44 protein-coding genes are annotated in these 45,941 nt (G+C 69.5%); 17 read left to right on the top strand and 27 right to left on the bottom strand.

Going from position 1 to position 45,941, the window contains the following annotated elements; all coding sequences use genetic code 11:
• Nucleotides 1–145: 145 nt before the first annotated feature.
• On the bottom strand, nucleotides 146–280 hold the full coding sequence (locus ACFWF2_RS19750; RefSeq protein ID WP_379308882.1) for a hypothetical protein: 135 nt from the start codon (nucleotides 278–280) through the stop codon (nucleotides 146–148).
• 163 nt (nucleotides 281–443) lie between these two features.
• Between ACFWF2_RS19750 and ACFWF2_RS19745 the strand changes: the two genes are divergently transcribed.
• Complete coding sequence (locus ACFWF2_RS19745) at nucleotides 444–1,697, top strand: serine hydrolase (protein ID WP_379308881.1); 1,254 nt, start codon at nucleotides 444–446, stop codon at nucleotides 1,695–1,697.
• On the opposite strand, the gene ACFWF2_RS19740 is transcribed toward ACFWF2_RS19745, so the two are convergent.
• A complete protein-coding gene (locus tag ACFWF2_RS19740; RefSeq protein WP_379308880.1) occupies nucleotides 1,690–2,325 on the bottom strand; it encodes a TetR/AcrR family transcriptional regulator in 636 nt (211 codons plus the stop codon). The two genes, ACFWF2_RS19745 and ACFWF2_RS19740, sit on opposite strands and share 8 nt — an antisense overlap.
• Nucleotides 2,326–2,396: 71 nt before the next feature.
• Here ACFWF2_RS19740 and ACFWF2_RS19735 point away from each other — a divergent pair, with 71 nt between their 5' ends.
• Nucleotides 2,397–2,942, top strand: a complete 546-nt coding sequence (locus tag ACFWF2_RS19735; protein WP_379308879.1) for an ester cyclase — start codon at nucleotides 2,397–2,399, stop codon at nucleotides 2,940–2,942.
• On the opposite strand, the gene ACFWF2_RS19730 is transcribed toward ACFWF2_RS19735, so the two are convergent.
• The 6 genes from ACFWF2_RS19730 to ACFWF2_RS19705 form a co-directional block, all read right to left on the bottom strand.
• Nucleotides 2,943–3,443 carry a nucleoside deaminase gene (locus tag ACFWF2_RS19730; RefSeq protein ID WP_379308878.1) on the bottom strand — a complete coding sequence of 167 codons (501 nt, stop codon included), beginning with the start codon at nucleotides 3,441–3,443 and terminating at the stop codon, nucleotides 2,943–2,945.
• A gap of 8 nt (nucleotides 3,444–3,451) precedes the next feature.
• Nucleotides 3,452–3,922: a cyanase gene (gene cynS / locus ACFWF2_RS19725; protein ID WP_379308877.1), complete on the bottom strand. Its 471-nt coding sequence runs from the start codon at nucleotides 3,920–3,922 to the stop codon at nucleotides 3,452–3,454.
• A 26-nt stretch (nucleotides 3,923–3,948) separates the two neighbouring features.
• The gene (locus ACFWF2_RS19720; RefSeq protein WP_379308876.1) at nucleotides 3,949–4,548 is read right to left on the bottom strand and encodes a carbonic anhydrase; all 600 of its coding nucleotides are present in this window, start codon (nucleotides 4,546–4,548) and stop codon (nucleotides 3,949–3,951) included.
• 111 nt (nucleotides 4,549–4,659) lie between these two features.
• A complete protein-coding gene (cynR, locus tag ACFWF2_RS19715; RefSeq protein WP_379308875.1) occupies nucleotides 4,660–5,550 on the bottom strand; it encodes a transcriptional regulator CynR in 891 nt (296 codons plus the stop codon).
• Between the two features lie 69 nt (nucleotides 5,551–5,619).
• Nucleotides 5,620–6,204 (bottom strand): NAD-dependent epimerase/dehydratase family protein, encoded by a 585-nt coding sequence (locus tag ACFWF2_RS19710; RefSeq protein ID WP_379308874.1) that lies wholly within the window; start codon nucleotides 6,202–6,204, stop codon nucleotides 5,620–5,622.
• A 41-nt stretch (nucleotides 6,205–6,245) separates the two neighbouring features.
• A complete protein-coding gene (locus ACFWF2_RS19705; RefSeq protein ID WP_189033525.1) occupies nucleotides 6,246–6,527 on the bottom strand; it encodes a hypothetical protein in 282 nt (93 codons plus the stop codon).
• Nucleotides 6,528–6,824: 297 nt separating this feature from the next.
• On the opposite strand from ACFWF2_RS19705, the gene ACFWF2_RS19700 reads away from it, so the two are divergent.
• The gene (locus ACFWF2_RS19700) at nucleotides 6,825–6,971 is read left to right on the top strand and encodes a hypothetical protein (protein ID WP_379308873.1); all 147 of its coding nucleotides are present in this window, start codon (nucleotides 6,825–6,827) and stop codon (nucleotides 6,969–6,971) included.
• A gap of 64 nt (nucleotides 6,972–7,035) precedes the next feature.
• Here the strand turns inward: ACFWF2_RS19700 and ACFWF2_RS19695 are convergent, their stop codons facing one another.
• Both ACFWF2_RS19695 and ACFWF2_RS19690 read right to left on the bottom strand, forming a co-directional pair.
• On the bottom strand, nucleotides 7,036–7,680 hold the full coding sequence (locus ACFWF2_RS19695) for a response regulator (protein ID WP_379308872.1): 645 nt from the start codon (nucleotides 7,678–7,680) through the stop codon (nucleotides 7,036–7,038).
• Complete coding sequence (locus ACFWF2_RS19690) at nucleotides 7,677–8,825, bottom strand: sensor histidine kinase (protein ID WP_379308871.1); 1,149 nt, start codon at nucleotides 8,823–8,825, stop codon at nucleotides 7,677–7,679. Before ACFWF2_RS19690 ends, ACFWF2_RS19695 begins: the two co-directional genes overlap by 4 nt.
• 108 nt (nucleotides 8,826–8,933) lie before the next feature.
• Here ACFWF2_RS19690 and ACFWF2_RS19685 point away from each other — a divergent pair, with 108 nt between their 5' ends.
• The gene (locus tag ACFWF2_RS19685) at nucleotides 8,934–9,485 is read left to right on the top strand and encodes a hypothetical protein (protein ID WP_379308870.1); all 552 of its coding nucleotides are present in this window, start codon (nucleotides 8,934–8,936) and stop codon (nucleotides 9,483–9,485) included.
• A gap of 50 nt (nucleotides 9,486–9,535) precedes the next feature.
• Here the strand turns inward: ACFWF2_RS19685 and ACFWF2_RS19680 are convergent, their stop codons facing one another.
• Genes ACFWF2_RS19680 through ACFWF2_RS19645 form a run of 8 tightly spaced genes read right to left on the bottom strand, consistent with a single transcriptional unit; the run spans nucleotide 9,536 to nucleotide 17,095 of the window.
• Nucleotides 9,536–10,474: an ABC transporter substrate-binding protein gene (locus ACFWF2_RS19680; protein ID WP_379308869.1), complete on the bottom strand. Its 939-nt coding sequence runs from the start codon at nucleotides 10,472–10,474 to the stop codon at nucleotides 9,536–9,538.
• Entirely contained in the window at nucleotides 10,471–11,190 is a 720-nt protein-coding gene (locus tag ACFWF2_RS19675) for a class II aldolase/adducin family protein (protein WP_379308868.1), read from the bottom strand. The genes ACFWF2_RS19680 and ACFWF2_RS19675 overlap by 4 nt, the downstream gene beginning before the upstream one ends.
• Nucleotides 11,191–11,206: 16 nt before the next feature.
• The gene (locus ACFWF2_RS19670; RefSeq protein WP_379308867.1) at nucleotides 11,207–12,376 is read right to left on the bottom strand and encodes an LLM class flavin-dependent oxidoreductase; all 1,170 of its coding nucleotides are present in this window, start codon (nucleotides 12,374–12,376) and stop codon (nucleotides 11,207–11,209) included.
• Nucleotides 12,373–13,473 carry an LLM class flavin-dependent oxidoreductase gene (locus tag ACFWF2_RS19665; RefSeq protein ID WP_379308866.1) on the bottom strand — a complete coding sequence of 367 codons (1,101 nt, stop codon included), beginning with the start codon at nucleotides 13,471–13,473 and terminating at the stop codon, nucleotides 12,373–12,375. Before ACFWF2_RS19665 ends, ACFWF2_RS19670 begins: the two co-directional genes overlap by 4 nt.
• The gene (locus tag ACFWF2_RS19660) at nucleotides 13,470–14,495 is read right to left on the bottom strand and encodes an ABC transporter substrate-binding protein (RefSeq protein ID WP_379308865.1); all 1,026 of its coding nucleotides are present in this window, start codon (nucleotides 14,493–14,495) and stop codon (nucleotides 13,470–13,472) included. The genes ACFWF2_RS19665 and ACFWF2_RS19660 overlap by 4 nt, the downstream gene beginning before the upstream one ends.
• Nucleotides 14,492–15,244 (bottom strand): ABC transporter ATP-binding protein, encoded by a 753-nt coding sequence (locus tag ACFWF2_RS19655; RefSeq protein WP_379308864.1) that lies wholly within the window; start codon nucleotides 15,242–15,244, stop codon nucleotides 14,492–14,494. Before ACFWF2_RS19655 ends, ACFWF2_RS19660 begins: the two co-directional genes overlap by 4 nt.
• Nucleotides 15,241–16,056, bottom strand: a complete 816-nt coding sequence (locus tag ACFWF2_RS19650; protein ID WP_379308863.1) for an ABC transporter permease — start codon at nucleotides 16,054–16,056, stop codon at nucleotides 15,241–15,243. The genes ACFWF2_RS19655 and ACFWF2_RS19650 overlap by 4 nt, the downstream gene beginning before the upstream one ends.
• A 1-nt stretch (nucleotide 16,057) precedes the next feature.
• Nucleotides 16,058–17,095 carry an NrtA/SsuA/CpmA family ABC transporter substrate-binding protein gene (locus ACFWF2_RS19645; protein ID WP_379308862.1) on the bottom strand — a complete coding sequence of 346 codons (1,038 nt, stop codon included), beginning with the start codon at nucleotides 17,093–17,095 and terminating at the stop codon, nucleotides 16,058–16,060.
• A 213-nt stretch (nucleotides 17,096–17,308) separates the two neighbouring features.
• On the opposite strand from ACFWF2_RS19645, the gene ACFWF2_RS19640 reads away from it, so the two are divergent.
• The 3 genes from ACFWF2_RS19640 (at nucleotide 17,309) to ACFWF2_RS19630 (ending at nucleotide 20,498) form a co-directional block, all read left to right on the top strand.
• A complete protein-coding gene (locus ACFWF2_RS19640) occupies nucleotides 17,309–18,061 on the top strand; it encodes an IclR family transcriptional regulator (protein ID WP_379308861.1) in 753 nt (250 codons plus the stop codon).
• A 26-nt stretch (nucleotides 18,062–18,087) separates the two neighbouring features.
• On the top strand, nucleotides 18,088–19,521 hold the full coding sequence (locus tag ACFWF2_RS19635; RefSeq protein WP_379308860.1) for an MDR family MFS transporter: 1,434 nt from the start codon (nucleotides 18,088–18,090) through the stop codon (nucleotides 19,519–19,521).
• Nucleotides 19,522–19,703: 182 nt separating this feature from the next.
• Complete coding sequence (locus ACFWF2_RS19630; protein ID WP_379308859.1) at nucleotides 19,704–20,498, top strand: class I SAM-dependent methyltransferase; 795 nt, start codon at nucleotides 19,704–19,706, stop codon at nucleotides 20,496–20,498.
• 4 nt (nucleotides 20,499–20,502) lie between these two features.
• On the opposite strand, the gene ACFWF2_RS19625 is transcribed toward ACFWF2_RS19630, so the two are convergent.
• Nucleotides 20,503–21,510, bottom strand: coding sequence for a hypothetical protein (locus ACFWF2_RS19625; RefSeq protein ID WP_379308858.1), 1,008 nt, complete (start codon nucleotides 21,508–21,510; stop codon nucleotides 20,503–20,505).
• A 134-nt stretch (nucleotides 21,511–21,644) separates the two neighbouring features.
• Nucleotides 21,645–23,060 carry an amino acid permease gene (locus ACFWF2_RS19620; protein WP_379308857.1) on the bottom strand — a complete coding sequence of 472 codons (1,416 nt, stop codon included), beginning with the start codon at nucleotides 23,058–23,060 and terminating at the stop codon, nucleotides 21,645–21,647.
• Nucleotides 23,061–23,205: 145 nt separating this feature from the next.
• Here ACFWF2_RS19620 and ACFWF2_RS19615 point away from each other — a divergent pair, with 145 nt between their 5' ends.
• Nucleotides 23,206–24,198 carry an LLM class flavin-dependent oxidoreductase gene (locus ACFWF2_RS19615; RefSeq protein WP_379308856.1) on the top strand — a complete coding sequence of 331 codons (993 nt, stop codon included), beginning with the start codon at nucleotides 23,206–23,208 and terminating at the stop codon, nucleotides 24,196–24,198.
• 6 nt (nucleotides 24,199–24,204) lie between these two features.
• Here ACFWF2_RS19615 and ACFWF2_RS19610 read toward each other — a convergent pair whose 3' ends face one another.
• Nucleotides 24,205–25,032, bottom strand: coding sequence for an NADPH-dependent oxidoreductase (locus ACFWF2_RS19610; protein ID WP_379308855.1), 828 nt, complete (start codon nucleotides 25,030–25,032; stop codon nucleotides 24,205–24,207).
• 122 nt (nucleotides 25,033–25,154) lie between these two features.
• Between ACFWF2_RS19610 and ACFWF2_RS19605 the strand changes: the two genes are divergently transcribed.
• Together ACFWF2_RS19605 and ACFWF2_RS19600 are read left to right on the top strand one after the other, a co-directional pair.
• Complete coding sequence (locus ACFWF2_RS19605; protein ID WP_379308854.1) at nucleotides 25,155–25,760, top strand: pyridoxamine 5'-phosphate oxidase family protein; 606 nt, start codon at nucleotides 25,155–25,157, stop codon at nucleotides 25,758–25,760.
• A gap of 9 nt (nucleotides 25,761–25,769) precedes the next feature.
• Nucleotides 25,770–26,516 (top strand): M50 family metallopeptidase, encoded by a 747-nt coding sequence (locus ACFWF2_RS19600; protein ID WP_379308853.1) that lies wholly within the window; start codon nucleotides 25,770–25,772, stop codon nucleotides 26,514–26,516.
• Here the strand turns inward: ACFWF2_RS19600 and ACFWF2_RS19595 are convergent.
• Together ACFWF2_RS19595 and ACFWF2_RS19590 are read right to left on the bottom strand one after the other, a co-directional pair.
• Entirely contained in the window at nucleotides 26,507–26,989 is a 483-nt protein-coding gene (locus tag ACFWF2_RS19595) for a gluconokinase (protein ID WP_379308884.1), read from the bottom strand. The genes ACFWF2_RS19600 and ACFWF2_RS19595 overlap by 10 nt on opposite strands.
• A 120-nt stretch (nucleotides 26,990–27,109) precedes the next feature.
• Nucleotides 27,110–29,149: a CocE/NonD family hydrolase gene (locus ACFWF2_RS19590; RefSeq protein WP_379308852.1), complete on the bottom strand. Its 2,040-nt coding sequence runs from the start codon at nucleotides 29,147–29,149 to the stop codon at nucleotides 27,110–27,112.
• A gap of 257 nt (nucleotides 29,150–29,406) precedes the next feature.
• Between ACFWF2_RS19590 and ACFWF2_RS19585 the strand changes: the two genes are divergently transcribed.
• Nucleotides 29,407–30,207, top strand: coding sequence for a VOC family protein (locus ACFWF2_RS19585; RefSeq protein ID WP_379308851.1), 801 nt, complete (start codon nucleotides 29,407–29,409; stop codon nucleotides 30,205–30,207).
• 45 nt (nucleotides 30,208–30,252) lie between these two features.
• On the opposite strand, the gene ACFWF2_RS19580 is transcribed toward ACFWF2_RS19585, so the two are convergent.
• The gene (locus ACFWF2_RS19580; protein ID WP_379308850.1) at nucleotides 30,253–31,680 is read right to left on the bottom strand and encodes an O-antigen ligase family protein; all 1,428 of its coding nucleotides are present in this window, start codon (nucleotides 31,678–31,680) and stop codon (nucleotides 30,253–30,255) included.
• A gap of 218 nt (nucleotides 31,681–31,898) precedes the next feature.
• Here ACFWF2_RS19580 and ACFWF2_RS19575 point away from each other — a divergent pair, with 218 nt between their 5' ends.
• The gene (locus ACFWF2_RS19575; protein ID WP_379308849.1) at nucleotides 31,899–32,261 is read left to right on the top strand and encodes a cupin domain-containing protein; all 363 of its coding nucleotides are present in this window, start codon (nucleotides 31,899–31,901) and stop codon (nucleotides 32,259–32,261) included.
• Between the two features lie 3 nt (nucleotides 32,262–32,264).
• Here ACFWF2_RS19575 and ACFWF2_RS19570 read toward each other — a convergent pair whose 3' ends face one another.
• Nucleotides 32,265–34,214 carry an alkyl/aryl-sulfatase gene (locus tag ACFWF2_RS19570; protein WP_379308883.1) on the bottom strand — a complete coding sequence of 650 codons (1,950 nt, stop codon included), beginning with the start codon at nucleotides 34,212–34,214 and terminating at the stop codon, nucleotides 32,265–32,267.
• A 178-nt stretch (nucleotides 34,215–34,392) separates the two neighbouring features.
• Nucleotides 34,393–36,015, bottom strand: coding sequence for a PucR family transcriptional regulator (locus ACFWF2_RS19565; protein ID WP_379308848.1), 1,623 nt, complete (start codon nucleotides 36,013–36,015; stop codon nucleotides 34,393–34,395).
• 135 nt (nucleotides 36,016–36,150) lie between these two features.
• On the opposite strand from ACFWF2_RS19565, the gene pruA reads away from it, so the two are divergent.
• The 4 genes from pruA (at nucleotide 36,151) to ACFWF2_RS19545 (ending at nucleotide 40,982) form a co-directional block, all read left to right on the top strand.
• Nucleotides 36,151–37,803, top strand: coding sequence for an L-glutamate gamma-semialdehyde dehydrogenase (gene pruA, locus ACFWF2_RS19560; protein ID WP_379308847.1), 1,653 nt, complete (start codon nucleotides 36,151–36,153; stop codon nucleotides 37,801–37,803).
• Entirely contained in the window at nucleotides 37,803–38,765 is a 963-nt protein-coding gene (locus tag ACFWF2_RS19555; RefSeq protein WP_379308846.1) for a proline dehydrogenase family protein, read from the top strand. The genes pruA and ACFWF2_RS19555 overlap by 1 nt, the downstream gene beginning before the upstream one ends.
• Nucleotides 38,766–38,893: 128 nt before the next feature.
• Nucleotides 38,894–40,321, top strand: coding sequence for an amino acid permease (locus ACFWF2_RS19550; RefSeq protein WP_379308845.1), 1,428 nt, complete (start codon nucleotides 38,894–38,896; stop codon nucleotides 40,319–40,321).
• A 34-nt stretch (nucleotides 40,322–40,355) separates the two neighbouring features.
• Nucleotides 40,356–40,982, top strand: coding sequence for a TetR/AcrR family transcriptional regulator (locus tag ACFWF2_RS19545; RefSeq protein WP_379308844.1), 627 nt, complete (start codon nucleotides 40,356–40,358; stop codon nucleotides 40,980–40,982).
• On the opposite strand, the gene ACFWF2_RS19540 is transcribed toward ACFWF2_RS19545, so the two are convergent.
• Entirely contained in the window at nucleotides 40,965–43,031 is a 2,067-nt protein-coding gene (locus ACFWF2_RS19540; RefSeq protein ID WP_379308843.1) for an AMP-binding protein, read from the bottom strand. The genes ACFWF2_RS19545 and ACFWF2_RS19540 overlap by 18 nt on opposite strands.
• 313 nt (nucleotides 43,032–43,344) lie before the next feature.
• Here ACFWF2_RS19540 and ACFWF2_RS19535 point away from each other — a divergent pair, with 313 nt between their 5' ends.
• On the top strand, nucleotides 43,345–45,918 hold the full coding sequence (locus ACFWF2_RS19535; protein ID WP_379308842.1) for an ATP-dependent Clp protease ATP-binding subunit: 2,574 nt from the start codon (nucleotides 43,345–43,347) through the stop codon (nucleotides 45,916–45,918).
• The last annotated feature ends 23 nt before the right edge of the window (nucleotides 45,919–45,941 follow it).

Below are 45,941 nucleotides of genomic sequence, written 5' to 3'. Positions count from 1 at the left end.
CGGTGCTCACCTACCCACCCGCGTCCCCGCCCCCGCTGGGGCCCGGGCCCCCCCCCCCGCGGCGCCACGGTCCCCACTCAGAGGGACATCTCACCTCCGGCACCGGGCGGACATCGCTGGTCGCGCGGCGACGGGCGGGATAGGTCTACCAGCGCTGGGTGAGGTGGGCCCGGCCGCTCAGGATGCGGTCGACCCCACTGCGCTGGGAGCGCGCGGCTCGTCTGCGCCAGGCTGCCTCGACCCGATAACGCCAGTAGAGCGCGGTTTCGCGGCAGTGCACGATGCCGCTCCACCGACGGTGCCGGAACAGATGTCGACCGGACCGGGATGCGGTCCACTTGCCGTTCCCATCGATGCGATCTCACCGCCATCTGCCGAGGTCACGGGGCCGAGGTGCCCACACCACAGGGTCGGTGATCCGCGGCGTCGATAGGCTGGGTCGCATGAGCGCACTCTCCGGCACATTGGTGACGATCGCCGAGGACCTGGATACGGTGACGACGGTCGGGCACGAGGACGATCCCGCCGAGGCGGGGACGTCCGCCGAGGCGGTCGCGCGGCTGTGGTCCTCGGTGCGCGACTGGTACGCGATGGGGACGACACCCGCGATCCAGGTGTGCCTGCGCCGCAATGGCAAGATCGTGCTGAACCGGACCATCGGCCACGGGTGGGGCAACGCGCCGAGGGATTCTCCTGACGCCGAGAAGATCCTGGCCACACCGGACACCCCGTTCTGTGGGTTCTCGACCGCGAAGGGTGTCGCCGCCACGGTGATGTCCATGCTCGTCGAGCAGGGCGCGTTCGCACTCGACGACCCTGTGTGCGAATACATTCCGGAGTTCGCGTCGCATCGCAAGGACCGGATCACCATCGGTCACGTGCTGTCGCATTCGGCGGGCGTCCCGTTCATCACGCCGCCGTACAAGGGCAGTGATGTGGTGCCCGACGAGGAACTGGCCGTGTCGGCGCTCGCCGATCTCGTGCCGAGCTGGCCGCCGGGCCGGTTCCGTGTCTACCACGCACTGACCAGCGGGCTGATCCAGCGCCTGCTGGTGCAGCGCGCCACCGGTAAGCGGATGCGGGAGCATCTCGCCGAGCAGGTGCTGGTTCCGTTCGGGTTCCGCTGGAACAACTTCGGGGTCGACCCCGCGGATATCGGCAAGGTCGTGCCGAGTGTGAAGACCGGTCCGCCGCCGTCGAGGCTGTCGCTGTTCCTGGCGCGCAAGGCGCTCGGCGGGCGGATGGACAAGGCGTCCAAGTCCGACAACGACGCGTTCCTCACCGCCGAGCTCCCCTCCGGCAACCTGGTGACCACCGCCTACGAGCTCTCGCGCTTCTACGAAATCCTCACGCGGGGTGGCGAACTCGACGGCATCCGGATCATCGAACCCACCACGCTGGTCGATGCGATCCGCCCGGCCGACCGCATACCGGGTGCGGCGGGCCGGGTCAGCCGCGCGGGATTCGAGCTGGGTGGGCGCCGGTCGAAGTTCGGCCGCGATACCCGATTCCATTTCGGCCGTAGTGGATTGACGACGCAGTACGGCTGGGCCGACCCCGAACGCGGGCTCGCGGGCGCGATCCTCACCAGTGGCAAAGCAGGCACCGACCTCAACCGCCCCTGGCAGCTGGTGGCGCAGGTGTCCGACACCCTGCCGCGGCTCGACCGTGCACCGGAGTGGCTGAGCCTCAGGTGATCGCGGCGATGATCGCGCGCGCGACCCAGCTCGCGTAGCGGTCCACCGACCAGCCCCTGGCCAGCACGAGCCGCTCGTAGGTGTCGATGGCGAGGTAGTTCCACAGGACGTCGCGAACCTCGTCGAGGTCGATCCCTGCCCGGAGCTGCCCTGTCTCGAGCAGGTGCCGCCCCAGCATGGTCATCCCGGCCAGGCCCTCCTCGGCCAGCTTGTCCCACACCGGGGTGAGCGAATCGTCGACGTGGCGACCGTCGCGAATCAGGAACTGCACCTTGGCCGATCGCGCCTGCCGCTGAGCCAGGCCGTGGACGAACATCTCGATCTTGCGGCGCACGTCCGGTTCGGCGAGCATCGCCTGCTGCTCGGGCCGTTGATAGACGGGGACGTCTTCGTCGTCGCCCGCGATCACGACATCGAACACGGCCTTGGCCAGCGCCGCCTTGGTGCCGAACGCCTTGTACACGCTCTCCGCCGACACGCCGGCGCGCTCGGCGACCGCCGCGATCGTCGTCGGCCGGAACCCGTCGCTCTCGAACAATTCCTGGGCCGCGACCACCATCGCGTGGCGGCGCGCCCTGGCCTGCGCACGCCGCCCTGACGCGTCATACCGCCTCTTGACTTCGGTCATCACCGGTCCAATAATTTTAGATACAGTTCCACTTTACTCAATTGGAGTTCTATCACAGACGGAGCGTCATCATGAACACCATCAGCCCCAGGGTCGTGGCCGACGACCTGAAGTCCGTGGCGATTCGCGGCATCCATCTCATGGTCGACGGCAGTGTCACCGACCTCGCCGAGGTCACCCATCCCGACGGTTTCACCAGGGAGCGCAAGGCGGCGCCGCCATGGGCACGCGGAAACGGCCCCGAGGCGATCCACGCGCTGGCCGAGTGGCTGCGCGGCGCCTTCACCGACATGTCCTACGACATCCACGCCACAGCCGTCGAGAACGACCTGGTGACCGTGTACGCGACGATGCACGGCCGCCAGATCGGCCCGCTGGTCTTCTACACCGAAGACGGCGCGGTGGACAATGCCTTCCCGGCCACCGGCAAGACATTCGCGATGACCGAATCGCACTGGTTCCGCATGCGCGACGGCAAGATCTTCGAGCATTGGGCCAACCGCGACGACCTCGGTATGGCCAGGCAACTCGGCTGGCTGCCGCCCTCCCCGGTGTTCCTGCTGCGATCGGTGCAGCTGAAGCGGCGCGCGGCCCGCGAGGTCCGTTCCGGCCGCTGATCAGTCCGCGGTCGGGGCACCGGCGGCCCGGCGGTCGCCGCCGTTGCGCTCCTGCCAGCGGCGATAGACGTCGACGGCGTCGGCGCGCGATTCATGGCGCATGGGCAGGCGGCGCTGGTCCCACGGCATGGCGATCTCGTCGTAGAAGGTGGCGAGCTCGAAGTACTTCCGGTCGTCGACGTAGTGCGGTGCGTAGGCATCACGGGTCGTCAGGAAGACGACCTCGTCCGGAGAGCAGTAGTACAGCGCGCCCAGACACATGGGACAGGGCAGCGCGAGGATGTAGATGGTGGCGCCGACCAGGTGTTCGGTGCCGAGCGCGGTGCAGGCCTGCCGGATGGCGAGGATCTCCGCGTGCGCGGTGGGATCGCTGGTCTGGGCGACCAGGTTCGGGCTCTCGGCCAGGATCTGCCCGTCCTTGACGATGACGGTCGCGAAGGGACGCCCACCGTCCTCGACATTGCGACGGGCCAGTTCGATCGTGTGCTGTGCGAAGTCCATGATGATCCTCAGAACGGCTTGGTGGGCAGGTACTTGCCGTCGAGGGTGATGACGGCGCGTTCGCCGCCCTCGGGGTCGGCGACCTTGCGCACGTCGAGCGTGAAGTTGATCGCGCTGATGATGCCGTCGCCGAACTGCTCGTGCACCAGCGCCTTGAGGGTGGTGCCGTAGACCTGCAGCATTTCGTAGAAGCGGTAGATCGTCGGATCGGTCGGGATGCCACCGGGGATCGAGCCGCGGGTGGGGATGGTCTGCAGCAGGGTCGCCGCCTCGCTGTCGAGGCCGAGCAGCTCGGCGACGGCCACCGCGGACCGCTCCGGCAGGGCGTGCTGACCGAGAACGGCGGCGGTGACGAAGGCGACCGACAGGCCCGCGGCGTCGGCGATCTCCTGCCAGGTCAGGTCTTTCGCCGTCTTCGCGGCGACCGCGGTGACGGCCACGGACTGACGGGCGGAGGGGTCGAATTGTGCGTGCACCATGATGGGGTTTCCTTTCTTCGGGGATTTCAGGCGGCAGGCGTGGACGCGGAGTGGGTGCCGTCGACCACGGCCACCGTGCCGGTGCCGATGTCGAACACCCAGCCCTCGGCAACGAGGGCGCCGTCGGCCAGCGCGCGGGCAACGGACGGGTGGGTGGCCAGATTCGACAGCTGCGCAACAACATTGGCGTGCACGAGCGTCGACACGGGATCGGCTGTCGCGGAGCCGACCCGGGCGGCGGCGGCATCGGCGTGCCGCAGCCACTGCGCGATCGCCGGCATCGCGCTGAGATCGTGGCGCTCGGCGACCGCGGTCATCGCGCCGCAGCCGGAATGACCACAGACGACGACTCGCGAGACGCCGAGCACCGCGACGGCGTATTCGATACTGGCGGCGATGCCGTCGCCACCGGGCGCATAGGCGGGCACCAGGTTGCCCGCGGTGCGGATCACGAAGAGCTCGCCCGGCTCACTGCTGGTGATCAGCTCCGGGACGACGCGGGCGTCGGAGCAGCTGATGAACAGCGTGTGGGGTGTGTGGGTCGTCGCCAGTTCGGCGAAAAGCGCTGCCTTGCCGGGGTAGACGTCGTGCTGGAAGTGCGTGACGCCGCTCGCGAGGTCGGTCATGGATCGCTCCCTTCGGTGGGTGCCGGCTCGGTGTTGCTGTTCGAGATCCAGCCTGCCCGTCAGGAGCTATAGCGTCCAATACGTTGTTCCAACAGTTTCGATTGTCGCCATCTATGGCGCGAACTCGCCCGCCGCGTCCCTGGCGATCGCGGCGAAGGCGCGCGCGGCGGCCGAGTGATAGGCGGTGCCGCGGCGCAGCAGTTCCACTGTGCGGGTCGGCAGCGCTGGTTCGAGCGCGACCGGGCGCAGGTCGGGGTGCGCGCGGGCGATCGCATCGGGCAGGACGGTGCCGAGCGTGCCCCGGCGCGTGAATTCGACGAGCGCGCTGATCGAGTTCGCTTCGATCGCGATGCGCGGCGCGACACCGCAGTCGGCGAGGTAGTCGTCGATGTGGGCACGGGTCGCGAAGTCGCGGCTGAGCAGCGCCAGGGGCTCGACGGCGAGATCCCCGATCGGCAACGGCCCCGCGTGCGTGGCCAGGGCGTGGTCGGCGCCGACCACCAGGCTCAGGTCCTCGGTGAACAGAGCGGTGCAGTCGATACCCGCGGTGTGGCTGCCGCTGAACGCGATACCCAGATCGAGGGCGTCGGCGAGCAGGTCCTCTTCGAGCCGGTCCTGGGTGGTCTCGGTGACCGCGACGGTGACATTCGGGTGCGCCCGGTGGAACCGGTCCATCAGCGGGCCGATGAGGTAGGCGGTGATCGTCGGCGTCATCGCCACGCGCAGATGTCCTCTGGTCAGATCCTGCACATCGTGGACGGCACGTTCGCCTGCCTCGAGGTCGCGCAACGCATTGCGCGCGTGCTCGGCGTACACCTGGCCTGCATCGGTGAGGCGCACCGTTCGCCCGGAGCGGTCGAGCAACTGCACGCCCAGCAGCCGCTCGAGCTGTTTGATCTGCTGCGACAGTGTCGGCTGGGAGATGTGCAGCGCCTCGGCGGCCCTGGTGAAGTTCCCGTGGTCGGCGACGGCGAGCAGGTACCGGATATGACGCAGCTCCATGGTCACCATGATAGATAGTGTCTATCGAATACAAGGCGACCGCGAGGCGGCCGCTATCGACGCCGAGAACTACGCGGGATCGACGACGACCACGGTTCCGGTCGGTGCGTCGAGCAGGTCCATCGTGCGGGCGGCGGCCGAGTCGACATGGATACGCGGGTGTTCCGGCAGGGTGGACTCGTAATAGGTTCCGGGGCCGTAGAACTGGCCGTAGCGCACGACGACGCCGCCCGCGTCGAGCACCGCGGCCTCGTGCGCGGCGATCACGGCGCCGCGGCCCGCGGGCGGCTGCCAGGCAATGCTCTGGGCGAGAATGCGTTTCGCGCCTGCCGCGGCCGCGGCGGCGAGCAGATTCGCCGTACCTTCGGTGCGGATGCGCGCGTTCGCCTCTCCGGAGGTCGCCAGATCGGCGACGTCGTCGGGGAGGTCGGTGAGCTGGTGCATCACCAGGTCGGGTGCGAAGTCGGTGACGGCGGCGGCGAGGCCGGGCGCGTCGTAGACGTCGTGCACGATCGGGTGTGCGCCGGTGACGCGGATCGCTGCCGCCTTGGCCGGGGAGCGCGTCAGGCCTGCTACCTCGTGGCCCGCGCCGATCAGCAGCGGCAGCAATCGCGTTCCGATGACACCCGTGGCGCCTGCGAGAAAGATACGCACGCCTCGACCCTAGTCGAGGCCTTAGGCCACGGGACGGAAGGTCAGGCTCCGATCACCGCGTTCATGATCGTGCCCGCACTGGTCGCCACGGCGCCGCCCGCCATGGCACTGGCGATCATCTTCGGCGACTGCAGACCGCCGCCGTTCCACTTCTCCCACGCGAATCGTCCGCCGCCGTAGGTGATGGCGGTAACGCCGGACAGCAGGATCATCCAGGTGAAATACCGGCCCAACTGCAAGACCTTCTCCGCCATCGGCGGGGCTTCCGGTGTGGGATTGCCTACCTGCGCGAGAACGGCGCCGTCCAACACAGCCAGGATCATGCTCACGATCGTGCTCCTTCGTCGGATGTTCGTGGTGAAGCCGATGTCGAGAACTCGTGACGCGGTAGAACCCAGATCTATTGAACATTCAACCTCAGGCCGCTTCGATGGCGTACCCGACACTCCGCGACGAACATGACCGCCGTCACACCCGTCGGGCCGTGCCGCCGTCGCGCCCTGCCCCTACTATCGAAAGCGCGGGGCTAATCCAGAATCGGCGCGACGAGGCGCTGATCACCACCTTCATCGCTGAGCGCGCGCAGCGCGCCGCATATACCGTACCGCGAGGAGGGGCAAATGGCTTTACTGATTCCGTTGATCTTCGCGTTTCTTCTGGTGACCGCAGCAGTAGTGGTGACCTCTTACGCCACCGTTTTCCTGACCTATTGGCTTGAATCTCGCCGGATCCGTCGCGATCGGTCGGACCCGCACCCCGCACACTGATCTGTGCCCCGCGATGACGATGCCCCGTGACCGACACCGGTCGCGGGGCATCGTCGTCGAGCGGTCAGTGCAGTTCGAGACCCACCTGGGTGGCGATCACCGCCGCTTGCACGCGCGACTGCACGCCGAGCTTGGTCAGCACCCGGGAGACGTGGGTCTTCACCGTGGCTTCGCCGATGTGCAGGCGGGTGCCGATCTGCTGGTTGGACAGCCCGGCGCCCAGACCCGCGAGCACCTGCCGTTCGCGGTCGGTGAGGGCGGACAGATCGGGTGGCGGGGCGAGAGCCGTCGCCTTGGGCAGCGCGGCGATCACCGCGCGAGTCACCTTCGGGTCGAGCACCGCGTCACCGTCGGCCACGGCCAGCACGGCGCGAACCAGCTCGTCGCCACCGACGGATTTGAGCAGGAAGCCGCTCGCGCCGGCGGCGAGCGCGCCGAGGACGTAGTCGTCGATGGCGAAGGTGGTGAGTACCAACACCTTCGCGGTCGTTTCGGCGACCACCGCGGCGGTGGCCTCCAGCCCGTCGACGCGCGGCATCCGCACGTCCATGAGCACCACGTCGGGACGCAGCGCACGGGTTTGCCGGAGCGCGGCGACACCGTCGCCCGCCTCGCCGACGACCCGGATCCGCCCGGATGATTCGAGCAGCATGGTGATACCCGCCCGGATGGTGGCGTGATCGTCGGCCACCACGACTGTCACCGTCATCGGTCCCCCAGCGGAATCCGCGCCCGCACGCACCAGCTGCCGTCTTCGGCGCCCGCGGTGAGCGTGCCGTCCATCGATTCGGCGCGAAAGATCATGTTGCGCAGTCCGTTTCCCTGGCCTTCCGGTCGTCCTGGCTCGATCGGATTCGAGGCGGTCACCACCACCCGGGTGGCGTCGCGGCGCACGTCGATCGCCAGTGGCGCACCCGGTGCGTGCTTGGTCGCGTTCGCGATCGTCTCGCCGAGGATGCGGGTGATCACCGCCTCGACGGCGGTGGGCAGTGCCAAGCCGTCCTGCCGTCGCAGGGTCACCGCGCCGCCCGCGGCGTGGGCGGCGTCGATCAGCCCGTCCAGGGAGGAGAGCCGGGCGGTGACGGCGGTGTCGCCGGGCGCGGTGAGCAGGTCGATCGTCGCCCGCATCTCGTCGAGCGCGGCCAGGCTGCCCGCACGGATCGAGTGCAGGACGGCGGTGTCGCCGGGGTTCTTCTGCGCCACCTCCGCGAGGATGGCGACGGCGGACAGGTGACCGGCCACCGTGTCGTGCAGATCCCTGGCCACCCGTCGGCGTTCGTCGCCGAGGGCGGCGGAGCGCTCGGCGTCGCGGGCCGCGAGTTCGGCGCGGGCCGCGTTGCGTTCCACGCCGACCATCCGGCGAGAGGCGCGCACGGCCCGTGCGTAGCCCAGCGGTGACCAGGTGAGCGCGACGCCGATCAGGCCGACGTACAGCGCCGCGCTGAGCCCGAAAACCGCCATCGCCAGCAGTGCACCGCCCGCGGTCACCACGACCGCGAACCAGCCGACCACCACGCCGAGCCGGTCGGATCCGGTGCTGACGGCCAGGAAGATCACGTCGGTCATGGCGATCCACAGGGGCAGCGACGGTCCGAGCACGAAGTCACCGGCCAGCAGGGCGACCATCAGCCCGAAGGCGAGGGCGGGCCTGCGTTGCGCGGTCAGCTGGATCGCGAATGCCGCGCACAGCAGCGCCAGTTTCACCGGCGACGGATACAGATCGCGGTCGATGACGATCGACCAGCCGCCCGCGGCCCACAGCAACAACCCGACCAGGAATACGCCGACCGCGGCCGAGGTCGCGCTGTCGAAGGCGTCCGCGAGCCGGTCCAGGGGCGTGCGGGACGGGGGCATGCCCCATTTCAGCACACCGCGGCCGCGCCCCGGGTCCCCCGAAAGACGGACCACCCACGCGCCGTCAGCGGGACGACCGCGCACCGGTGCGCCCGGCACAGTAGGGAAATGGACGAACTGAACAACCCCGTATTGCTGACGATCGCCGCGTGCGAGGTCGGTTTCTGGGTGCTGGTGGTGGGCGGGTTGCTGTTGCGCTACGTGGCGCGGCTACGGCGCGCCGGCCTGGTGACGCTGGCTCTGGTTCCGGTGCTGGATGTGGTCCTGGTAATCGCGGTGGCCATCGATCTGCACCGGGGCGGGGAGGTGAGTTTCGCGCACCGCCTGGCCGGAATCTACCTGGGCTGCACGGTGATGTTCGGGCATCGGATGATCGAGTGGCTCGACGCGCGGTTCGCCTATCGCTTCGCGGGCGGACCCGCGCCGGTGAAGGTACCCAAGGACGGTCCGGAACGAGCCCGCAAGGAGTGGGCCGACTTCGCGCGCTGGCTCGGCGCGGCCGCCATCGCCGGCCTGCTCACCCTCCTGCTGAGCTACACGGTGGCCGACGCCGAGCAGCGCGAACAGCTCATGGGCGTGTTCGGCAGTCTGGGCGTGATCACCGTGATCTGGCTGCTCACCGGGCCCGTGTGGGTCGCCGGCTCGGGACGGAACCGATGACGCGCGTTGCCCCGGTACCGATTCGGTACCGGGGCAACGCCCGCGCGCGCTCAGACGGCGGCGTTCCCGGGGACGGCCGACCCGATCCACGGCAGGACCGCGGACCGCACGTCGACGGTGCGCGGCAGCAGGCCGTTGGCGGCGAGCAGGTCGGCGGCACGCTGCTGTTCGTCGAGGAATTCCTCGCTCACCGGGTGCACGCCGAACGGACGACCGCGCAGCGCGGCTTCCCAGGCGTCCAGATCGGCGGGTACGCCGCGGGACTCGGCGTCGTCGACGAAGTACTGCGCCGCCGCGCGCGGGTTGGCGGCGATCCACGCGTCGGACTCCTGCAGGGCGGCCAGTACCGCCTCGACCACCGCGCGGTGGCCTTCGGCGAGGTCGCGACGGGTGAACCACAGCGACGGGTGGCTGAATACCGAGGCGGTGTCGACCAGCGTGGTCAGCTCGGTCGCTGCCTCGACCTCCCGCAAGCCGGGGTAGGTGCCGATCCAGGCGTCGAGTTCACCAGCCAGCAGGGCGGCGCCGCCACCGCGCACGTCGACGTCGACCGGTTCGACATCGGACCAGGTCAGCCCCACCTGGTCGAGCGCGAACAGCAGCAGCGTGGTCTGCCACGAGCCGTGCGCGATGCCGACGCGCTTGCCTTGCAGGTCGGCGGCGGAGGTGATGCCGCTCGCGGCAGTGGCCACCAGCCTGCCGTTCTCCACCCGCGGGCCGGAGATGCCGAGGTAGACGATGTCGCGCTGGTTGGCCAGTGCGGTCAGCGGCGGGGTGAAGCCGGTGCCGATGATGTCGTAACCGCCGTCGGTGAACAGCCAGTCCGAATGCTCGCCGGGCAGAGCGGTTTTCGGGTCGACGCGCTCGGCCTGCGGCAGCGCGCGCAGGTCGACCCATTCGACGTCGGGCAGCAGCCGCTCGAGGATGCCGCGGTGGCGCAGCACGAACAGCGAGTTGTTGTGCGGGAAGTACCCGACGCGCAGGCTCATCGCGCGTCGCCGATCAGGCCGAGGCGGCGGGCCTCGTCGGCCAGGCCGCTGCGGCTCCACTGCACCGCGAGGTTGGATGGATCGAATTCGGCCGAGCCGCCGAGAGTTTCGGCAATCGCCTGATACTGCGCGCCCTCCTCGAGCAGGACGACGAACTTCGCCAGCTCCAGCAGACCGGCCCGGCCGAGCACATTGGCGCCGCCGTTGGCCTCGAAGATCGCGACCAGGTGCGGGTCGGTCTCGAGCTTGCTCAGGATGAAATCGCCCGCGCCGATGGTGCGGTCGATGTGCGGCGGGATCTCCCGGGACAGGGTCAGGCGCTGCGAGGCGGCATAGCGGATCGGGAGGGTGCGGTGGGTCTGCGCCCAGCCACCCAGCCACGGAGTGTGGATGTGCACGACGGAGGTGATCTCCGGATGCGCGCGGAACACCTTGGCGTAGCCGGTGACGAAACCGGCGGATCCCTTGCCGGACAGCACTTCTCCGTCGAAGGTGGCGACGACGGGTTCGACGGTGCGCTCGGCGGCCCACGGGCCCGGCTCGTTGAGGGCGACGGCGATCTCCTCGCCGGGCACTCGTTCGACGAAGTTGACGGTGCCGTTGCCGGTGACGGTGCCGGTCTCGCGGAACACCCGGAACGCGGTCTCGGCGTCGCGGGTCGCCGCCTCGACGAAGGCCGTGACGGCCTCCGGCAGACGGGTTTCGGTGGTGGTCATTGTCGAACTCCTGCGGTTATCGGGCCGTCGCGAGGACGGTGTCGGTGGACGGGGTGGTGAGCCGGGATCGGCCGAGCAGGGGCAGCACTTCCTCGCCGACCCGGTAGGCCTCTTCCAGGTGCGGGTTGCCCGCGAGGATGAAGGCGTCGACGCCGAGGTCGATCAGTTCGTCGAGCCGCTGCGCGACCTGCTCGTAGCTGCCGACGAGGCCGAAGGCGGGGCCGCCACGGATCAGGCTGAACCCGCACCAGACATTGGGCTGGACCTCCAGATCGCGATAGCCGGTGATGGTTTCGGGCACCCAGCCGGTGATCCTGGCGGCGCCTACCGAGTCGCCCTTGGCGGCCCGGTTGGCGGCGTCGCGGTCGACGAAGGCCCAGCCCTTCTCGATCTCGGCCCAGGCCGCTTCCTCGGTGTGCCGGGCGACGATGTCGATGCGCACCGCGAACTTCGGTGTGCGGCCGATGCTTTCGGCATTGCGGCGGACACCGTCGAACTTCGCGCGCAGATCCGCGAACGGTTCGAGCCAGGACAGGTAGTAGTCGGCGTGGCGGCCCGCCGCGGCCACCGCGGCACCGGAGGACCCCGAGAAGTACACCTCGGGGAAGGGCTGACCGGCCAAGCCGGGCGGCAGCGCCGCGCCTTCGGTGCGGAAGAAGCGGCCGTCGTGGTCGAACGGTTCGCCGTCCCATACACCACGCAGGACGTCGAGGAATTCGCTGGTGCGGGCATAGCGGTCGTCGTGGGAAACCTTGTCGCCCCACCACAATTGGGCAGGTCCCCCGCCACCGCTGATGATGTTGTAGACCAGCCTGCCGCCGGTGGCGCGCTGCAGGCTCGCCGACATCCTGGCCGCCTGCACCGGGTGCAGGAAGCCGGGCTGGAAGGCGACCATGAAGCGGTAGGTGGTGGTCTCGGCGGCCAGCGCGGCGGCGACGGCCCACGGGTCGTCGGTCACCGGGAACGACGGGAGCAGGCCGCCGAGGAAGCCCGCCGATTCGGAGGCCTTGGCGACCGCGGCGACATGGTCGAGGTAGCTGTACTCGTCCAGTGCGCCACCACGAATGGCGGGCGCGATATTGCCGGGACCGTAGCCGCCCGCATTGCCGCGGTTGTAGCGGCGCGGGGTGCGCAGGGAGGCGTGGTCGCCTTCCATGCCGATGCGCCAGTAGACGTCGATGGTCATGCGGTGAGCTCCTGCGCGGTGGTGAGGGTGCGGCCTGCCGGGTCGGCGAGGAACAGCAGGTGTTCGCCCGCGCGGTGGATCTCCTCGATGTGCGGGTGGCCGGAGAGCACGAAGGTCTGCACGCCGGCGATCTCGTAGACCGCGAGCTGGCGGGCCACCTGCTCGTAGCTGCCGACCAGGCCGATGCGCTGGTCGTAGCCGAGCGCGTCGAAGCCCGCCCAGCGGCCGTCGCCGAGGGCGTGCTCGGCTGCGGAATCAGTGCGACCCAGCTCGTCCCACTGTCGGTGGACCCTGGCCCATGCCTCGTCCTCGGTCTCCCTGGCGATGACCGGCAGGTCGAGCGCGACGCGCACCCGGCGGCCCGCCGCGGCGGCCCGCTCCCCCAGTTCGGCTGCGGCACGCGAGATTCCGTCCGGCTCCTCGGCGAAGACGTGGACGTCGCCGTGCGCGGCGGACAGGTCGAGTGCCGCTTCCGAGGTGCCACTCAGGTGGACCGCCGGGAAGGGCAGACCGGACAGGATGCCACGGAAGCCGCCGTCGATGACGTCGTAGTACTGCCCGGCATACTCGAATCCGGTGCCCGCGAATCCGGCCGCACCGACCTCGGTTTCGTTCCAGACACCCCGTGCGACGGTGAGGAATTCGGCGGCGCGCCGGTAGCGTTCGGCGCCGTCGACGAGGTCGCCGCGAGCACGGGCCTCCTCGGCATCGGTGTCGACGGCGAGTCGCCAGTTCAGCCGACCGGCCGAATGCCGCTGCAGGGTGGCCGAGATCTTCGCCGCGTACACCGGTGTCCCGAACGCGGGCTGGAATTCGACGGTGACCTGCGCGTACCGGGTGGTGCGCAGGGCGGCGGCCGCGACGATCCAGGATTCTTCGCCGTGCGGGTCGTACGGTGCGAGCACGCCGTCGAAGCCGTTCAGTTCTGCCGCGCCGACGATCTGGGCGAGATCGTCGAACGGGCCGAATCGGCCGGGCCGCACATCGGTGGCCTCGGTGCGCGGCGCCTGCGGGCCGAAGCCGCCACGTCCGCGGAGTTCGGGCCGGGCGCGCCTGCCGTCACCGCGGCTGGGCAGTTTCCAGAGGAACTCGGTCATGCGGGCACCCGCTCGGCGGCGACGAGTTCCTGCGCGCGAGCCAACGGCTCAGGGGCGACCCAGGATTCGAGATCGAAGTCCGCGGCCAGGAAGCCGTGCGCGTAGAGGAACTGCTTCTGTACGCCGAGTAGTTCGACGCGTTCCTCGGTCAGCGACGGGTGCAGACCGCGATGGAACTCCGCGCCGTAGGCGGCGACGACGCCCTCGGGGCCGGACAGTGTTTCGCGTTGCAGCACCGCGCGAACGCCGTCGAGGTCACCGGCGGCCCAGTCGGCGGCACGCAGGCTCTGCGCGAGGAAACCGACGACCACCTCGGGTCGCGATTCCAGCAGATCCGCGTGCACGGTGATCGGACGCGGGGTGCCGTTGTTCACGCGCAGGCGCTTGGTGGCCGAGGCGTCCAGGTCGACCGCGACACGCAAGCCGTTCTCCTTCGCCACCTCTTGGGCGCGCGCACCCTTGACGTAGATGGCGTCGACCGTGCCCGCCAGCAACTCCTCCACACCCCAGGTGGTGGACCGTCGCGCCGTCTGGATCTCGGTGCGTACCTGCGGATCCCGCTCGACCTCGAGTTCGGTGACCCGGACATCGGCGAGAGTCAGCCCGGCCGGGCGCAGCGCATTGGCGAAGCCGTGCAGCGCCATCGCCCGCGGGAAGCTGCGGGCCCGATCCTGCGCCCAGGCGGGCACGCCGATCCGCAGCCCGGCCAGACCGGCGGCGTCGGCGACCGGCGAGTCGGGGCCGACCAGGATCGCCTGCGACTCGTCGATCCAGGTGAGGCCGATCAGCCGGGTCGGCGACCCCTGCGCGCGGGCTGCCAGCGCGGGCACATTGCCGCCCTCGCGGATCAGGCCGGACAGGTCGTGCAGGAAGTGGTGGCCCGCGAGTTCGGGGCCCGCGTCCTGCAGGACGCCGAACTCGAGGCCCGCGTTCGCCGCGGTCTCGCCGAGCCAGCCGAGGCTGTGCGCGAGGCCGCTCGCGGTCGGCACGGGGCAGCGGGTGTACCACAGGGTTTCGGTCATGACAGGCTCCTGGTGTGTGGTCCGACGCCGAGCTGGGCGAGGAATTGCGTTCGGTAACCGAGGGTTTCGGGTGCCGCGTGATCGCGCGGCCGGGGCAGGTCGATGACCTCGTCGACGGCGAAGCGGCCGTGGTCGAGGATGATCACCCGGTCGGCGAGCCGGATCGCCTCGTCGACATCGTGGGTGACCATGAGGACGGCGGGCCGGTGCCGGGCGACGAGATCGCCGACCAAGTCCTGCATCTGGAGCCGGGTCAGTGCGTCCAGCGCCGCGAACGGCTCGTCGAGCAGCAGCAGTTCCGGTTCCCTGACCAGTGCCCTGGCCAGGGCGGCGCGCTGGGCCTCACCACCGGACAGGGTGGCGGGCCACTGCCCGGCCTTGCCGTCGAGGTGCACTTCACTCAGCGCCCGCAGACCGGCTTCCCGCTGCGTCTTGGTGCGGCGCAGGCCGACGATCACATTGGCCAGCACCCGCTTGGACGGGATCAGCCGGGGCTCCTGGTAGACGGTCGTGCGGCGGGCCGGTACCAGCACTTCACCGGCATCGGGCACCTCGAGGCCGGTGAGCAGGCGCAGCAGCGTGGTCTTGCCGGTACCGCTCGGACCGAGCAGCACCACGAACTCGCCGCGGCGGATGGTCAGATCGACGCCGTCGAGAACGGTCTTGTCGCCGAAAGCTTTTCGCAGTCCGGTGATCGAGACCGCCACCGGTGCCGCCTGCCGTACGGGCGCGGCTGTTGTCGTGGTCATCGGATCGCCACCTGCTTTCGCCATGGCATCGCGTAGCGTTCCGCGAGCCGCACGAGTGCGTCGAACACCAGACCGAGCAGCGCGTAGAGCACCACGCACAGCACCATGTAGTCGGTGCGGTTGTATTCCTGGGCCAGCGTCACCAGATAGCCGACGCCCTGCTGGGTGCCCACCTGTTCGGCGGCGATCAGGCCGGTGATGCTGATCGACAGGCACACCCGCAGCGCCATCAGGATGCCGGGCAGCGCCGCGGGCACGATCACCTCGGCGACGAGCCGGGTGCCGGTGAGCCCGAAACTGCGGGCCGCCTCGACCACCTTGCGGTCGACGTTGCGCACCCCGAGATAGGTGTAGGCGTACATGGGCGCGGTGGTCGCCACCGCGATCAGCAGCACCTTGTACAGCTCGTCGATGCCGAACCAGGAGATGAACAGCGGCACCAGCGCGAGGAACGGCACGGCGCGCACGATCTGCATCGTCGAGTCGACCAGTTCCTCGCCCAGGCTCGACAGGCCCGACAGCAGGCCGAGCACCAGCCCGACGGAGACGCCGATCGCGACGCCGGCGGCGGCCCGTCCGAACGAGGCGAGGGCGAAATCGACCAGCTGACCGCTGTCGAGCAGTTCCAGGAACGCCGACCAGACGGCACCGGGGCCCGCGATCACGCGCTGCGAGATCACGCCGCTCGCCGACCCCGCCCACCAGGCCAGCACGATGGCGGCGGGGAGCGCGGCCCGCAGGCCCAGCGAGAGCCACCGGGGCCGCTGACCGGTCACCCGGGCCCGCGGCGGAGCCAGTTCGAGGGTGGTCATGTCAGTTTTCCTTCAGCGCGGCCAGCTGCTCCGGGCTGAGCTTGGACCGCAGGTCGTAGAAGATGTCGGCGGCGGTGATCCGGCGGGTGATGACGCCGTTGTCGGCGAAGGTGTTCACGACATCGGCGAGGTCGGCGGCGTCGGAGTCGGCGGGCAGGCGCGGCACGGTGACCTCACCACCGACCCGGACGGCATCGGCGAGGCGATCACCGGTGAGCGCGCGCGGCCCGGTCTTCTCGAAGACGTTCTCGAAATCGACCGGCGCGGCCTTCTGCTTCGCCGTAAGTCCTTGCAGCACTTCCAGATACTTCGCGGCGACATCCGGGCGCTGTTCGAGAACCTCGGTACGGAACACGACCACGGTGTTGTCGTTGGAGCCGATCGACTTCTCGGTGGCGATCTCGCGCGCCCCCGCCGCCTTGGCTTCCTGATACGGCACCAGGAACGAGGCCCAGGCGTCGACCTTGCCGGTGGCGAACGCCGAGGCGGCGTCCTTCTGCTGCAAAGGCACCCTGGTTACCTTGTCGGCCGGAATACCCGCCTGCGCCAGCGCTTTCAGGGTGATGTACTCGCCCTTACCCGCGGGATTCACCGCGATGCGCTTGCCAACCAGCCCCGCCACCGAGGTCACCCCGGACTCGGGGGTGACCACGATCCCGCTCTGGTCCTGGCCTGCCGGATCGGCCACGGCGACGATCTTCACGCCGACGTCCTTGGACAGCGCACCGACGACGGGACTGAACGCGGCGCCCGAGACATCGAGCTCCTTGGTGTTGAACAGCTTGAGGTTGGAGCTGAAACCGGGTGTGGTGCTGACCCATTGGATCTTCGCGCCGAGCGGAGCCAGCGCCGCGTCGAAGGTGCCGTCGCGCTTGCCGACCGCGAGCGGTCCGGTATTGCCCGGGTCGGTCACCTTGAGCACGAACGAGGCCTGGGCACCCTGCTCGGGCGTGGAGCCGGAGCCACACGCCGCGACGAGGGCGACGACGGGGGCGATCGCGAGGGCGATCCGCGAGAAGGCCGGCAGCCTGCGGGACATCGGGGCTCCTGTTCGGGGAAGGGCGGGTGATGCCTTCGCAGCGTAGGAGCGACGATGGCGCCGAACGAGGTATGCCTTTCCATGGATCGGAAAGCTTGACAGGGCGCGATCGGGCGATCTATGGCGAATCACGGGGAGCGACGCGGGATTTCATTCCGTATATCGGAAACCTCGTGACGATTTCCGCCGAATGCCTGTGTTACCGTCGGCTACGTGGAGACCTCGAGCGTGCAGACCGTGTCCCGGGCCCTGTCGGTACTCGATTGCTTTCGCGGCGGCGAGGAACGGGGTGTCTCGGAGGTCGCGCGCGCGCAGGGTCTGGCGGTCAGCACCACCCACCGTCTGCTGAGCGCTCTCGTCCAGGCTGGTTTCCTCGAGAAGGACGCCGAGTCGAGCCGCTACCGGATGGGCGGCGCCCTGGCCGAATACGGGCAGATCGCCTACCGCCAGCACAAGATCTACCTCGCCGAGCCCTACCTCGAACAGCTCGCGGCGACCACCGGAGCCACCGGCTCGGTGGCCACCCGCCACGGCATCCACGCCGTGCTGCTCGGCACCAGCCGGTGGCGCGAGAGCGACGGCCACGAACTGCAGGGCGTGCGACTGCCGCTGCACGCGAGCGCGCTCGGCAAGGCGCTGCTGGCCTGGTCCGACGTCACCGATGACGAACTGCGTTCCCTCCCTTACGAAGAAGGCACCGAACGGTCGGTGTCGAGCGCCGCGGAGTTGCGCGCGGAACTGGTCGCGACGCGGGCGCGGGGCTACGCGTTCAACGATCGCGAACTCGATCCCGGATACCGCACCATCGGCCTGCCGATCCTCGACCCGCAGGGCCGCTGCCGTTTCGCTCTCGGCCTGCGCGGTCCGCTCACGCTCATGATCGATGAGCGGGTGCCGTTCTTCGTCGAACTCGCCAAGGTGACCGCCGCCGATATCGCGGCCACCTTCGCCGCCGCGGCGGAGTGACGATCAACTTCAGGAAGGGAGCGGCGGTGGCGACCGATACCGCACGTCCCGCGGTCGGGCTGCGTTCCGAACGCGGCGCGATTCTGGCCTCGCTGATGATGTCGACGAGTCTGATCGCGCTCGATTCGACGATCATCGCGACCGGCGTGCTGACCATCACCACCGACCTCGGCGGTTTCGCGCTGTTCCCGTGGTTGTTCTCGATCTATCTGCTCACCCAGGCCGTGACGGTGCCGATCTACGGCAAGATCGCCGACACGGTCGGCCGGAAACCGGTGATCCTGTTCGGGATCGCGGTGTTCGCGCTCGGCTCGCTGCTGTGCGGGCTGGCGACGAACATGGTGGCGCTGATCGTGTTCCGGGCGATCCAGGGCATCGGCGCGGGTGCGGTGCAGCCGATGACGATGGTCATCGCCAGCGACCTCTACACCCTGCCCGAGCGCGCGAAGGTGCAGGGCTATCTGGCCGGTGTGTGGGCCGGGTCCGCGGTGCTCGGCCCGCTGCTCGGTGGCGCGTTCGCCGATTTCGCGAGCTGGCGCTGGATCTTCCTGGTGAATCTGCCGTTGGCCTCGATCGCCGCAATCATGCTCCTGCGCAACTTCACCGAGACCGCACCGCGCGGTCCGCGCCAGTCGGTCGACTATCTCGGCGCGGCGCTGCTCACTCTCGGTGCGGGCGCATTGATCCTCGCGCTGCTCGAAGGCGGCCAGTCCTGGGCATGGAACTCCCCCATGAGCCTTGGCCTGTTGGCGGGCAGCGTGGTCGTGCTGATCGTGTTCGGGTTCGCCGAGCGCCGGGCCGCGAATCCGATTCTGCCGCTGTGGATCTTCACCCGCCGGGTGGTCGTCGCGGCGAGCGCGGTGTCGATGCTCATCGGCGCGGTCGTCCTCGGCCTCACCTCCTATGTGCCGACTTTCGCCCAGGGTGTCCTCGGCACCAGCGCGACGGTCGCCGGGCTGACCGTCGGCGCGCTGACGATCGGCTGGCCGATCACCGCCTCCCAGGCGGGCACGCTGTATCTGCGGTTCGGCTTTCGCACGACCGCGCTGATCGGCAGCGCGATCGCGGTCGTCGGCTGTGCCGCCCTGCTGCCGATCGGCGCGCAGGCGGGCCCGTGGCAGATCGCCGGGACCTGCTTCCTCATCGGCGCGGGCATGGGCCTGGTCGCCAATCCCACCCTGATCGCGGCACAGACCAGTGCGGCGTGGTCGGAGCGTGGCGTGGTGACCTCGGCGACCATGTTCGCCCGGTCCATCGGCAGCGCGGTCGGCGTCGCGATGTTCGGCGCGATCGTCAATGCCCAGGTCGGCGGCGTCGACCGGCCGGATCCCGGCGAGCTCGCCCACGCCATCCACCTGGTGTTCGCCACCCTGCTCGTCATGGCGGTCGCGCTGTTCGCCGCAGCGGTCACGATGCCGGGCGCGCAGACACCGACCAGCCCCGAGCCCCCGACAGACTGAGACGAATCACCCTGATACGCAAGCGCATTCGACAGCGCCCGCACCGTCGCGAACTCGCGCCGGAACAGGTGGCAGGTAGGCCGACTGCACCGGGCGATCGGAACGCGGCTGCCTGTTGTCGCGTTGCTTTGCTCGGCACGGATCGCGTCGCCGCGAGCTGAAGGTGCCGGTATCGTCGAGGCGTGCGGGGAACTGGGGATTCGACCGATCAGGCTGCTCTTCGCGCGCGACGGGCGAGTTCGTTCGGGCCGCAAGCGGCCGTCTATGCCGAGCATCGGCCTGACTATGCGGCGGCGGGCATCAGGTGGGCGCTGGCGCCGCTCGGCGCGAAAGACGTTCCCGCCGTGCTGGATCTGGGCGCCGGTACCGGCAAGCTCACCGACGGACTCCTGGCGGTCGGCGCCGAGGTAATCGCCGTCGAACCCGACGAGGCGATGCGCGCCGAGCTCGTCCTCCGGTACCCGTCGATGACCGGGCTGTCCGGGACGGCAGAGGAGATTCCGCTGCCGGACGGGTCGGTCGATGCCGTGCTGGCCGGGCAGGCGTTCCACTGGTTCGACCAGGCGCGCGCGTTCCCCGAGATCGCCCGGGTGTTGCGGCCCGGTGGAGTGTTCGCCGCGTTCTGGAACAACGAGGACAACCGTGTCGCGTGGGTGGCTGGGCTCCAGCGCACCGTACGACCGGACGCGTCGTTCCCGCTGCCCGCGGCGGACGACGCGCTTCCCGAGCATGCGCTGTTCACGTCGTTCGAGCAGGCAGGGTTCCCGCACACGCACCGGCGGACCGCGGATTCGCTGGTCCAGACGATCGGCACCTACTCCCACACCGTGGTAATCGGCCCGGATCAGCGCGCCGCCCTGCTCGGCCGGATCAGGGACTACCTGCGCGCGACACCGGAGACCGCCGAGGGCGAGTTCGACTATCCGCTGCGCACCGAGGTGATCCGCGCGGTACTGCGCGGATCACCTCAGCACTGAGCGGTCAGCTGGCGCGTTCCTCCAGTCCGCGCACCACGTCGACGACCTCGCCCGGGGCGAACTCCACGACGCGACGCACCCGCGAATTCGCCACCGGCGCCAGGTCGACGACGATCGGGGCGCCCGCACCCGCCTGCACGATCGCGGTGATCCGGTCCTGCAGGAAGCCGCCGTCGGGGACGGCGACCCGGATGACGTCGCCCACCGTGAGCGCCTCGGCGCGGACCGGGCCACCGAACGCGGCGGTGGGGTCGAAGGTGCCGCAGCGGGTGTGCCCGGTGGTCGCGCCGAGGCTACGTTCGGCGATGGTCCACCACACCGGCGATTCCGGTTCGCCCGCACCGACCCGGGCGTGCCAGGCCAGCACCCGGTCGCGTTCCGCCTCGGCGGCCGCGCGGGTCTCGTGCAGCGAGACCTGACGGCGGACCGGGGCATTGCGCGATCGCGTTGTACCCGCCGCGCCGTCGATCACCAGGATCCAGCGGGCGCCGACCGCGTCGTCACGGCGGGCCGAGACCCGTTTGGCCAGTGCCAGTCCCGGTGTCGCGCCCAGCTGATCGGCGGCTTCCTCGATGCTCTCGACCAGCCCGAGCGCGCGCAGCAGCTCGGCGACCGACAGCTCCGAGGTGCCCAGTTCCTGGGCCAGCGCCGTCATCGGGGTTCGCCTGCGCCAGCCGATCCGGGCGCAGTGCTCGTGCCGGGTGAACCACAGTCCGCTGCGGTGGCGGAGGTGGTGGTCGACCACCACCGCCCACCAATCCCATTCCGGTTCGGCGACCAGGCGTCCGCGAATCCATCGTTCGCGCTCGGCCGTCGACACCCGTTCCTCCGGTGGCACGAAATTGCGGAGGGCGGCGCGCACCGCGGATTCGGTGCGTCCCACCGTCCGCGCGGTGCGCGCCAGATCGGCCCCGGCCCGCAAGTCGTCGGCCAGTATCCGGTATTCCGATTCGCGCCAGGTGGTTCCATGCCTGCTCGGTGGCAGCAGATCGCCACGGTCGATGTCACTCATCCCGTGCCCCCGTTCTCGCACCGCCCGGCCACACTCGCGCCGGGCTCGTTTGTGTGACCCTTCGACGATACCGGTGAGGTATGACAGAAAACGCTTGTCTGCCAGCGGCTTTCCAGCAAACGGGAGTGTGGCGGCTACCCGGTGTGGGCGAGTCCGCGGCGGCCGAAAGCGTAGTAGCCCGCGCACACCAGCGCCGCCCACACCGCACCGACGACCAGCGCGGTGCGGCCACCGTCGGTCCACAGCAGCAGCACGACGACCAGGCCGAGGAAACCCAGTGCGGCCCAGTTCGTCACGGGCGCGCCGGGCAGCCGGTAGTCGCTGGCGGGCAGCTCGCCGGCCTGTACTTTGGCGCGATACTTCAGGTGGCACACCAGGATCACGCCCCAGACGACGATGATGCCCACGGTGCTGACCGAGGTGATGTAGGTGAAGGCCTTGTCCGGCGAGATCACGTTCACCACGACACCGATCACCATCGCGCCCGCCGAGGCGCAGATGCCGGTGAACGGCACCGACTGCTTGCTCAGCGCCGCGAACCCGGCGGGCGCCTCGTCGCGCAGCGCCAGACTGCGCAGCATCCGCCCGGTGGAGTAGATGCCCGAGTTGCACGACGACAGCGCCGCGGTGAGCAGCACGAAGTTGATGATGCCCGCGGCGGCGGGGATGCCGATCTGCTCGAACACCTCGACGAACGGGCTGCGGCCTGCGTGGAAGCTGCGCCAGCTCGCCACCGACATGATGACCACGAGCGCGCCGACATAGAACAGGCCGATGCGGAACGGCAGGGTGTTGATCGCCTTGCGCAGGGTGGCCTTCGGATCGCGGGCCTCCCCCGCCGTCACGCCGACCAGCTCCACACCGACGTAGGCGAACACGACGATCTGCAGCACCAGCAGGGTCTGGCCGAAACCGTGCGGGAACACGCCGCCGTCGGCCCACAGGTTGGTCACCGTCGGATCGGCGGCGTGGCCGAAGCCGAATACGAGCACGCCGATGCCGATCATGATCATCGCCAGGATGGCGGTCACCTTGATGGCGGAGAACCAGAACTCGCCCTCACCGAAGATCCGCACCGAGATCAGGTTCGCGGCGAACAGCACCGCCAGCACCACCAGCGCGGTCACCCACTGCGGGATGTCGAACCAGTACTGCACGTACTTGCCCGCGACGGTGATCTCGGCCATGCAGGTGGAGACCCACACCGCCCAGTACGACCAGCCGGTCGCGAAACCGGCGAAGCGGCCGAGGAATTCGTGCGCGTACTCGGCGAAGCTGCCCGACACGGGCCGGTAGGTCAGCAGCTCACCGAGCGCCCGCATGATGACGAAGATGGCCAGGCCCGCGGCCAGGTAGGCCAGGATCAGCGACGGTCCCGCCTGCTCGATCGCGGCGCCCGCGCCGTAGAACAGGCCGGTGCCGATCGCGCCGCCGATGGCGATCATCTGGATGGTGCGCGGGCTCAGGCCGCGCGAGTACCCCTCCGATTCGGCTGTCGGGGCCGGCGCCGATACGGCTTCGGTGGATAGGCCGGTGCCGTCAGCTGACATGGATCGTGTCCTTCCGTCGCGTCGATCAGTGCTGCACGCTACCGTCCGGCAATCGTGGTCAGGGTCACCACCTCCGGCAGGCGGAAATACCCGCACCTCGGCGCTGGTTGGCCCTCACGGGGGTTGTTCACTGTCGAGGAGGCTCATGAGCGCGGTCACGCTGTCGGTTCTGGATCTGGCGCCGGTGCAAGCCGACGCGACCGCGGGCGACGCGCTGCACGCGACGACGCGGCTGGCCCAGCACGCCGAGGAGCTGGGCTTTCGCCGGTTCTGGGTCGCCGAGCACCACAACATGCCCGGCATCGCGAGCGCGGCGCCCGCGGTGGTGCTGGCGCATCTGGCGGCCTCGACCTCGCGGATCCGGGTCGGGTCGGGCGGGGTGATGCTGCCGAATCATCCGCCGCTGGTGGTCGCCGAGCAGTTCGGCACGCTGGAGTCGCTGCATCCGGGGCGGATCGATCTGGGCATCGGGCGTGCGCCCGGCACCGATCCGGTGACCGCGCGGGCGCTGCGGCGCAACGCCGAGGGCCTCAACGGTGATTCGTTCCCCCGCGAGCTGACCGCGCTGATCGGGTTCTTCCGTGGCGCCGATCCCGACGGCATCGTGGCCAGTCCAGGCCGTGACGCCGAACCGCAGGTGTGGCTGCTCGGCTCGAGCGGCTACAGCGCCCAGGTGGCCGCGGTGCTCGGGCTGCCGTTCGCGTTCGCCCACCACATCGCCCCGGACAACACCGCCGCCGCGCTCGCGCTCTACCGCGACAACTTCCGGCCGTCGGAGACGCTGAGCGCGCCGTACACGATCGTGGCCGCCTCGGCGATCTGCGCCGACACCGACGCCGAGGCCGACCGGCTCGCCGCGCCGCGCGACCTCGCCTTCGCACAGCTGCGGGCCGGTCGGCCGCAGGCGCTGGCGACGCCGGAACAGGCCGCCGCCTTCCCCGGCAGCGACGCCGAACGACGCTTCGCCGCGCAGCGCAAGGCCGGTCAGTTGCAGGGTTCGCCGGACACCGTGCGCGCGCAGGCCGCCGAGCTGCTCGCCGCCGCCGCGCCCGACGAGCTCATGCTCAACACGCTGGTCTACGACATCGACGCCCGCATCCGCTCGCTCGAGCTGACCCGCGCCGCGATCGACGGCTGAGCCCGCTCAGCGCAGCCGGAATCCCCTGGCCGCCAAGGACTCCCGCAACCGGTCGCGCCCGTTGAGCGAGGCCTTCGACGCCAGCCTGGCCAGGACCCGTTCGGTCCAGGAGAACGGCAGCCCCTGCTCGGAGTAGATCTCGCCGATCCGCTCCTCGTAGGCGGCGACGGGCTCGCGCTGACCAGGAAGATCGTAGGTTTCCTGGTGCAGCACGGCCGCCTGCGGCAGTCGCGGCTTCACCCGCGTGCCCTCCGCCGGGTCGGGATGTCCGACGACGAGGCCGAAGACCGCGAAGACGTGCTCGGGCAGGTGGAGTTCGGCGGCCACCCGTTCCGGGTTGTTGCGCAGCGCGCCGATATAGACGGTGCCGAGCCCGAGGGATTCGGCGGCAATCACCGCGTTCTGTGCCGCCAGGGCCGCGTCGACGAAACCGACATAGCTGGATTCGAGATAGTCGGCGCCGTCGAGCGGGGCGCCGTGATCGTCGGCGAGTTGGCGCAGCCGGGCGAAATCGGCCGTCCACACCAGCAGCACCGGCGCCTGCACGATGTGCTGCTGGCCGCCCGCCACCTCGGCCAGCCGGGCCTTGCGCGCCGGATCGCGGACCTCGATCACGCTCCACACCTGCAGATTCGACGAGGACGCCGCGGACTGCGCGGCCGATACCAGCAGCCGGATCGTCTCCGGCGAGACCGGATCGGGCAGGTAGCGGCGCACCGACTTGTGGTCGTGCAGCACCTGCAACACCGGATTCCACTGCGCGGGGACCTCGGTCGACGGGTCGGCGTAGCGCTGCTGGACGGGGTGGACGGGGCTGGGTGCGGTCTGCGTCATACCGTCATCGTCGGACACCGCCCGGTCCGCGTCTGCGGTAACCCTCAGCATGAACCGAACACCGGCTGATCGATACAGTAGGAGTGGCGAGCCCGCCGACTGGCGGGACGAGGGAGTGCGCAATGGGCAAGGTGTTCGACCGGATCGACGACAAGTTGCGGACCTTCATCGCCGAACAGCCGATGTTCTTCGTCGGCACCGCGCCGTCGGAAGGCGGCCACGTCAACGTCTCTCCGAAGGGGTATCGCGACACCTTCGCCGTGATCGACGACCATACGGTCGCCTACCTCGACCTGTTCGGCAGCGGCTCGGAGACGATCGCGCACCTGCGCGACAACGGCCGGATCACCGTGATGTTCTGCTCGTTCACCCGGACCGCCCGCATCCTGCGCCTGTTCGGCACCGGCCGCGTCGTCCGTCCCGACTCGGCCGAATTCGCCACGCTGCGTGAGCATTTCGGCACCGGGCACACCGGCATCCGCGCGGTCGTCGCGGTCTCGGTTGACCGCGTCGCCGATTCGTGCGGCTGGTCGGTCCCCTACCTCGAGCTCGTCGAGGAACGCTCGATCCTCGACCAGGCGCACACGCGCCGCACCGACGCGGACTTCGCCCGCCGCATCGCGGGCGACAACTCCGTCAGCATCGACGGCCTGCCCGCCCTGGAACCCGATCATCCGCTGCCGTCCCAGGTCTCGCGCGAGCGCACGCCCGGCGCCGTGGACAGCTAAAGTGCGGCGGTGAACACCGGATCCGCCAGCTCGCTGCTCGACCACCTCCTCGCCACCCAACCCGCGCCCGAATGGTGGCTGGTGCTCGTCACCGCCGCGGTGGCACTCGTGCTGGTCGGCTACCGGCCGCTGTGGCGGCTCACCCGGGCGGCGGTGACCGTGGTCCACGAGGGCGGACACGCGCTGGTGGCCCTGCTCACCGGGCGCAGGCTGCACGCGATCACCCTGCACACCGACACCTCGGGGCTCACCGTGTCCAGCGGTAAGCCCACCGGTCTCGGCATGATTCTGACCGCGGCCGCCGGCTATCCGGCACCGGCGGCGCTGGGGCTCGGGTACGCGGCGCTGCTCGGAACCGGCCGGGTGACGCTGATGCTGTGGGCGACGCTGCTCATGCTGGCCGCGGTGCTGGTCAAGGTCCGCAATATCTACGGCCTGCTCACCGTCGCCGTGCTCGGCGCCCTGGTGTTCGGCGTGTCCTGGTTCGGCACCGATCTCCTGCAGGCGGGTTTCGCGTATCTGGCGGCGTGGTTCCTGCTGGCCGCCGCGGTCCGGCCGGTGATCGAACTGCAGCGCAGCCGCCGCAGGCAGCCGGGGCGCACCGATTCCGATGCCGATCAGCTGGCCCGGCTGACCCATCTGCCCGCGCTGCTGTGGGTGCTGTTGTTCACCGCGCTGTGCCTGGCGGCGTTGGTCGTCGGCGGCGGGCTGCTGCTGGCGCCGGTCGAGCAGCTGCATCCGCTGCTTCAGCGGTGAGTGGCCCGCCAGGCGTCGATCGCCTCGGTCACCAGCACGGTCGGCGGCGCGAGCGCGTTGAGGGTCACGCCCGCCTCGTCGGGTTCCAGCGGTTCCAGCGTCTCCAGCTGGGAGTCGAGCAGGATCGTCGGCATGAAATGGCCGAGCCTGCCGGTCATCCGGCGCAGCAGCTCTGCCCTGGTGCCGGCCAGATGCACGAAGTACGCGTTCGGCGCGCCCTGGCGCAGCCGGTCACGGTAGGAGCGCCGCAGCGCCGAGCACGCGGCGACGCCGCCGGACTCCTGGTGCTCGCCGAGCCAGGTGGCGACCGTGTCCAGCCACGGCCACCGGTCCTCGTCGGTGAGCGGGATGCCTGCCGCCATCTTCTCGATGTTCTCGATCGGATGGAAGTCGTCGCCTTCGGCATAGGGCACGTCGAGCCGCGCGGCCGTCAGCGCGCCGACGGTCGTCTTGCCGCACCCGGAGACGCCCATCACCACGATGACGGGTTGCACCACATCGACCTCCTCGTCCGAACCACAGGTCTCCAGGCTCACATACCGCGCGGGCGGTGAGTCCGGGAAACGCCGAATCGGGCCTGGATCCGATGCCGGTCAGGGAATCGGGCGGTCGGTGGGCAGGTTGACGAAGCTCGGGTCGGCCGGGTCGAGACGAAGATGCTGGGGTTCGAGTCCGGTCGCGTTCAGCATCGGCCGGAACGGCAGCGCCTTGGGCGCGTTGCCCGCGAAGACATCGATGCGCAGCCGGTGTCCCGGCGCCAGCACCGCCTGGGTCGGGATGATGGCGACATCGATCGCGGTCGGCGTGCCGGGCACCACGGGCAGCAGGTGGTCGAGGGTGAGCGGGTTGAACGGGGCCGTGAGGTCGCCGTTGACCGAGCGCGCGCTGCGCCGTTCGTCGATGGCCCGCATGGACGTCGTCAGCTGACCGGTGGTCAGCACAGTCGAGGTGCCGTCGGGCGCGACATCGTTGACGGTGACGTTCCAGAAACCGTCGGTGGAATCGTGCACGGTGTTGAGCCGCACATTGATCGGGCCCGAGATCACCGTCTGCTCGGTCAGCGGTGCACTGGTGAAGGTGAGCGCGTTGCGCTCGGCGATCCGGGAATCCTTCGCGCAGGTGTCCAGCGCCGCCGCCATCCCGGCCGACCCCTGCGCCGCGTCCCGCGAACACATGTTGCTCAGACCTGGTGCCACGGTGAGATTTTCGGAGCCTGCGGGCCCGGCGGCGCTGAGCGAGCCGTCGTGCAGGCTGTCCTCGGTGCTGCCACTCGGCGCGGCGGACAGGTAGACGCGACGATGCGTGACGCCGGGCATCGGGAACTCCGGCAGCGTGATCCAGCTGCCGCCCTGCTGCTTCACGGTGACCGGGCCGAAGTCGTCGACGCCACTGTCGATGTCCTTGAGCCACTTGTCGAACCATGCGCGCTGCAGCACGTCCAACCGCGGCGGCGCGCCCGGAACACCGGTTCCCGCACCGGGATTGGCGTGATAGGTGTCGCCGACGACGAGCTGCTTGTGCCCCGCGGGCAGGGGGATCTGCTCGTAGAGTTTGGTCGCGCTGTTGGCGAAGATGTCGTGCCAGCCGCCGTAGACGAAGGTCGGCACTGTCACCTTTTCCGGATGCCCCATGATCGCCTCGCGGAAGGCCGAGGTGTCGTCGAGCGCGCCGTCGAGCGCGGGCGGCATGTTCGACAGCGACGGGGTGAGCAGTGCTTGGGCGAGCAGGTCGAAGTTGGTCGTCGGGTCGGCGAGCCGGTCGCGGAACCAGGTCCAGTCGAACGTGCCGTCGGCCATCGAGGCGACATCGGGGACGAACTTGAGCTGGTTCACCGAGTTCAGCCACATCGGCAGGAAGGTGGTGCCGACACCGCCGCCTGGCGCGACCACATCCCGCATCAGGTCGCTCCCCGGCTCCACCGGGAAGATCGCCTGCAGTGCGGCGGGCGCGTCCTCCGCGGCGCGCAACTGGTTGATGCCGGAGTAGGAGCCGCCGCTCATGCCGATGCGCCCGTTCGACCACGGCTGCTGCGCCGCCCACTCGATCACCTCGCGGGTGTCGAGCTGCTCGCGGGCGCCGAGGGTGTTCCATTTGCCCTGGGACAGACCGGTTCCGCGCACATCGGCGACGACGACGGTGTACCCACCGCCGATGAGTTTGCGGTCGACGCCGAGCATCGTCTGGATCATGCCGCCGTCGAGCGCCTGCATCAGATCGCCGAAACCGCTGATCGGGGTGGCCGACAGGTTCAGCCTGCGCACGATGTCGACGGCGGTGGCCTGCAGGCCGGGGATCGCCGCGGCCTGTTCGATCAGGCCGGTCATGAGTTTCGAGTACGGCGTGAGACTGACGATCGTCGGCAGCGGCTTCTGCTCGATCACCCCCGCCGCGTCGGCGGGCCGGTAGACGTCGGCCTTCAGGACGACTCCGTCGCTCATGGTGATCTCGACGCCGCGCTCCACCCGGACCTCCGGGTAGGCGCCCGGCCCGTCGTGTAGTGCCGTCCAGCGCGCGGCGGGCGCGTCGGCGGGTTGTCCCGCCGCCGGTCCGCCACCACATCCGAGCACGACTATCAGCGCGAGGATCGTCACCAGCATCCGGACGAGCCCGCGTTCGGAACCTCTTACCGCCATAGTGTCGCTCCCGACCGGTTCGTTTCCCGTTGACCTAGCCACCGCACGATCGGCGCGGAAACTGTAACAGCGGAAACGACCCGAATCGCCGAGCCTCGGCCAGCTCGGACTGTCGCAGTGAACACGCATTGTTCCAGTTCAGCGGGCTGCAGGGTTGCGTGTGGACGCTCGCGGGTGTCGGTGGCTGGTGGTTGACTGGGCACATGCCGGCGCGGTTCCGGCCGGCTTCCATCCATCGCCGAGGAGGACGTTCGACAATGCCGACACGTGACGAAGCTTGGCCGCAGGGCACGCCCTGCTGGATCGACTGTCAGGTCGACGATCCCACCGCCGCCCGTGACTTCTACAGTGCCCTGTTCGGCTGGGACATCCAGGACGGACCGGCCGACGCGGGCGGCTACCTGATGGCCATGCTCGACGGCAAGCCCGCCGCGGGCATCGGCCCGAAACCCGAGGGCATGCCGATGCCCTCGGCGTGGACCACCTACTTCGCGGCCGAGCGCGCCGACGAGATCGCCGAAAAGGTCGCCAAGGCAGGCGGACAGGTGTTCATGCCGCCCTTCGACGTCCTCGATGTGGGCCGCATGTTCATCGGCTCCGATCCCACCGGCGGCGTGTTCGGTGTCTGGGAAGCCAAGGCGCACAACGGCGCCGAGATCTACAACCAGCACGGCGCCTACTGCTGGAACGAGCTGCACACCTCCGGCTACGACCAGGCGCACGACTTCTACAACACCGTATTCGGCTGGCACTACACCGAGATCGGTGACGGCGAGAGCTTCACCTACTCCACGTTCGCGCTCCCCGGCCAGACCGACGGCGTCGGCGGCATGATGGACGCGTCCGCGCTCGGCACCCCGACCTACTGGCTCACCTGGATCCAGGTCGACGATGCCGACGGCACCCTGGCCAAGGCCACCGACCTGGGCGCCTCGGTGATCATGGGCCCCGACGACAGCCCCTTCGGCCGGATGGGCATTCTGCAGGCGCCGCAGGGCGAGGTCTTCGGTGTCATCGATCCGGCGAAGGCCGTGGGCGAGGTGCCCACCGGGGCCTGACGACGAACTCAGGGCCGGGGCACCCGCCGGGTGGCGGTGTCCCGGTCACCACGTGTCCCGCGGCGCAGGCCGACGGGCGCCGAGCGGCCTGCCGTCGGTGACCAGGTGCGGTGGCCAGGCGCGTGCCTTCGGCATCGACCCGGTGATGTCGCGTGGCAAAGGCATGGTCTCGTCGAAGAGCGACACCGCGCGCCACGGCTGCGCGTCGATTGCCGGCTGGGTGTGCCTGCGGCGGCTCTCGTCGGTGACGAGCACGGCCGCGACCGCCGCCGCGGCGAACGCGATGCGCTGGGTGTTCGCCGGATGGTCGGCCAGGCTCACCGCCAGAAAGCCGCACAGTCCGGCGGCCGACGCGGGCGCCGTCATGGATCCGGCCGCGCTCGCCGTCACGGCGATCCAGGTCCCGATGACGGTGACCGCGAGCATCGCCAGCAGCCCGCCCGCCCCGGCCTCCACGGCGTAGTTCAGCCACAGATTGTGGGCGTGCTGGAATTCTTCGGGGCTGTCGACCGCCTCGTCGAGCCAGGCGCCCGCGCGGGCAGGCCCGACGCCCTGCGGCCGGTCGGCGGCCACCCGGATCGCGGCCAGCCACACGTCGGCCCGGACACCGACCGACCCACGGGTCACGACCGCGAACAGCAGCAGCCCGACGACCAGCGCGGCGCCGAGCGGAATAATCCACGGCACCCATCGTTCGGTGGTCGCGTGCCTGCCGGGCCGCAGCCGTCGCAGGAAGACGTACACGGCCAGGCCCGCCAGTGCCGCGATCACCCCGCCGCGCGATCCGGTGAGCAGCACCGCCAGGTAGCCGAGGACGACCAGCCCGCCCGCGACCAGCCGCGAACGCATGTCGGCCAGGGACGCGGCGCCCGCGGCGGCCACCGGCAACAGCAGCACCAGGTAGGCGGCGAGCAGATTCGGGTTGGCGAAGGTGCCTATCGCGCGAATCATCGTGTCGGCGCCGCAGATATCGTTCGAGCCGTCGATCGCTCCCCGGCAGAATCCGGTCGGGGTTTCCTGCACGACCTGTTGGAGCGCGACGATACTCGCGATGGTGGTGCAGGCCAGCGCGAGCAACGCGATCGCGGGCCAGGAATCGGGCACCACCCGCCGCACCCCGACCGCCAGGTAGTAGACCGCTACCAGGGTCAGCAGGCCGCGCCACGACGACCACGGCTGTCCCGCAAGATAATTGGCGACGGCAGAGGAAGCGACGAGAACCGCGATCGGGACGTCGAAAGCCGTCTGCCACCGGGATTCGCCGGTCAGTACCACCGCCAGCAGCCCGACCACGGTGACCAGTCTGGTCGGCGTCACGATCCAGGTGATCGGCTCGTCGGGCAGGATGTCGGCGACACATTCGAGGGCGACCGCGGCCAGACAGAGCAGGGCCGTGGCTCGGGCCGCGACCACGTGCACTGCCGCGCGCGGCGGGGGCTCCGCTTCGCCGACCCCGGCGCCGGGATAACTCACCCGTCAGGTGTCCCGCACAGGAATTGCCGGAGTACCACGGGCGGGCGTTGCTCCGGTGACGGTTGGTGCCGTCTCAGCTGAACCGACGTTTCCCTTGCGAATGGTCTCCCATCGGCGAACCATTAGCTGTGCGGTGGCTGCCGTCGCGGGCCGAGCGCGCTGACGCGCCCCTGGTGGACCGCGACATGTCGGCCCCTCCAGACGACCAGGAGAACGTCATGTCCGCCATGATCCGCAAGAATTTCGATTCCCCAGAGGAGACCCGGCCCTTCGAGCAGGACAAAGGCAGGCTCGATCTGGTCAATGTCGACAGTGGCCCGGTGGGCCGAGCGGTGTTCGAACCCGGCTGGCGCTGGTCCGAGCACGTCAAGCCGATCGCCCAGACCGACAGCTGCCAGGCGCCGCACATGGGCTACGTCCTGTCCGGGAAACTGATGGTGGTCATGGACGACGGCGAACAGCAGGAATTCGGCACCGGCGATTTCATGGTGGTGCCGCCCGGCCACGACGCCTGGGTGGTCGGCGACGAAGCCTGCGTGATGCTCGACTGGCAGGGTGTCGCCGACTACGCCAAGCGATAGCGTTTACGGCGTCACGATCGCGAAGTTCGGGTCCGGCTTGTCGATCAGGCCGGGCAGTTCGGCGAGCACGGTGGCGTCACCGTCGATCTTGATCTCACCACTCAGGACGGCCTTCTTCAGGTCTCCCCCACCGACCATGCCCCGGATCAGTGCCGGCCGGGTGAGAATGACGGTCGCGTCCGCGGCGGGGAGCTGGTCGCCGGGGAACCGGTCGTAGTGCACCAGCACACCGTTGCGCAGCTCGACGCGGTGAATCCGATCACCCTCGTCGCTGATCCGCCAGTCGGTGGTCATCCGGACCTCCCAGGCCTTCGGTCCGTCGATGCGCAGCGACATCGCGTCGAACACCTGGTCCACGCTCAAGGCCGCGGCCAGCGAGGCCGAGTTCGCGGCGGTCGGGGTGCCGAAGGAACCGTGCCGCAGCTCGTGGGCGCCGCTGAGGTAGAAATTGCGCCAGGTGGCATTCTCCGAACCATAGGCCAGCTGTTCGAAAGCACTGGCCTGCAAGGCTTTCGCGGTGTCGTTGGCCGGGTCGGCGAAGATGACGTAGTTGACCAGTTGCACCACCCAGCGGAAGTCGGCGGCATCGTAGGCGCGCTGCGCGTGCTGGAGCACCGCGGCGGCGCCACCCATCGCCTCGACGTGGCGGCGGGCGTTGTCCACCGGCGGATGCTCCCACAGATGTGCCGGATTGCCGTCGAACCAGCCCATGTACCGCTGATAGACGGCCTTCACATTGTGGCTGACCGAACCGTAGTAGCCGTGGGTGGACCATGACGCCGTGAGCGCGGGCGGCATCGTGATCATCTCGGCGATCTCCGTGCCGACGAAGCCCTGGTTCAGCAGCCGCAGCGTCTGATCGTTGAGATAGGCGTACATGTCGCGCTGGAGCGAGAGAAATTCGACGATCCGGTCGGTGCCCCAGATCGGCCAGTGATGGGAGGAGAACACCAGATCCGCCCGGCGGCCGTAGTGATTGATCGAGTCGGTGAGGTACTTCGCCCACACGTGCGGATCGCGAACCAGCGCACCGCGCAGGGTCACGATGTTGTGCATGGTGTGCGTCGCGTTCTCGGCCATGCAGAGGATGCGGCGGTCGGGGAAGTAGAAGTTCATCTCCGACGGCGCTTCGGTGCCCGGGGTCAGCTGGAAGACCATCCGCACGCCGTCGACGATCTCCTCCTGATCGGTGCGGGTGACGTCGAGGGTGGGCGGAACGAGACTGATCGTTCCGGTCGACGTGGTCTGTCCGAGACCGGCGCCCACCTGCCCCTTCGGGCCGCGTGGCAAGGCGGCGCCGTACATGTAGGCGGCGCGGCGCGCCATCGCGGTGCCGGTATAGACGTTCTCGGCGACGGCGTGCTCGAGGAACCCCGACGGCGCGATCACCGGGCACCGGCCTGCGGCGACGTCTTGCGGCGCGACGACCCCGTAGCTGCCGCCGAAGTGATCGACGTGGGAGTGTGAGTAGATCAGGCCGGTGACCGGCCGATCGCCGCGATGCTCGCGGTAGAGGGCGAGGCCAGCGGCCGCGGTCTCGGCGGAGACGAGCGGGTCGATGACGATCACGCCGGTGTCGCCTTCGATCAGTGTCATGTTCGATATGTCGAGGCCACGGATCTGGTAGAAGCCCGGCGCGATCTCGTAGAGGCCCTGCTTCACGGTGAGCTGGGCCTGGCGCCACAGGCTCGGATTCACCGACTGCGGACAGGATCCGGCGAGAAAGTCGTAGGAGTCGGTGTCCCACACCACTTTTCCCGACGGGTCGGTGACCGTGCCCGGTTCGAGGGAAGCGATCCAGCCGCGGTCGGCGTCGGCGAAATCCGCGGTGTCGCCGAAAGGCAAGGTGTCGGCCAGGGCACGGTTGGCGTCCGCGATCGCCTTGGTTGGATCGGTCTGTGTCTTCGACGGCGTGATCCCGGCCGCTTCGTCACCGCAGCCGCTGACGGTCATGCCGACAGCCAGTGCCGCGGCCGCCCCGGCTCCGACGCCGAGCACGCCGCGCCGCGACACCGAGAATCGGTCCGCGTTCGTTCCGTCCACCACTACAACCTCACTCAGGCGATGACTTCCCCGCCGCGTGGGCGGTGCGACCGGGCGTCGCTATTGCAGCATAACTGCAATAGCTGAGTTACGGCTGAGCAATCGGCACAGCGGCCAGCTGGATCTCCAGGAGCAGCCGATCGGCCGGATCGGTCAGATCGATGCCGAGCACCGCCTCCACCCGGCGCAACCGATATCGCAGCGTATTCGGATGCACACGCAGGGCGGATGCCGCCGCGCTCACCTCGCCGTGCGCCCGCAGGTACGCCTGCGCTGAAACGCGCAGCTCGGCGGAATGGACACGGTCGTAGTCGTCGAGTGCGGCCAGGCGCGGATCGTGCAGGTGCGGTCGGTCGCGGATGAGTTCGAGGATCTCGGCCAGCAGGACCGCGGTCCGCGCTTCGGCCAGCGTGCTCACCCTGCTCCCCGCCGATGCGGCGGCCGGGCTGTCCAGGACGCGGTCGACCTCGGCGCGGGCGCCGGCGACCGCGGTCAGCCCGGCCACGGGTGCGGCGATCGCGGCCCGCACCACCAGACCTCGCGCCTGCTCCAGTTGCGCGACAAGACGACGTACCCAGGAGCCGACGCTGCGTTCGGAGTGGTACGACGGCAGCAGGATATAGACCCGGTCGCCGATCGCCTCGGTCACCGAATCGTCCCGGAAAGCGCTGGCGTGCAATCGGATCAGGCCGCTCGATGCCGCCAGCTCGGCGACGGACCCGATCGCCGCGATGCCGATCACCGCGGCCGGACCGGTGGTGGGCAGGTTCAGCGCGGCCGCCACCGACGGCACGTCGACCCCGTCGCCGTGCGCGCCGAACAGCCTGCGCACCAGCAGTGCCTCGGTCGACGGCGCGTCCAGGCCGCGGGCGATGATCCGCGCGGCGACAGCCGAGGCGCCGCGCAGCACCTGCGCCGCGTCGGGTCGCAGCGGCTGATCGCCCTGCTGCAGCCAGATGGTGCCGAGCATGCGCGCGGGTGTGCCGCGCCGGATGCCGACCACGAGGCGGCGGCGGATATCGAGTTCGGGATGTTCGGGCACGTCGACGACCTCGTCGCCGGCCCGCACCCGGTCGAAAACGCCCCACTCGCGCAGGATCCGCAGATAGTCGCCAGGGCCCTGCCTGCCGAGGATGGACCGGATGCGCAGCTGGTCGGCGGAGCCGTCGGAGGCGGAGTAGGCGAGGACATGCGACTGCGGGTCCTCGATGGACACCATTCCGCCGGTCTCTCTGGCGACCACCTGTGCCAAGCCGAACAGGTCGGTGTCGGGGGCAAGCAGGTCGTGTTCGTCGGCGGCGGCACGCTGGCCGGGCGAGCGGGCCAGCATCCGGCGCACCAGCGGGAACACCTGATCCCAGCGGGCCTGCCGATGCAGGTGCACCAGCGCGATGCCGGCGGCGGCGGCCACGGCGCGCACCGCGGGCGAGTCGTTGGCGCTCTTGGTCATCAGCACGCGGGGCCGCCGGCCGGGATCGCGGGAGGCAACCTCGCGCAGCCACCGCTCGGTGGCGCCGGCGTCGACTCCGACGAGCAGATACACCTCCGGCAGCGGGCCCTCGGTCTCGAGGTGCTCGGGCAGATCGGCGGGCTCGGCGAGAGCGACCGAGCGGACCGGCACCGACTCTCCCGCCGGTGCGTCGACGAGAGTGGCGACGGTGTGGTCGAGCGCGGCGAGCAGTTCGCCGAGCGTGGTGGCCCCGTCCGGCATCGCGCACCTCCGATTCTTTGGCTGATCAGACAGAGACCGGGATGGTTCTTCATCCGATCAGACGATTATGACCGCCGCGCGTCGGTGTTGACTACGTCACATCCCGCACCACACCACGACGCAGGAGCCGCCTTCATGGACGCCATCGCGACCACTCCGCCGCCGGTCAACGAACCGGTCGGCACCTTCGCCCCGGGAACTCCGGAGCGCGCACGCCTGCAGACCGCGCTCACCGACCTGTCCGCGACACCCACCGAGATCCACCACGTGATCGGCGGCCGCCACCTGCGTGGCGACGGTCCGCGCTTCGACGTGGTCCAGCCGCACCGGCACGCCGCCGTGCTCGGCACCCTGCACAATGCGCGCGCCGCCGAAGCCACCGCCGCGGTCGAGGCCGCCACGGCCGCCGCCCCGGCCTGGCGGGCGATGTCGTTCGACGATCGGGCCGCGATCTTCCTGCGGGCCGCCGACCTGCTCGCCGGTCCGTGGCGGGAGAAGCTGTCGGCCGCGACGATGCTCGGTCAGTCCAAGTCCGCGTATCAGGCCGAGATCGACGCGCCCTGCGAGCTCGTCGATTTCTGGCGGTTCAATGTCTCCTTCGCACGCCAGATTCTTGCCGAGCAGCCGATTTCGGCGCCCGGCGTGTGGAACCGGATGCAGTACCGATCGCTGGAGGGGTTCGTCTACGCGGTCACGCCGTTCAACTTCACCGCCATCGCGGGCAATCTGCCCACCGCGCCCGCGCTGATGGGCAACACGGTGGTGTGGAAGCCGGCCAGAACCCAGGCCGTGGCCGCCTACCTGACCATGCGACTGCTCGAGGCCGCCGGTCTGCCGCCAGGGGTGATCAACCTGGTGCACGGACCGGGACCGGAGATCTCGGATGCCGTGCTCGCCGATCCACGGCTGGCCGGGGTCCACTTCACCGGATCGACCGCGACCTTCCAGCACCTGTGGCGCGAGGTGGCGCAGCGGCTCGACCGGTATCGCACCTATCCGCGGCTGGTCGGCGAGACCGGCGGCAAGGACTTCGTGCTCGCGCATCCTTCGGCGGATCCGGCGGTGCTCACCACCGCGCTGCTGCGCGGCGCGTTCGACTATCAGGGGCAGAAGTGCTCGGCCGCCTCGCGCGCGTTCGTCCCGCGCTCGGTGTGGGCGGCGATGTCGGAGGACCTGATCGAGCAGACCTCGGCGCTGCGCTACGGCGATGTCACCGATTTCGCGAATTTCGGTGGGGCACTGATCGATCGGCGCGCGTTCGACCGCAATTTCGCGGCACTGGAGCGGGCCAAGGCCACACCGGGACTGACCGTGGTCGCGGGCGGTCATGCCGACGACAGCGTCGGCTGGTTCGTCGAACCGACCGTCGTCGTCGGTGACGATCCCGCCGACGAGATCTTCCACACCGAGTACTTCGGCCCGATCCTGGCGGTGCACGTCTACGACGACAGCACGTCGGCCGGTTTCACCGATGCCATGGACCTGGTCGACCGCGGCAGCGCCTACGGCCTGACCGGCTCGATCATCGCCGAGGACCGAGCCGCGATCACCGCGGCGACCGAGCGGCTCACCTTCGCCGCGGGCAACTTCTACATCAACGACAAACCGTCCGGCGCGGTCGTCGGCCAGCAGCCCTTCGGCGGCGGACGCGCGTCGGGCACCAACGACAAGGCCGGCTCGGCGCAGAACCTGGTGCGCTGGACCTCGGCTCGCACCATCAAGGAGACCTTCACCCCGCCGACCGACCACCGCTATCCGCACCAGGCGCCCGAGAGCGAGGCCCGCTGATGTCGGCACTGTTGCGCTCGACCATGCTCGCCGCCGCCCGCTCGCCGCGGCTGGAACGGACCATCACCCGGCTGCCGGTCAGCCGGGATGTGGTGGCCCGCTTCGTCGCGGGCACCACCGAGGACGACGCGGTGCGGGCGACCGAAACCCTGCTGCGCTCCGGCCGTTTCGTCAGCATCGACTATCTCGGCGAAGACACCACCGACCTGGCCGGCGCGCAAGCCACCGTCGAGCACTACCGCGCGCTCATCGCCGCGCTCGGCCGACTCCCCCAGGCCGATGTCGCGGCGGGAGCTGTTCGGCCACTGGAGGTTTCGGTCAAACTCTCGGCGCTGGGCCAGGCACTGCCGCGCGACGGGCACGCGATCGCCCGCGAGCACGCGCACCAGATCTGCACCGCCGCCGAGGCCGCGGGCATCTGGGTCACCGTCGACGCCGAGAACCACACCACCACCGACTCGACCCTGGCCATCGTGCGCGATCTGCGCGCCGACTTTCCCTGGCTGGGCGCGGTGCTGCAGGCCTATCTGCGCCGCACCGAGGACGACTGCCGGGCGCTGGCGGGCCCTGGGTCGCGAATCCGGTTGTGCAAGGGCGCCTACGACGAACCCGAGTCGGTGGCCTTCCGTGACCGGGCCGAGGTCGACGCGTCGTATCTGCGCTGCCTGGCGATCCTGACCGCGGGCTCGGGCTATCCGATGATCGCCTCGCACGACCCGGCGGTGATCGCGGCGGCCGGGGTCGCGGTGCAGTCGGCGCAGCGCAAAACCGAGGAATACGAGTACCAGATGCTCTACGGCATCCGCGCCGACGAACAGCAGCGACTCGCCGACGCGGGCAACCATGTTCGCGTGTACGTCCCCTACGGTGACCAGTGGTACGGGTATTTCATGCGCAGACTGGCCGAACGGCCTGCCAATCTCGGGTTCTTCCTGCGCGCGCTCGCCAGCGGGCGCGGGTAACGACCGGCTATCCATTCAGGCTCTACGGCTGAACAATATTCACTCTCGGCGCCCACGGTCGCGGCGTGGCGGTGTACTCGGGTCCGTGCATCGCGATGTGGCGGTGTGCGCCGACGGAAGGAACGCGAATGTCTTTCGCAGAGTTGCGCGCCCAGATGCTGCGTCGCAAACCCCTCGTCGAGGTCGAGGACGAGATTCCGAGCGACGAGCGGCTCGCCAAATCACTCGGCCTGTGGCAGCTCACCGCCATCGGCGTCGGCGGCATCATCGGTGCGGGCATCTTCACCCTGGCCGGGTCGGTCGCCCATTCGGTGACCGGGCCCGCCGTGCTGATCTCGTTCCTGATCGCCGGTGTGGCCAGCGCGGCGGCGGCGCTGTGTTACGCCGAGTTCGCCGGCATGGTGCCCAAGGCGGGCTCGGCCTACACCTACGGCTACGTCTCGCTCGGTGAGCTGGCGGGCTGGTTCATCGGCTGGGATCTGCTGCTGGAATACATCGCGGTCGCGGCGGTGGTCGCCATCGGCGTGTCCGGATACTTCGGGTTCCTGCTCGACCAGATCGGGCTGACCCTGCCGGAATGGATGCTCGGCGCGCCGGACACCGGCGACGGGCGGGTCGTCGATCTGTTCGCGGTGCTGTTCTGCCTCGGCACCGCGTGGGTGCTCTCGCGCGGGATCGACAGTGTCGGCCGGTTCGAGACGGTCGCGGTCGGGATCAAGGTCGCCCTGGTGGTGCTCATCGTGGTGCTCGGGGTGTTCCACATCGACAGCGCCAACTACGACCCGTACTTCCCGTTCGGCGTCGGCGCGGTGTGGACGGGTGCGGCGACAGTGTTCTTCGCGGTGTTCGGCTACGACGCGATGAGTACCGCGGCCGAGGAATCGATCGACGGGCGCAAGCACCTGCCCAAGGCGATCATCTACTCGCTGGCCATCGCGATGGTGCTCTACGTGCTGGCCACGCTGGTGCTCACCGGCATGCAGAAGTACACCGAGATCAGCCCGACCAGCGGCTTCTCCACCGCGTTCGAGTCGGTCGGGATGCCGGGCGTCGCCAATATCATCGCCATCGGCGCCATCGTCGGCATCGTCACCGTGGTGCTCACCTTCATGCTCGGCGTCACCAGGGTGTGGTTCGCGATGAGCCGCGACGGGCTGCTGCCGCAGTGGTTCGCCAAGACCCACCCGACCCGCAAGGTGCCGACCAGGGTGACCTGGATCGTCGGTGTCGGCGCGGCGATCCTGGCCGGCGTACTGCCGATCAACACCGTCGCCGAACTCACCAATATCGGCATCCTGATGGCCTTCATCGTGGTGTGCGTGGCGGTGATCGTGTTGCGGCGTACCAGGCCCGACGCGCCACGCTCGTTCCGGCTGCCGTTCATGCCGGTCATCCCGCTGATCGGCATCGGGTTCTCGGCCTACCTGATCTACTCGCTGCCGTGGGAGACGTGGTTGCGGTTCCTGGCCTGGCTGGTCGTGGGTCTGGTCGTCTACTTCGGCTACTCACGCACGCATTCGGTGATGAACCGAACGGCGGCGCAGCCGAGCGAGTAGGCAGGCGACGGGCGGTCTGTGCTGTGATGGGCCGATGAGGTCTGGGCACGAGGTCGAAGCGGCGGACGAGCCAGGGGCGCGTCCGCCGCGGCGGCGCCGCGATCCGGCGAAGACGCGCGAAGCCATCATCGTCGGACTGCTCGCCGCGATCACCGAGGGCGATTTCGCGCCGACGACCCGTGAGATCGCTGCTCGGGCAGGTACTTCCGAGCGCAGCATCTTCGTGCACTTCGCCGACCGCGATGCCCTGCTCGCCGCCGCGACCGAGTATCAGTCCGCCACGGTGGAGGCGTGCCTGGTCAGCCCCGATCCCGGCCTGGCACTCGCCGAACGGATCGCGATCGCGGTGCGGCAGAGCGGCGCGATCTTCGAGCTCCAGCGCACCCCGCGCCTGCCCGGTCTGCAGGAGTCGAGGTCGGTCGCCGCGATCGACGCGCGCATGCGCCGCACCGACGAACGCATCCGCGCCGTCCTCGCCGCGCTGTTCGCCCCCGAACTCACCCGGCCCGACGGCACCCTCGACGACGAGTTGCTCGACCTGATCGACGGCACACTCGCCTGGCCGATGCACCACCATCTGCAGGACCGGCGCGGGCTGTCCGGCGACCAGGCCTCCGCGGCGATCGAGCGGGCGTTGCGGCTGCTACTCGCTCAGCGCTGACTCCGGTCGCACCAGCACCCGCTTGAGGATCTTGCCGGTTTCCCCGCGCGGCAGCGCGTTGAGGAACGTCACATCGCGCGGGACCGAGAAGCGGCTGAGCCGGTTGCGGATGTAGGTGCGCACCATGTCCGAATCCAGGCCCGCCCCTTCGCGTTTCACCACGAACGCGGCCAGCCGCTGACCGAATTCCCGGTCGGGGACGCCGACGACGGCGACCTCGGTGATCTGCGGCAGGTTCGCCAGGGCTTCCTCGACGGGTCGAGGGAAGACGTTCTCGCCGCCGGAGATGATCATCTCGTCGTCGCGGCCCGCCACGAACAACCGGCCCGCGGCGTCGAGATAGCCGAGGTCGCCGGTGTCGAGCATGCCGTCGGCCTCCTCCGGCGGGGCCGCGTTGACGTAGCCGTCGAAGAGCATGTGATTGGCGACGAAGATGTGCCCGGTCGCGCCGACCGGCACCGGACGCAGGTCGGGGCCGAGCACCGCGACGCGGGTGCCCAGCGGCGGACGGCCCGCGGTGGTCGGCGAGACCCGCAGGTCGGCGGGGGTGGCGACGCTGGCCCAGGAGACCTCGGTCGAGCCGTACACGTTGTAGAGCACGTCACCGAAGGTATCGAGGAAGCGCAGCACGGTGGCTCCGGCCAGTGGGGCGCCGCAGCTGACGACGTGCCGCAGGCTCGACAGGTCGAAGCTCGCGCGCACGTCACCCGGCACGTCGAGCAGGCGTTCGACCATGGTCGGGACCACGATCAAGGTGGTGATCCGGTGCTGGGCGATCGCCCGCAGGCAGTCGAGGGCGTCGAAGCCGTCGGTGAGCACCACGGTGGCACGCAGCGCGGTGCTCAGCTGCAATCCGGCCAGGCCCCAGGTGTGGAACAGCGGCGCCGGGATCAGCATGACCTCTTCGACCCGCAGCGGAATCCGCGAGAGCAGCGCGGCGATCGTGCCGAAACCCTTGGCGTGCGGACGGCGGGCACCCTTGGGCGAACCGCTGGTCCCCGAGGTGAGCACGATCAGCCTGCCGGGATGCGCGGGCACCGGAAAGTCGTTGCTTCCCAAGGCGATCAGGCCGTCGACCGTCGTGCGATCCGGGTCCGGCGGCAGGTCGTCGGTGGTGTATCGCGGAACGTCGCTGTGCAGGTAGCGGATCAGCGTTTCCAGCGGCCCGTCGACGAAGACCGCGCTGAGCCGGTGCCGCTGCACGATCTCCTCGATCCGCCGCCCGGACAGTCCGGCATTGAGCAGCGCCACGTCGACGCTGAGTTTGCCCGCGGCGACCATGGTCTCGACCATGCCCGCGTGATTGCGCGACAGCAGGCCGATGGCGTCACCCGCGCGCAGACCCAGCGCGTGCATCGCCCCCGCCAGCGCGGTGGACCTGGTGTCGACCTCGGCGAACGTGCGGGTGCCCCGCCGGTCGATCAGCGCGAGCCGATCCGGCGCGTGCGCCGCGCCCGCGGCATACCCGCCCGCCAGATTGAAGCCCCACTTCGACAGGGAGCGAAGCTGTTTCACCATCGAGATGGGTTCGGGCCGCATCAGCCCGGTGGCCGCGATGCTGCGTGCCACCCCGGCATTGCGCCGGATCATCGAGCGTTCGGCGTTGACCACCACCGAGGATCTGGTGCCCGCGATGACGTCGGCGGTGCGGCGCAGACCCGCCTTCACCCAGTCGGTGACCGTGGAGTTGCCGCGTTCACCGAGCAGCGGGTGCACCCTGGCCGCGGCGAACAGGGTGATGTCGAGCCGCGTGCGCCGCTCGTCGCCGCGCAACCGGACCGAGGCGAAGCTGCCCAGGGCCGGGCTGCGCAATTCGAAACTCTCGTACCAGCGCCCGATCACGAGAACGAACTCGTGCGTCTCGATCCCCGCGGCGGCCGACCCGACGCGCACCTGCCACACCACCGACCCGTCGGGTCGCTCGACCCGTTCGCAACTGCCGATGCCGGTGAACATCCGCGGATAGCTCTGCGGATCCAGCAGCACATCCCACAGTGATTGACGCGCGATCGTGAAATCCGCGGTGACATCGATGACGTCGTTGACCAAACTCCGTGCTCTTCCCGTCGGCCTGTTCGACCAGCTCGGTCGGCGGGCAAATATGGGCGCCGCGGCCGATACCGTGGCGCGGGTCGTCACGCTACCCGTCCGTGCCGCTCCTCGATCAAGAATCAGACAAAACCGGTGGTTTGGGACCGCTTCGGCCGGACTTTGGTTTGCGCGCCACACCTCACGACGTTGCAGATGTGAAACTCCCCAATCGCTTGCACCCCACCCGGGGATGCCGAAGTATTGCTGGCAGTACCGACCCGATCTGCATGAGTCGCCGCGAGAGCGGCGCGACGAGCGAAGAGGTGTGGACATGACAGCGAGCTGGCCAGGTAGTTCGATGAACTCTTTCGATGACATCTTCCAGCGATTCTTCGGCTCAGGAATGTCGGCGAAGCCACCCGTGCAACGCATCGACCTGGGCAGACTCATGACCGACAACGCCAAGTTGCTGATCGGCTCGGCCCGCGAGGCCGCCCAGGAGTGGGGCAATCCCGAGATCACGCCCGAGCATCTGCTCTACGCCGCCACCGAATCCGAACCGGGCCGCAGCATCGTGGCCGAGCTCAGCCTCGACCCCGACCAGGTTGCCGAGCAGATGCAGGAATACCTCGACACCGGTTCGCCCAGCGAAGACGACCTCGCCGACATCACCCTCAGCCCAGGCACCAAGCTGGCGCTGCGCGCCGCCCAACGGCAGGCCGCGCAGTCCGGCAGCAGCTACATCGGCCCCGAGCACGTCCTGCTCGGTATCGCCTCGCTCCCCGACTCCGTGGCGGCCCAGACGCTGATGGCAGGCATCGCCGCCACCCAGAGCGGCAACACGTCCGGCCCCGCGACCACCGGCGCCCCTGCCAAGCGCCGCCAGCAGACCGACACCCCCACCCTGGACGAATACGGCCGCGATCTCACCGCGGAGGCCCGCGAAGGGCTCGTCGACCCGGTCGTCGGGCGGGCGGAGGAGATCGAGCAGACGATCGAGATCCTGTCGCGGCGGCGCAAGAACAATCCCGTGCTGATCGGTGACCCCGGTGTCGGCAAGACGGCGATCGTGGAGGGGCTGGCGCAGCGGATCGTCAACAACGACGTGCCCTCCACCCTCGCCGACCGCCGCGTCATCGCGCTCGACGTCGGCACGCTGGTCGCGGGCAGCAAGTACCGCGGCGAGTTCGAGGAGCGGCTGACCAAGATCCTCGACGAGGTCCGCGCGCACAAGGACGAACTGATCCTCTTCATCGACGAACTGCACACCATCGTCGGCGCCGGTGGCGGCGGCGAGGGCTCGATGGACGCGGGCAACCTGCTCAAGCCCGCGCTCGCCCGCGGTGAACTGCATGTCGTCGGCGCGACCACGATCGACGAGTACCGCAAATACATCGAGAAGGACGCCGCGCTGGAGCGCCGGTTCCAGCCGGTGATGGTGTCGGAGCCCTCGGTGGAGGACACCATCGAGATCCTGCGCGGTCTGGCCGATGTCTACGAGGAGCACCATCAGGTGCGCTACTCCGACGAGGCGCTGATCGCGGCGGCCCAGCTCTCCGATCGCTACATCACCGATCGGTTCATGCCCGACAAGGCGATCGATCTGATCGACCAGGCCGGTGCCAGAGTGCGGCTGCGTTCGGGCACGCCCGATGCGGAGGCGAGGGCCAAGGACGAGGAGATCGCGCGGCTGTACCGGGAGAAGGACGCCGCGGTCGACAACGAGGACTACGAGAAGGCCACCGCGATCAAGGCCGATATCGCGGACAAAGAGGAAGAGCTCGAGGAATCCGGCGTGCGGGCAGGCGAGCCCGAGGTCGGGGTCGTCGACATCGCCGAGGTGATCTCCCGGCAGACCGGTATCCCCGTCGCGGATCTCACCGCCGAGGAGAAGCAGCGCCTGCTCGAGCTCGAGGACGTACTGCACAAGCGGGTGATCGGGCAGGACGAGGCGATCGTCGCGGTCGCCGAGGCGGTGCGCCGCGCCAGGGCCGGACTCAAGGATCCGAACCGGCCGATCGGGTCGTTCCTGTTCCTCGGACCGACCGGTGTCGGCAAGACCGAACTCGCGAAAGCGTTGGCCGAGGCCGTCTTCGGCGACGAGGACCGGCTCATCCGCTTCGACATGAGCGAGTTCCAGGAGAAGCACACGGTTTCCCGCCTCGTCGGCGCTCCGCCCGGATATGTCGGCTACGACGACGCGGCGCAGCTCACCGACAAGGTGCGCAGGCAGCCGTACTCGGTGATCCTGTTCGACGAGGTCGAGAAGGCGCATCCGGATGTGTTCAACGTGCTGTTGCAGTTGCTCGACGACGGCCGGGTCACCGATTCCAAGGGCCGCACCGTCGATTTCAAGAACACGATCGTCATCATGACCTCCAACATCGGCTCGGACCTGATCTTGAAGGCCCCGGAGGGCGATCTGGATGCGATCACGCCGCAGCTGATGGAACGGCTGCAGCAGCATTTCCGGCCGGAGTTCCTCAACCGCATCGACGAGACGGTGGTGTTCCACCGGCTCGACAAGTCGCAGCTGGAACGGATCGTGAACCTGATCCTGGACAAGACCCGGCGCATGCTCGCCGCCCAGGACATCGAGCTCGACATCAGTGAGTCGGCGGTGGATTGGCTGGGCGATCGGGGTTTCCAGCCCGAGTTCGGCGCCCGGCCGTTGCGCCGCACGGTGCAGAAGGAACTCGACAACCGGATCTCGCGGCTGCTGCTCGACGGCGGTCTGGAACCGGGAGCGACGGTGAAAGTCGACACCGCGGACGACGATCTGGTCGTCACCGCGGTCGCACCGACCGGTGGCGCCGGTACCAATGGCGCCGAACCGAAGTCGCACTCGAAGAAGAAGTCGGCGAAGAAGGGCGAGGACAAGAAGCTCGCCTCGTCGAAGAAGTAGGCACCGACGGCGGTGGCCCGGTC

It is taken from the genome of Nocardia sp. NPDC060259, assembly GCF_042728775.1.
GTDB lineage: Bacteria > Actinomycetota > Actinomycetes > Mycobacteriales > Mycobacteriaceae > Nocardia.
The sequence above is the reverse complement of the archived record's forward strand: the minus strand, read 5'-3'. Positions and strand labels throughout refer to the sequence as shown.

Coding starts and splice junctions, on each gene's coding strand:
- ACFWF2_RS19595 (WP_379308884.1), bottom strand. CDS start 26,989: ATGGGCGTCTCCGGGTGCGGCAAGACGACCGTCGGCGCGCTGACGGCC.
- ACFWF2_RS19705 (WP_189033525.1), bottom strand. CDS start 6,527: ATGATCCTGGCTGTGTTGGACGGCGCCGTTCTCGCGCAGGTAGGCAAT.
- ACFWF2_RS19605 (WP_379308854.1), top strand. CDS start 25,155: ATGGGCAAGGTGTTCGACCGGATCGACGACAAGTTGCGGACCTTCATC.
- ACFWF2_RS19610 (WP_379308855.1), bottom strand. CDS start 25,032: ATGACGCAGACCGCACCCAGCCCCGTCCACCCCGTCCAGCAGCGCTAC.
- ACFWF2_RS19745 (WP_379308881.1), top strand. CDS start 444: ATGAGCGCACTCTCCGGCACATTGGTGACGATCGCCGAGGACCTGGAT.
- ACFWF2_RS19695 (WP_379308872.1), bottom strand. CDS start 7,680: ATGACGGTGACAGTCGTGGTGGCCGACGATCACGCCACCATCCGGGCG.
- ACFWF2_RS19545 (WP_379308844.1), top strand. CDS start 40,356: ATGAGGTCTGGGCACGAGGTCGAAGCGGCGGACGAGCCAGGGGCGCGT.
- ACFWF2_RS19565 (WP_379308848.1), bottom strand. CDS start 36,015: ATGCCGGACGGGGCCACCACGCTCGGCGAACTGCTCGCCGCGCTCGAC.
- ACFWF2_RS19620 (WP_379308857.1), bottom strand. CDS start 23,060: ATGTCAGCTGACGGCACCGGCCTATCCACCGAAGCCGTATCGGCGCCG.
- ACFWF2_RS19645 (WP_379308862.1), bottom strand. CDS start 17,095: ATGTCCCGCAGGCTGCCGGCCTTCTCGCGGATCGCCCTCGCGATCGCC.
- cynS (WP_379308877.1), bottom strand. CDS start 3,922: ATGGTGCACGCACAATTCGACCCCTCCGCCCGTCAGTCCGTGGCCGTC.
- ACFWF2_RS19615 (WP_379308856.1), top strand. CDS start 23,206: ATGAGCGCGGTCACGCTGTCGGTTCTGGATCTGGCGCCGGTGCAAGCC.
- ACFWF2_RS19670 (WP_379308867.1), bottom strand. CDS start 12,376: ATGACCATCGACGTCTACTGGCGCATCGGCATGGAAGGCGACCACGCC.
- ACFWF2_RS19655 (WP_379308864.1), bottom strand. CDS start 15,244: ATGACCACGACAACAGCCGCGCCCGTACGGCAGGCGGCACCGGTGGCG.
- ACFWF2_RS19535 (WP_379308842.1), top strand. CDS start 43,345: ATGACAGCGAGCTGGCCAGGTAGTTCGATGAACTCTTTCGATGACATC.
- ACFWF2_RS19650 (WP_379308863.1), bottom strand. CDS start 16,056: ATGACCACCCTCGAACTGGCTCCGCCGCGGGCCCGGGTGACCGGTCAG.
- ACFWF2_RS19585 (WP_379308851.1), top strand. CDS start 29,407: ATGCCGACACGTGACGAAGCTTGGCCGCAGGGCACGCCCTGCTGGATC.
- ACFWF2_RS19570 (WP_379308883.1), bottom strand. CDS start 34,214: ATGACCGTCAGCGGCTGCGGTGACGAAGCGGCCGGGATCACGCCGTCG.
- ACFWF2_RS19550 (WP_379308845.1), top strand. CDS start 38,894: ATGTCTTTCGCAGAGTTGCGCGCCCAGATGCTGCGTCGCAAACCCCTC.
- ACFWF2_RS19735 (WP_379308879.1), top strand. CDS start 2,397: ATGAACACCATCAGCCCCAGGGTCGTGGCCGACGACCTGAAGTCCGTG.
- ACFWF2_RS19665 (WP_379308866.1), bottom strand. CDS start 13,473: ATGACCGAGTTCCTCTGGAAACTGCCCAGCCGCGGTGACGGCAGGCGC.
- ACFWF2_RS19660 (WP_379308865.1), bottom strand. CDS start 14,495: ATGACCGAAACCCTGTGGTACACCCGCTGCCCCGTGCCGACCGCGAGC.
- ACFWF2_RS19690 (WP_379308871.1), bottom strand. CDS start 8,825: ATGCCCCCGTCCCGCACGCCCCTGGACCGGCTCGCGGACGCCTTCGAC.
- ACFWF2_RS19740 (WP_379308880.1), bottom strand. CDS start 2,325: ATGACCGAAGTCAAGAGGCGGTATGACGCGTCAGGGCGGCGTGCGCAG.
- ACFWF2_RS19625 (WP_379308858.1), bottom strand. CDS start 21,510: ATGAGTGACATCGACCGTGGCGATCTGCTGCCACCGAGCAGGCATGGA.
- cynR (WP_379308875.1), bottom strand. CDS start 5,550: ATGGAGCTGCGTCATATCCGGTACCTGCTCGCCGTCGCCGACCACGGG.
- ACFWF2_RS19675 (WP_379308868.1), bottom strand. CDS start 11,190: ATGACCACCACCGAAACCCGTCTGCCGGAGGCCGTCACGGCCTTCGTC.
- ACFWF2_RS19685 (WP_379308870.1), top strand. CDS start 8,934: ATGGACGAACTGAACAACCCCGTATTGCTGACGATCGCCGCGTGCGAG.
- ACFWF2_RS19590 (WP_379308852.1), bottom strand. CDS start 29,149: ATGGCGGTAAGAGGTTCCGAACGCGGGCTCGTCCGGATGCTGGTGACG.
- ACFWF2_RS19720 (WP_379308876.1), bottom strand. CDS start 4,548: ATGACCGACCTCGCGAGCGGCGTCACGCACTTCCAGCACGACGTCTAC.
- ACFWF2_RS19700 (WP_379308873.1), top strand. CDS start 6,825: ATGGCTTTACTGATTCCGTTGATCTTCGCGTTTCTTCTGGTGACCGCA.
- pruA (WP_379308847.1), top strand. CDS start 36,151: ATGGACGCCATCGCGACCACTCCGCCGCCGGTCAACGAACCGGTCGGC.
- ACFWF2_RS19680 (WP_379308869.1), bottom strand. CDS start 10,474: ATGAGCCTGCGCGTCGGGTACTTCCCGCACAACAACTCGCTGTTCGTG.
- ACFWF2_RS19555 (WP_379308846.1), top strand. CDS start 37,803: ATGTCGGCACTGTTGCGCTCGACCATGCTCGCCGCCGCCCGCTCGCCG.
- ACFWF2_RS19575 (WP_379308849.1), top strand. CDS start 31,899: ATGTCCGCCATGATCCGCAAGAATTTCGATTCCCCAGAGGAGACCCGG.
- ACFWF2_RS19730 (WP_379308878.1), bottom strand. CDS start 3,443: ATGGACTTCGCACAGCACACGATCGAACTGGCCCGTCGCAATGTCGAG.